We start from the raw sequence: 55,641 nt of genomic DNA on the forward strand, positions 1-55,641 counted from the left end.
TGGCGAGGCTGCGTCGGCGGCGCACCTGACACACCGCAAACGCAGCCTCGCCAAGGCTCGGCAGCTGCTACGGGCATGAACGGCGCTTGGAATAAAAACTCATTTATTAGGTATGCACCTCCCGCCGACGCTCACCGCTCCAACAACAAGCGCTCCAACGCTGCTGCGGATAACGGCCGGCTGAACAGATAGCCCTGGATCTGATCACAGCCGGCCTGTTTCAAAAACGCCAGTTGCGCCTGGGTTTCCACGCCCTCGGCCACCACCCGCAGGTTCAGGCTGTGGGCCAATTCGATAATGGTCCGGGTGATTGCCGCATCCTGGGGGTTGCTGGTGACTTCGCGGATGAACGCAATGTCGATCTTCAGCGTATCGATGGGGAAGCGGCGCAAGTAGGCCAGGCTTGAATAGCCGGTGCCGAAGTCATCGATGGAGATTTTTACTCCCATGGCGCGCAGGCGCTGCAGGCTGGCGATGGTGTGCTGGGTGTTTTCCATCAGCGAGCCTTCGGTCAGCTCCACTTCCAGCCAGTGCGATTGCACCCCGGTCTGTTCGAGGATGTGCGCGATATCGGCAATCAGGTCGCCCTCGATCAGCTGATGGCCGGAGACGTTCACCGACACCTCGATGGCTCCGATTTCACTGCGCTGCCACGCCGCAATCTGTCTGCACACGCTGTCGATCACCCAACGGCCCACCATCACGATCAGGCCCAGGCTCTCCAATATGGGCACGAACACCGCCGGGGATACCGCGCCATAGCCGGGCCGCTCCCAGCGCAGCAGGGCTTCGAGGGCGCAGATCCCGCCGCTGGACAGCTCCACCTTGGGTTGGTAATGCAGGGTGAACTCACCGCGCTCAACCGCTTGGCGCAGTGCCTGTTCGAGGTCCTGGCGGGCCAGGTCGTGCACGTTCATTCGTGCGTTATCGCTGGTGTGCTGTTGCAACTGTTGTTCAAGCAACTGGCTATGGCGCTTCAACTGATCGCCATGAGCCTTGAGCCGCAGGAGGTTACGCACCCGCAACCATAACTCCACGCGCTCCACCGGTTTGCTGATGAACTCCTCGGCGCCGGTTTCCAGCCCGGTCACCCGTGCGCTCGATTCACTGAGGGCCGACAGCATGATGATCGGAATGCTCGCCGTGGCCAGGTTGCCCTTGAGCTGGCTGGCCACTTCATAGCCGTCCATGCCCGGCATCATGATGTCCAGCAGGATCAGGTCAGGTGGCTGCTTGGCCACCAGTTGCAAGGCTTCTTCGCCACTGCCGGCACTCAGGGTCTGGTAGCCCTCGTGTTGCAACAGGGTTTCCAGCAGCTTGCGAACCTGGGGTTCGTCATCAACGATCAACAGCGTTGCGGGTTGGCTGGCCATGGAGAGGACTCATCTGAGGGGTGAGATGGTGGTGTGTTGCAGCAGCGTGTCGATCACTTGGTACAGCTCTTTGTAGCGCAACGGCTTGCTGATGTAGGCATCGCAACCGGCCAACCGGGTCTTTTCACGGTCTTCCTTCATGGCCATCGCGGTGAGGGCAATCACCGGGATATGTGCGGTGTGCGGGTCCTGCTTGAGTAGCGCGGTAGCGGCGAGGCCATCCATGCCCGGCAGCTGGATGTCCATCAGGATCAACGCCGGTTGGGCTTCACGGGCCAGGGTCAGGCCGCTTTCGGCGTCGGCGGCCCACACCACCGTGTGGCCGGCGTTGACCAGCAGCAGCCGGGCCAGGCGCATATTGGCCTCGTTGTCTTCGACAATCAGGATGTGGGCCATGCAGCCTCCGTGGCCCGATGAAGCGGCAGCCACACCACAAACCGAGCGCCCAGGCCTTCACGGCTGGCCACCGCGACACTGCCCTCGTGCAGATCGGCCAGTTGCTTGACCATCGCCAGGCCCAGCCCGGTGCCTTCGAATTTGCGCGCCAGGCTGCTGTCGATCTGGCTGAAGGCCTTGAACAACTTGCCCATGTCGTCCTCGGCGATACCGATGCCGGTGTTGCTGACGCTCAATTCGAGAAACTGCTGGTGAGCGCTGGGTTGCAGGGCGAACGCGTGCATCGGCCAGTCGCCTGGCACGCGCCCGACCTGTTCGCGGGCCACCTGGCGCACCGCCAGGGTCACGGAACTGCCGTGTTCGCTGAACTTCACCGCATTCGCCAGCAGGTTGTAGATGATCTGCTTGGTCTTGCGCAGGTCCAGCGCCAGCGTGCCGAAGTCGCCCTGGCTTTCGAGCTTCAACTGGATGCGTTGCAGCGCGGCTTTTTCGCGCACGATCAACAGGCTGTTGGCAAGCAACCCTGCGAGCTCCACGGCCTCCAGTTCCAGGTCCATCATCCCGGCTTCGACCTTGGACAGGTCGAGGATGTCGTTGATCAGCGACAGCAAGTGCTGGCCGCTGGTGAAGATGTCGCCGATGTACTCGCGCTGGATCTCGCTCATGTCGCCCACCAGCCCGTCCTTCAACGCCTCGGAAAAACCGATCACCGCATTCAGCGGCGTGCGCAATTCGTGGGACATGGTGGCAAGGAATTCGGACTTCATATGGCTGGCATGTTCCAGCTCCAGGTTCTTTTCCTCCAGCGCGCGCTCAAAGCCTTTGCGCTCGGCTTCTTCCTGTTTGCGCGCGGTGTTGTCGGTGCCGATCAACAGGTAGCCGATGATGGTGTCATGCCGGTTGCGCAGCGCCGTCACCGAGACCATGGCCGACAGGCGGCTGCCGTCCTTGCGGATATAGGTCAGCTCGTAAATATCTTCGATGCCACGGGAGGCCTTGAACACCAGGGCTTCGAAGCCTGGCGTGATCGGTGTGTCGAGTTCCTGGCTGAGGGCGGCGGCGCGGGTGATCAGTTCGGCGGGGTCGGAAATGTCGGCGGGGGTGATGCGGTTGAGGACGTCGTCGGCGGCATACCCGAGCATGCGTTCTGCGCCGACATTGAAGATCTGGATCACGCCCTTTTCATCGGTAGCGATGCTGGAGAAGTAGGCGCTGTTGAAGATCGCGTCTTGCAGGGCACCGGTTTTCAGCAGGGTTTTCTGGCGTTTGAATTCGACGATTTTTTCGGCCCGCGATTGGGCTTCGGGCGGGGATCCAGTAGCGGGTTTGTCCATGGCGGTGTTTCCAGGCAGATCAGGCCCGACCGTGTCGACGACAGGGCCGCAGAGCATGCTCACAGAAAATCGCGTGGACGCGATGAGGAGGAGATGAGGTCCCCGGACAATAGCAGATACCGCCCACGGCGCGGTACGAATACACTCAAACGAAGGTACGCCGGCAAAGGGCGGCGGACCGCCCTGTCAGCGTGCAGTGTCGCTTAGAGCGCGACGCTGCTGATGACCTGGGTGCTGTCATCCGGGTCGATGACGCTGTGGAATCCCAGGGCGTGGGTCAGGTCACGCAGCGGGGCGTTGGTCGCCTTGTCAACGGTGTACATGCGCCTGAAGCCATTGGCGCGCGCTGCGGTCATCAGGTGCTGCATCAAAATGCGCCCCAGGCCCAGGTGCTGCCAGGTATCGGCCACGGTGACGGCGCATTCGCATTCATCCGCCGTGGCCGCGGCATAGCGCGCCACGCCGATCTCGATCAGTTGGCCGTTGTCGTGCACCAGGGCGATGAAGGCCAGGCGTTGCTGGTTATCGACATCCATCAATTGATCCATCAGGGGCTTGCCGGGCTCGTTGATTTCGCCCAGGAAGCGCGCGTGCCGCGACTCACGGGACAAGGTCTTGATGAAATTGTATTCACGCTGCCGGTCCTCGGCCGTCAGCGGACGCACCAGCACATGGCGACCGTCATTAAGTTCGTCGATCCAGTGTTCGTGCGCAGTTGCCGCGTAGACGCCTGCGGCTTGCCGGTTTTGCTCTGTGATGGTTGGCATGGTGAACCTCCGAGGTGGGGCGTGAAGCAGCGCCCGGTTGACTCGGTTGTACGCCATTGGTGGCAGGCAAAGCTGATTTGGATCAGATGCAGCGCTGTTACTCGGGCCCCTGCCAATGGCAGCCGGCTATGAACGACTTGAATTTCGGCATGTCGAGGATCTCGACGTTGCGCCCACTGACGTGCACCAGGCCCTGTTTGCGCAACTGCGCAATACTGCGACACACCGTTTCCAATCTCAGCCCCAAGTATGAGCCGATCTCTTCGCGCCGCATGCGCAATACAAAAGTTCGCGGTGAATAACCACGCGTACTCATGCGTAACGATATATTCAATAAAAATGCCGACAGTCGTTCGTCGGCGTTCATATTGCCCATCTGCAATAACATGCCGTGCTCACGTACAATTTCGCGGCTCATGATTTTATTCAAGTTATGTTGCAGCGACGGTATTTGACTGGCCAATCGCTCCAGCTGACTGAAGTGAAGCGGGCACACTTCGCTGTCTTCCAGGGCAATGGCATGGCAGGCATGTTTGTCGGCGCTGATAGCATCCAGGCCGAGCATTTCCCCGGACATTTGAAACCCGGTGACTTGTTCGCGGCCGTCCATGGACACTATGCAGGTCTTGAAGAAACCGGTACGCACCGCGTACAGCGAGCGCAGGGGATCTGCGGTGCGATACAGCGAGGAGCCTTTTTTGACTTTGAGCCGTTGGGGAATCAGCGTGTCCAGGCGGACCACTTCGGATTCTGTCAGGCCGATGGGCAAGCACAATTCTAAAACACTGCAATTGGCACAGGCTGTTTTTAAATGTTGGACTTGTACAGGAACAGGTGTTGCTTTCATGCCCAATGCCTCTTGCACACCTAATAACCTATTCACTAGACATCTAAATGTCAGGAAAAGATAGCTGCAAGTTTGGCACGGGGAAATAACTGACTACATTCAAGTATCTGCCTCGCTGCAATTACGGCAGCGAGGGTGGCCACCCATGATATTTCAATCCAGCATTTGCGGTTTAACCATCCATACACTGCATGGCATCTTGTACAACAGCGATTCAGCTGTACTACCCAGCAGTCGCGACAGGCCGCGATGACCCACCCGGCCCATGACGATCACATCGACGTCGTAGGCATCGGCATAACTGGACAGCACCTTCGCCGGGTTGCCCAGGATCATATGACGCTGTGCCGGCGGGATGCCGTTGCGCGCCGCCAGCTCGTTGAAGGCCTGGCCCTGTTCGTCGAACAGCCGTTTGGCGGCCGTCGATGAGAAGAAACCGGCGCCGCTGCCCAACCCGTACTCCTGGGCGCTCAGGTCCGACAGGTCATGGGCATAAAGCACGTCTACCTGCGCATCGCATGCCGTGGCCAGCTTGACGGCTTCGTGCAGGATGCGGTCGTTGAGGTCGTCATAGCTTGGGTCGTGATGAAACGGGTCGACGGCCGCGATGATCTTGCGCGGCAAGGCGTGCTGCGCAGCGCTGACAAAATGCAGCGGCACCGGGCATTCGCGTATCAAGTGCACATCCAGCGGTGTAAACATCAACCGCGACAGCAAGGACTCATGTTCCAGAGCCTTGATGAGCACCGCCATCGGCTCTTCCCGCAGGCGAACCAGCAGCTCTTGCAGCGGGCGTTCCACCCAGGCCACTTCGGTGGTAACCGTCAGCCCCCGTTTGCGCAGAGGCACGGCCTGCGCTTCCAGCCACTGCTGATGGCGTTCCACGTAGCCAAGGCGCATCTGTTCCAGCGCCTGCTCATTCACCAGCCCGGCCGTGGCCAGGCCTTCCAGATAATCGAAAGCCAGGATGTGCAGGGCAGCGCCTTCGGCTTTTGCCAGGGCGGCCGCCCGGTCGAACGCCGGGCTGCGTTCCATCAGCGGCGAGACCAGCAGCAGGAAACGGGTTTGAGCAGACATGGGGATTCTCCCTTGGGTGACCATTGGCAGCAGATAGCATCTGCGTTGATACCTGCCGTTGATCATGGCCCCGGGCGCCGAGGCCGAGTTGACCTGCATCAAATTGCCTTGAACCGGGGACTGGCAAGCGACGCTCGGTCAGGCGCGTCAAACAATCCGGCGATAGTTGATCATGATCAACTTATACGGTGTCTGCGCGGCGCAGTCTGGGGGCATTCAGGATTCATCTGGCGCAGGAGGTCACACCATGGCAACCATGAGAGCAGCTGTCTTCGTTGAAAAAAACCGTATCGTCCTCGACGACAAGCCCATCCCGGAAGTCGGCCCGCTGGACGCCCTGGTGCGGATCACCACCACGACAATTTGCGGCACCGACGTGCATATCCTGCGCGGTGAGTATCCGGTGGCCAAGGGGCTGACCGTGGGCCATGAACCGGTGGGCATTATTGAGCGGTTGGGTTCCCAGGTACGCGGTTTCTTCGAGGGGCAGCGGGTGATTGCCGGGGCCATTACCCCCAGCGGGCAGAGCTTTGCCTGCCTGTGTGGCTGCGGCTCCCAGGACGGCCCCGATACGCGCCACGGTTTTCGCGCAGCCGGAGGCTGGAAATTCGGCAATACCCTTGACGGCTGCCAGGCCGACTACGTGCTGGTTCCCGATGCGCTGGCCAACCTGTGCCCGATCCCCGATGGCTTGAGTGATGAACAGGTACTGATGTGCCCGGACATCATGTCCACCGGCTTTTCCGGCGCCGAGCGGGGCGAGGTGAGCATTGGCGATACGGTGGCGGTGTTCGCCCTCGGGCCGATCGGCCTCTGCGCGGTGGCGGGCGCACGGCTTAAAGGCGCTTCGATGATCATTGGCGTCGACGGGCTCAGCGAACGCATGAATGTCGCCCGGGGCCTGGGGGCTACCCATATCGTTGATTTCAAGAAAGGCAATGTGGTCGAGCAGATCATGGGCCTGACGGATGGGCGCGGGGTGGATGTGGCCATTGAAGCCCTGGGCACCCAGGGTACCTTCGAATCGGCATTGCGCGTGCTGCGCCCTGGTGGACGCTTGTCCAGCCTGGGCGTGTACTCCAGTGACCTGCATATCCCGTATGACGCGTTTGGCGCCGGCCTGGGGGATTACAGCATCGTGTCGACCCTGTGTCCCGGCGGCAAGGAACGCATGCGCCGCTTGATGGCGCTGGTTGCCAGTGGCCGGGTGGACTTGTCGCCGCTGGTGACGCACCGTTTTCAGCTCGACGACATCGAGGCGGCCTATGAACTGTTCGCCCATCAGCGCGACGGCGTCATGAAAGTCGCGATTACCCCGTGAAGGCAGCGTCGGCATTGGTCCGCGCCGGCAGGTACGGATGACTGCTTCCCTTGGAATCGCCGGAGCCGCCGCCGCGCTGGGCATCGGCATGCTGGTGGGGCTTGAGCGCGAGCGCAGCAAGGGGCAGGGTGAGCGTCGTGCCTTTGCCGGTTTGCGCACCTATTCAATCACGGCGTTGCTGGGCTACGTCACGCAGCAAGTCGGCGGTGCGCTGCTGCTCGGGTTGGTCGCCGGTTGCCTGGCGATGATTGTCAGTACCGCTTATTGGAAGAGCCAGGACGAAGACCCGGGAATCACCAGTGAAGTCGCGTTGCTCACGGTATTGGTGCTGGGCGCCCTGTGCGGGGTCAGGCCCGAGTTGGCCACGGCAATCGGCGTGGTCATGGTTGGCCTGTTGGCCTATCGCGACAAGCTGCACAACTTTGCCCGCAGCCAATTGACCGAAGCAGAAATGCGCGACGGCCTGCTATTGCTGATTGTGGCGCTGGTGGTCCTGCCGCTGGCGCCGGATCGTTTCATCGGCCCCTATGGCGGGGTGAACCTGCGCACCATCTGCACCTTGACCGTGCTGTTGATGGCGGTAGGGGCGGTGGGGCACGTGGCGGTACGTATGCTGGGCCCCCGCTATGGTTACGTCATCGGCGCCGTGGCCTCGGGGTTCGCTTCCAGTACGGTGACCATTGCCGCCATGGGCAACCTTGTCGCCAAGGAACCGGAGCATCTGCGCACGCTCGCAGCGGCGGCGATTCTCTCGAATATCGCCACGGTGGCGCAGGCCGTACTGATCCTCGGTACCGTGGAGCCGGCGCTGCTGTCGCAGATGATGTGGCCATTGCTCGCCGGGTTTGCCACCACTGCGTTGTATGGGGGATGTCTCATGCTTCGCGTGCCACCGGCGCCGGCCGGCCAGGCCATCCGCGTGGGAGGCGCGTTCGACCTCAAGCTGGCACTGATCATGGTGCTGACCCTGACCGGCATCACCTTCCTATCGTCCGTGATGCTTTATTACTTTGGCCAGGTGGGGGTGATGGTAACGGCCACCCTGAGCGGTTTCGCCGACGCTCACGCCACCACCGCATCGATTGCCGCCCTGGTCACCAGCGGCCAGCTCGCGCTTCACGCCGCACCGATCCCGGTGTTGCTGGCGATCAGTTGCAACTCGCTGAGCAAGTGCCTGGTGGCCTGGGTCAGCGGTGGCCGCCGATTTGCGGCCTATGTGATCGCCGGGCAGGTGTTGCTGACCGCCGCGATGTGGTTGGGTGCGCTGGTCAGTTGATCGCCACCCAGGCAGGTCAGCCAGGGATTTCAAAGGTCGCCCTCAAGCCGCCGGACGCCAGGTTTTCCACGCGTACCTGGCCGCCCAGGCGTTGGGCGATGGTTTGCACGATGGTCAGGCCCAGGCCCGCGCCCTGGGCATTGCCACGGCTGTAGAAACGCTCGAACAGCCGCTCCCGTTGGTTTTCGTCGATGCCAGGCCCCTGGTCGTCGACGGTCAGGGCGAAACGGTTGGCGGTTTTGCGCAACCCCACCGTGATCACCCCGTGCTCCGGGGAAAAGTTCGCCGCGTTGGTCACCAGGTTGGTCAGGGCGATATTGATCGCGCCGGCATCGGTCGTGACGCGGTACTGGGCATCGTCGACATCGAACACCAGTTCGAGGCCTTTGTTCAGCAGCCAAGGTGTCAGTTGAATCAGCGTTTCACGCACCGTGGTCGCCAGGTCGATAGCCTGCACGGCTGGTAGCCCGGCACTGGGTTCCAGGCGTGCCATGGTCAGCAATTGGTTGACCAGGCGGCTGGTGCGGTCGACACCGCTGATCAGGAAGGCCAGGGACTCGCGCCGTTCGGTCTCGGTGCCGGCTTCCAGCAGGTTTTGCGCGTGCACCCGCAATACCGCGAGGGGCGTGCGCATTTCGTGGGCGGCGTCGGCGATAAAGCGCCGCTCGCGGCCGAGCATCTCCTGGATCTGCGCGAGCAGGCGGTTCAACGCCGCCTGCATCGGCTCCAGCTCCATGGGCAAGGGCGTCAGTTGCATCGGCTCCAGTGAGCCGGAATGCCGTGCACGCAAAGTGGCGGCCATATCGGCCAGGGGCTTGAGCCCCCAGCCGATGGCCAACCAGACCATGGCGGCGAGGATCAGGCTGCCCAGCACGTTCGGCCACAGGGTATGCCGCACGATGCGCTGGACCAGGTCGGAGCGCACGTCATCACGCTCGCCGACCCAGATGCGCAGGCCGTTGTCCTTGTCCTTGAGCACGAAGCCACGCCATTGGTGGCCATTGACGTCGTCGATATTGCTGTACCCCGGCTGTGCGGGGGGTGTGGCGAATGAAGGGGCGCTGGCGGTGAACACCAGCAGCTCGCCCTGTGGGTTCCACACCTGGAACGCGATCTTGCTTTCATAGGGGTGCCCATCCACCTTGGGCATGGCGTTGCCCAAGGCTTTGTTGAAGGCGCGATACAGATCGGCCTGGTCCTGGCTGGCCAGTGGCATGCTCATGACGCCCTGGAGCAGGCGGGCGTTCTGCGCTAACTGTGCATCGTAGACTTCGGCGATTTCGTGATTGCTGTCATGCAGGTTGAGCACGCTGATCACCAGCAGCCCGGTGAGCAGCAGGCCGATAATCAGGCTCAGGGTGCGGCGCCGAATCGAGGTCACTGGTGCTCCTCCACCAGGTAGCCCACGCCGCGTACGGTGCGGATCAGCTCGCTGGAGAACTTCTTGCGCAAGTGATGGATATGCACTTCCAGGGTGTTACTTTCGGCCTCTTCGTTCCAGCCGTAGAGCAGCTGCATCAGTTGGTCGCGGGTCATCACGCGGCCCGGCGGCGACAGCAGTTCGTGCAGCAGTTGATACTCCTTGGGGGTGAGCAGCACCGGTGCGCCGTGGTAACTGACCTGCTGCGTGCTCGGGTCCAGGCAAATGCCCGCGTGTTCGATCATGACCCGTGCCCGGCCGACGCTGCGGCGCAGCAGGGCACGCAGGCGTGCCTTGAGTTCGGCCAGGTCGAAGGGTTTGATCAGGTAATCGTCGGCGCCGGCGTCCAGCCCGGCGATGCGGTCTTCGGTGGCATCCCGTGCGGTGAGGATCAGCACCGGCAGGTTGGAGCCGCTGTCACGCAGGCGCCGCAGCACCTCCAAACCGTCCATGCGTGGCAGGCCGAGGTCGAGCACCGCCGCGTCAAAGGTTTCGCTCAGCAGCGCATGCAAGGCACTGCTGCCATCCTGCAGCCAGTCGACGGTGTAGCCCTCACGCACCAGCGCCTGGTGAATGCCTTCGCCCAATGCCACGTCATCCTCGATCAGTAAAAGGCGCACGCAGACTCCTTGTCAGTAGAGTGTTGTCAGTTGAGTTTTTTGTTGATGTCGGCCAGCACGCTTTCGATCTCTTTGCGCCGTCCGGCATCGGCGGTTTCCCGGCCCGGCCGTGGTGCGGCCTGCAGGGCTTTTTGCAGGGCATCACGGGCTTCGCCATAGCGTTTTTGCCGGTACAGATGGTCACCCCAGAAGTACAGACTATCAATGCCCGTAGGGTTCAGTTGCAAGGCCTGTTTGAGTAACTGTTCAGCCTTATCCGCATCACCAAAGCCGATTGGCCAACCCGGGACGCGGTCGTACAGGGCCGCCAGGCTGGTATAGGCCGAACCTTGCAGGGCCTTGGGGTCCAGGGCCAGCGCTTTTTCCAGGTCGACCTTGGCGGCCTTGACCTTGCTTAACGCGCCGAGCCCGCCCTGGGCGCCGGCCCAACTGCTGGTGACGATCCCGGACCAGATCCACGCTTCGGCGGCTTGGGGACGGTCGTGGGTGAAGGCCGTGGCCTGGGTGGCGAGTTTTTCAAAGGCCTGGGGGCGCTGTTCCTCGGGCAGGTTGTATTGGATGTGCGCCCAGCGTGTCTGGATGTCGTTCAGGCGTTGTTGGTCGACGGCGTCCATCGCCCAGGTGAAGGGGCTCAGGGCGGTGAGCAGCAGCGCGGTAAAGAGTTGTTTCATGGCTTCGGGTCCTTATTCTCAGGTTTGTCGCTCAAGCGGCGTACCAGCGGCAGTTGTTTACGTAAGCTGCGGTCGATCAGGTTCGGCAGCAGGCTGTTGAGACGCACAAAGAAGCGCTCCGGCCAGCCCAGGTACAGATCGCGACGTTCGTTGGCGATGGCCTGGATCACCGCAGACGCCACGGTGTGCGGGTCGTCGACGTTGGATTTGAGTGCATCGTTCAAGGCCTGCGCCGCCGGACTGTTCATTGGAGTGCGGGTCGCGCGCGGCGCCACATACAGCACGCCGACGCGGGTGTCGGCCAGCTCCCGACGCAGCGCTTCGGAAAACCCGCGCAAGGCAAACTTGCTGGCGCAGTAGGTGGCATAGCCGGGGTAGCCGATGGAGCCATAAGTGGAGCCGACATTCACCACCATGGCGCTCGGTGCCTGTTTGAGCAGCGGCAGCAGCAGCTTGGTCAGGCAGATCGGCGCGGTAATGTTGAGCGCCAGCATGCCGTTGATGTCGCTGTCTTCGAGTTGCTCAAGCATGGCGAAGTGATTGATGCCGGCGGCGTTGATCAGCAGGTTGATGCCGCCGATGGCTTCGGCGGCGGCCAGCACCTTACGGCGGTCGGCGAGGAAGGTCAGGTCGGCACCGACCCAGCAGAGTTGCTCCGGGTAGCGTTCAAGCAAATCCTCCAGTGGTGCACGGTGACGGGCCACGGCCAGCACCCGCGCACCACTGGCACACAGGGCGGTGGCGATCGCCTGGCCGATACCACCGCTGGCGCCGGTCAGCACCACACGCGTTTCAGACAGGCGCATGGGGTGTCTCCCCGATACGCGGCAGGCTCCGGAACATGTCGGTGTAGAGCGCGTACACGACCTTGGAGGCGCGAATCACGGCGGCCTGGTCGTCGGGGTCGTCCAGGCTGTTCATCAAGCCCCGGTAGGTTTCCATGTGGCCGATGTCCAGGGCCCCATGGGAACTCAGGTAGCTGAATGCAGTTTCCGGCAGTTGCAGGCGCTCACGGATGCTGCCGGCCGCGTGGGTGGCCAGGGCGATGCTGGTGCCTTCCAGCACATTGACCATGCCGAACAGGCCGACCGGGTTGTCACGGGCGATCAGGTCGTAGAGGTAGCTGACCATCAGCTCGATAGGCAAACCGGGGCGCCCGTCACGCACGGCCTCCTTGTCGCCGCCACAGGCAGCAATGTCATCGAGTATCCACTGCTCGTGGCCGTATTCATCCTCGATGTACTCGCAGACCGCCTTGCGCAGCCATTCCAGGCGCGAAGGCAGGCGTGCACCGCAGGCCATCATCAACGGCACGGTATGGCGGACGTGGTAGTAGGCCTGGGCCAGGAACGCGCGATAGCTGTCCAGGCTGACCTTGCCCTCCAGGGCGTCGCGGATGATCGGCAGGTTGAACAGCGCCTGGCGTTCGTGTTGGGTGGCTTCTTGCAGCGTGTCGAAAAAATTCACGATGAGGTTTCCTCGTTGAATGCAGGGGCAAAATGGGATTGATAACGGGCGACAATCGCGTCGCGCCGTGGCCGGCCATTGGCGGTGAGCAAGCCATTGGCGGCGGTGAAGGGTTGTGTCAGGCGCGTCCAGCGATGCACCTGGGCGTAGTCGGGCAGGCCGCTGTTGGCCTCGGCCACGGCGGCGGCCAGTTGCGCGTCGGTGCAGTCGGGGCGATGGGGCCAGAGCAGGGCGTGGTTGTGCGGCAGGGCCTCGCCATAGACGAACGCCTGGGCGATCACACCGCCCTGGGTCAGCTCGGCCTCGACCCAATCCGGGTTGACGTTGCGCCCGTAACTGGTGACGAACTGATGCTTTTTGCGGCCCTTGAGGTAGAGAAAACCGTCCTCGTCAAAGGCACCGAGGTCGCCGCTGGGCCACCATTGCTCGGGCTGGTCGGGCTGGCCCAGGTAGCCGAGCAACGTCGAGCCCTTGATCAGCACCTCACCGTCTTCGGCCAGACGGATTTCCACATGGGGCAGCGGTCGCCCCACACTGCCTGGGCGTTGTGCCTCGGGACGATTGAGGCACACCACCGAGGCGCATTCCGACAACCCGTAACCTTCGTACACCGGCACCCCCAACTGGTGTGCACGGTGCAGCAAGGCCTTGGAAACGCGCGCACCGCCGACGGCGGCAAAGCGCAGGCCTTTGGGGCTGAAGGCCTTTTGTTCGGCAGCGATCACCAGCATCAACAGCAATTGCGGCACCAGGATCAGGCTGTGGGGCTGACGGGTTGCCAGGCAGCCGAGCAACTGTGCGGCGTCCACCGCGGTGGCGCCCTGGATGCCCAGGTTCTTCTGGCTGGGCAAGCTCAAGGTGGCGCCGGCGTACAGCGCGGCGTAGCAGCCGAGGTTTTCCAGCAAGATCGCGATGGGCAACAGCGCCAGGTGGTGGCGTGGATCGCTGCTGTGGCTGGCCTGGTACAACTCGCGAGCCACCCGCATCAGGCTGTCGGCGCTCAGGCACACACCTTTGGGCGCGCCGGTGGTGCCGGAGGTGAACGTCACCTTGGCGGTGCCGGCGGGTATCGAAGGGCGGCCTTCAAAGGTGCGGCACCAGAATTCACCGGACGGGTGATAGCCGTTGGCGAGTAACTCATCCTGCAGATGGGGCTCGGCGATCACCCGTTCGGCGTGGCTTTGCTCCAGGCAATGAACACGTTGAGCCGGGCTGAAGAATGGCGGCAGGGTCAGGCAGGTCAAGCCTTCGAACAGCACCGCTAAATCCCACAGCATGGCCTCGATGCCATTGTCCAGGGCCAGGGCGACCACCTTGACGCCTTCGTCGCGCAAGCGCTCCTGCCGATACGCGACTTCGGCGAACATCTGGGTGTAATCCATTTTCAAGCTGTCGCCCCACAGGGCGATGGCGCCATCGTTGCGTTCGGCATGGCCGCGCAGTACGGCGTGGAAACGGCGGGTTTCAGGCGACATGGCTGGCGTCCTCGATCGTGGTAGGCAACCCCAGGCGTGAGAACAGGCCCATGTTGCGCAAATGGATGAACCCCGCGCGGATATTGCCGACATGCACCCACGGTTGGCTTTCGTAGTAACTGCCCCAGTGATGGCGCTCATCGCCCAGGCGCTGCGGGTCGGCCACGCACAGGGTGATGGGCTTCAAGCCCAGGCGGTGGAAGCTGTTGACCAGGCCGATATTGCCGGTGAATGCCACCCACTCCAGACCACCCATAGCGAGAAGCCAGGTAATCGCGATGATGCTCAGGCGCGCACTGCCGGTGTCGCTGGCGGCGAGGTTGCCGACTTCGGCGATGGCGCCGCGCTCCACCGCTTGTCCGGCGGCGGCACTGATCAGCGGATCGATGGAGTGGTCCAGGTAACGCTCCAGGAACAACGGCTCGGCACGCGCCAGGCGCACACCGGCAACGGCGCCCAGCTCGCCGCTGGCCTGGCTGACGCCAAACAGCTGTGGCATGAAGTGGCGAATATCCGCGCCGTGGGCAATGCGAAAACGCTGTTGGATGAAGGCCTCGAAGACGGGCCGCTGCGGGTCTTGGGGCAGGGCGCGGGACAGGCACATCGGCGCACTGTCGGCGGGGCCGAACAGCAGCGGCAAGGGAATGTTCCAATCGATATCGGGCATTGGCGTTACGCCTCCCCAGTGAAGTTGGGAGGAGTATCGGAGGCATTTCTTAACGAAGTCTGAAGGTGGCAAAAGGATATTTTTGCCGATCTTCAGACTGCCTTAAGACTTCGCGGGCAGCGTGGCGCGGTCTTCCCACGGCTGCTTGCGGCCACCACCTGCACAAGGCTCTTTCCATGACTGAAGATCTGGCGACACAGCGCTACACGAAGCTGTTGATGACCCTGCACTGGCTGATGCTGGCGCTGTTTGTCGGCGTGTACGCCTGCATTGAAATCAAAGGCCTGTTGCCTCGCGGCCATGCATTGAAGGGCGTTTTCCTCGGCGGCCACGCACTGTTCGGCATCGGCATTTTCCTGCTGGTCTGGCTGCGCCTGCTGGGACGCCTGGCGCCAAGCCCGGCGATCCTGCCACGCCCACCCGCCTGGCAGACCGCCGTGGCGCACCTGATGCACCTGGCCCTGTATGGCTTGATGATCGTGACGCCGCTGTTGGCCTGGCTGATGCTCAACGCCGCAGGCAAGCCCTTGCCGTATTTCGAGTTTGCCTTGCCGTCGCTGGTGGCGGTGGACCCCGACCTGGCCAAGCAATTCAAGCACTGGCATGAGTGGCTGGGCAGCGCCGGCTATTGGTTGATCGGCCTGCATGCCGCCGCTGGGCTGTTCCACCATTACTGGGTACGCGACAACACCCTGGTGCGCATGCTGCCAAAACGTTAGAAATCTAAAAATTGCATTTTTTGCGCTTGATGAAACGTTTCTTCTAGCGACAAACGGACTACGCAAGCGCTTGCGTAAGTAAATGTATCTGATTAGAGTCGGTGGCAATCGGCTCTGATCAAAGAGGGCTGAACGACAAAAATAATAAAACCAGGAGCTCATTGATGAGCCTTGAACCCTTGCTTGAGATGCAGGGCATCAGCAAAACCTTCAACGGTTTGCGCGTGCTCAAGACTGTCGGCCTGAAGGTCTACCCCGGCGAAATCCACGCCTTGATGGGGGAGAATGGCGCCGGCAAATCGACCCTGATGAAAATCCTCTCCGGCGCTTACCAGGCCGATCCCGGCGGTGAAATCCGCATGGCCGGCCAGCCCGTCGCCACCTTTACACCCGCCACCGCCAAAGCCCTCGGCATTGCCGTGATCTACCAGGAATTGAGCCTGTGCCCGAACCTGAGCGTGGCCGAGAACATTTACCTGGGCCGCGAACTGCGCCGTGGCTGGACCATCGACCGCAAGGGCATGCAAGCCGGCTGCGTCGAAGTCCTGCAACGCCTGGGCGCCGAATTCACTCCGGCCACCCAGCTCAGCAGCCTGTCGATTGCCGAGCGCCAGTTGGTGGAAATCGCCCGCGCCTTGCACGCCCACGCCAGGATCCTGGTGATGGACGAACCGACCACGCCGTTATCGTCCCGCGAGACCGACCGCCTGTTTGCGCTGATCAAGCAGCTGCGCAGCCAGGGCCTGGCGATCATCTACATCAGTCATCGCATGGCCGAGATCTATGAACTGTCGGACCGTGTCTCGGTGCTGCGCGACGGCCAATACATCGGCGAGCTGAGCCGCGAGGCGCTGTCGGCCGAAGTCCTCGTGAAAATGATGGTCGGCCGCGATCTGTCCGGCTTCTACAAGAAGGAGCATGCCGCCTACGACCCTGGTGCGGTGGTGATGCGCGTGCGTGACATGGCCGATGGCAAGCGCGTGCGCAATTGCAGTTTTGACCTGCATGCCGGCGAAGTGCTGGGCATCGCCGGACTGGTCGGGGCAGGGCGCACCGAGCTGGCGCGGCTGATCTTCGCCGCCGACCCGCGCACCAGCGGCACCCTGGAAGTGGTGGGCAAGACCGTGACCCAACTGCGCAACCCGGCGGATGCGATTCGTGCCGGCGTGGTCTACCTCACCGAAGACCGCAAGGCCCAGGGCCTGTTCCTGGACATGAGCGTGGCCGACAACATCAACGTCTGCGCCTGTGTGCCGGATGCCCGCGCCGGCGGTGTGCTCGACCGTGGCCATGGCTTGAAACGTGCCAATGAAGCAATCAAGTCACTGTCGATTCGCGTGGCGTCGGGCAAGGTCAATGTCGGCGCATTGTCCGGCGGCAACCAGCAGAAGGTCTTGCTGGCGCGGCTGCTGGAGGTCAAGCCCCATGTGCTGATCCTCGACGAACCCACACGCGGCGTGGACATCGGCTCCAAATCCGAGATCTACCGCATCATCAATCAACTGGCGCAGGCCGGCGTGGGCATCGTGGTGATCTCCAGCGAGCTGCCGGAAATCATCGGCACCTGCGACCGGGTGCTGATCATGCGCGAAGGCCAGTTGGTGGCCGAAGTCGGCGGGGCCTCCGGTCACGTCATCTCCCAGGAACGTATTATTGACCTCGCCACCGGTGGCGATCAGGTGGTTGCCCATGGCTGATTCGATGATTGCTACAACAGGCAAGGCAGAACGTGCCCGCGAACTGATGCGCACGGTCGGCATGTTGCCGGTGCTGATATTGCTGCTGGTGGGCTTCGCCCTGGCCAGTGAGAACTTCCTGACCATGCAGAACCTGTCGATCATCACCCAACAGGCCTCGGTCAATGTGGTGCTGGCGGCGGGCATGACCTTTGTGATCCTCACGGCGGGTATCGACCTGTCGGTGGGGGCGATCCTGGCGGCGTCGGCCGTGGTGGCGTTGCAGGCATCGATGTCGCCGCAGTTCGGCATGTTCGGGATTGCTGCCGGTATTGGCTTCGGCCTGCTGCTGGGCCTGGTCAACGGTGGGTTGATTGCGTTCATGCGCCTGCCGCCGTTTATCGTCACCCTCGGCGCACTCACCGCCATGCGCGGCCTGGCGCGCTTGCTGGCCGATGACAAGACCGTGTTCAACCCCGACCTGCCGTTTGCCTTTATCGGCAACGACTCGGTCCTCGGCGTGCCCTGGCTGGTGGTGATCGCCGTGGCGGTGGTGGCGCTGTCGTGGTTCATCCTGCGCCGCACGGTGATGGGCGTGCAGATCTATTCGGTGGGTGGCAACCCCGAAGCGGCGCGACTCTCCGGGATCAAGGTGTGGAAGGTGCTGCTGTTCGTCTACGCCATGTCCGGCGCCTTGGCCGGGCTGGGCGCGGTGATGAGCGCCTCGCGGCTGTTCGCCGCCAACGGCCTGCAACTGGGGCAATCCTATGAGCTGGATGCGATTGCCGCGGTGATCCTCGGCGGCACCAGTTTTACCGGCGGCGTCGGCACCATCGGCGGCACGCTGATCGGTGCGCTGATCATCGCGGTGCTCACCAACGGCCTGGTGCTGCTGGGGGTATCGGACATCTGGCAATACATCATCAAGGGCATTGTGATCATCGGCGCGGTCGCGCTGGATCGCTATCGCCAGTCCGGTGCGCGGACCTGATTTCACTCCCATAACAATCACAAGAGAGACCCGCATGAACCTTAAACGCATCTTTCCCGTCGTCGCCTTGGCTGCCCTGATGTCCCAAGCCGTAGAGGCCCGCGAACTCAAGGCCCTGGGTATCAGTATGGGCTCGCTCGGCAACCCGTATTTCGTGACCCTGGCCGATGGCGCCACGGCCCGGGCCAAGGAGCTGAACCCTAACGTCAAGGTCACCTCGGTGTCCGCCGACTACGACTTGAGCAAGCAGTTCTCGCAGATCGACAACTTTATCTCGTCCAAGGTCGACCTGATCCTGATCAACGCCGTTGACCCTTCGGCCATGGCCTCGGCGATCAAGAAAGCCCGCGATGCCGGCATCGTCGTGGTCGCGGTGGATGTGGACGCCAAGGGCGTGAATGCCACCGTGCAGACCGACAACGTCGAAGCCGGCAAGCTGGCCTGCCAATACCTGGTGGACAAGCTTTCCGGCAAGGGCAACGTGATTATCCAGAACGGCCCGCAAGTCACCGCCGTGACCGACCGCGTCAAAGGCTGTAAAGCCGCATTGGCCGGCGCGCCGGATATCAAGGTGCTGTCCGACGACCAGGACGGCAAAGGCTCCCGCGAAGGCGGCCTGAACGTGATGCAGGGTTACCTCACGCGCTTCCCGAAAATCGACGGCCTGTTTGCGATCAACGACCCGCAAGCCATCGGCAGCGACCTGGCGGCCAAGCAGCTCAAACGCAGCGGCATCATCATCACCTCGGTGGACGGCGCGCCGGACATCGAGAACGCGCTGAAGACCGATACCCAGATCCAGGCATCCGCCAGCCAGGACCCGTGGACCATGGCGCAGACGGCGGTGAATGTCGGCAATGACCTGCTCAACGACAAAGCCCCGGCCGAAGCGGTTACCCTGCTCACGCCAAAATTGATCACCCGCGACAACGTCGGTACGTACAGCGGCTGGTCGAGTAAACATTGATAGTGTGAGAGGAACAGCGTCGTGGTGACCATGGATGACGTGGCAAGCAGGGCGGGGGTGTCGACGTCGACCGTGTCGCACGTGTTGAACGGCACCCGCAAGGTCAGCCCGGCCACGGTGCTGGCGGTACAGCGGGCGATCCAGGCGCTGGGGTATATCCCCAACACCCTGGCGCGCTCGCTGGCGCGGTCGAGTACCAACACGATTGGCGTGGCGATCTCGGCGCTGTCCAACCATTACTTCAGCGAGACGGTGCACGCGATTGAAACCGAGTGCGCCAAGCACGGCTACATGATGCTGTTTGTCGACACCCACGACGACCCGGAGCAGGAGCTGCGGGTGGTCACGGCGCTTCACCATCGGCGGGTCGACGGTATTGTGCTGGCGCCGTCGAACGGTTCGATGGCCCTGGAGTACCTGCGCGCCAACGAGATTCCAGCGGTGCTGGTGGACCGCATGATGAGTGAGCAGTTTGATCAGGTCGGAGTGGAGAATGCCCAGGCCACCCAGGCGCTGATTGAACACCTGGTCGGGCACGGGCACCGTCGCATCGGCTTTATTGCCGGGCGCACGGGGTTCAGTACCACGGATGAGCGGGTGGCGGGTTACCGCGCGGCGTTGCACGCGGCGGGGCTGGCCTTCGATCCGCAGTTGCTGGTCAACGGTGGCTCCAACACCGAGCCTGCGCGCCAGGCTACGGTGCAGTTGCTGGGCCTGGCTTCGCCACCCACGGCGATCATGGCCGGCAATAACCTCATGACCCTCGGCGCGATGCACGCCTTGCGTGACGCGCAGCTCGACGTGCCGAGACAAATGGCCCTGGTGGGCTTTGATGATTTTGACTGGGCGGATTTTTTCGTGCCGCGCCTGAGCCTGATCGCACAGCCGGTCAAGGCCCTCGGCGCCCGCGCGGTTGACCTGTTGCTGCAACGTATGGCGTCGCCCGACGCACCGCCCCAGAGCGTGCGCCTCGCGCCGACCCTGCAGTTACGTAACTCCTGTGGCTGTCATTGATTGGAATCACACACGCATGAACAGTCCTGTTTCCCTGGGCATTGACCTGGGCACATCGGAACTCAAAGCCATCCTGATGGACACCACGGGCGCGGTGCTGGCCCGTGCCGGCGTGCGCTTGAGCGTGTCGCGCCGGCACAGCGGCTGGTCTGAACAAGCGCCGCAAGACTGGTGGCAAGCCTGCGTGCAGGCGTTGGAGCAACTGCGCGGACACGAGGCGTTTACACGCGTGGCCTGTATCGGCCTGTCGGGGCAGATGCACGGCGCGGTGTTGCTGGGGGCGGATAACCGCGTGTTGTACCCGGCGATCCTGTGGGACGACTCCCGTGCCGTGGCCGAGGCCGAACAATTGGGCCCCGGCTTCGCCGACGTCACCGGCAGCCTGCCCATGGCTGGGCTGACCGCGCCGAAACTGCTGTGGCTGCAACGGCACGAACCCGAGGTGTTCCAGGCGATTGATTGCGTGCTGTCGCCCAAGGATTACCTGCGCTTGCGTTTGAGCGGTGAGCGCATCAGCGAGATGTCCGACGCGGCGGGTACGTTGTGGCTGGATGTGGCGCGGCGGGAATGGTTTAGTCCGATGGTTCGCGCTACGGGCCTCGCCCCTGGGCAACTGCCCCGGTTGGTGGAGGGTGGTGCGGCGAGCGCTTTTTTAACCGCGACTGGGCTGGGTTTGTCGTCTGACGTGGTGATAGCCGGCGGTGGCGGCGACAATCCGGTGGCCGCTGTGGGTATCGGCGCGATCAACGCCGGTGATGGCTTTATCACCCTTGGCACCAGCGCGGCGATTGTTGCGATCACCGATCACGCGGCCGGCAACCCCGCCAGTGCGGTACACAGCTTCTGCCATGCACTGCCCAACCGCTGGTACACCATGGGCGCGATGCTCGCCGGCGCCAGTTGTTTGCGCTGGGTCACACGGCTGACGGGTATGGCGGATGAGCAGACGTTGTTGAATCAGGTCCAGGTGCAGCTGCCTATCGGCCAGCCAGTGCCTTTGGAAACGCCGTTGTTTTTGCCGTACCTCGCAGGCGAACGCACCCCTCATAATGATCCTCTACTGCGCGGCGGCTTCATGAACCTGGGCCACGACTGCACACCAGCGATGCTCGGTTACGCGGTGATGGAAGGGGTGGGTTTCGGTTTGCTCGATGCGTTGCGTGCGGTGCAATCGACCGGCGCCGATGTGGGAGCCTGTGCCCTGGTGGGCGGTGGTGCACGCAGTGAGTATTGGGCGCAGTTGCTGGCGAATATCCTGCAGCGGGAAATCTTCACTTTGCACGGCAGTGAATTGAGCGCGTGTATTGGCGCGGCGAAGTTGGGGTTTGTGGCGCTGGGGCAGGGTGCGGAGTTGCTGGCGGCGGGGATGCCGGTCAAAGCCCGGTACAAGCCTGACCTGACGCAGCAGCAGGTGTTGGAGGCGCGTTATCGCAAGTTTCAAAGTTTGCTGCCCGCCGCAAAGGCCCTTCACGACTAGGCTCCTGTGGCAAGGGGCCTGTTGAGGTGAGCAGGCTTCCTGTGGCAACTGGAATTGTTGTGGCGAGCGGGCTTCCTGTGGCGAGCGGGCTTGCCACAGGAAGCCCGCTCGCCACAAACGGTCATAACCAGGCAGCATCCCACAGTGGGTAATCGCCAATGCGCTCCACCAATCCTGCTCGCAAGGGGTTGGCGACGATATAGCGCGCCATTTTCCGAATATCGTCTTCAGCCCGTACCGCCCGGTCGTGGTAGCCACGCTGCCAGAATTTCTCCCGACTGCCACGGGCGTTGTTGATGCTTAAGGTGCTGCGCGACTTGGTCTGGCGCATCACATCAGGCAGCGTCGGGCCATTGAGGTCGAGCAACCAATGAAAGTGGTCCGGCATGATCACCCACGCCAGCGAATTGACCTGCCCTGAATCATGAACTCTCTTGAATTCTGCGACTAATAAGCGGCCCAGGCGAAAGTCGCGAAACAATGGATGGCGTTGATGCACGACAGCAGTGATCAGATAGGCTCGACCGGTTTCTGAATAGCGACCACGACGTAGCAGGTGAGAGTTTGGCTGACGAGGCAATCCGTTGCTCCTTCGCATGGATAAGAAGCTTTCACGCTAGCAGCGCAGGCGAAATAGCCGCGTTGAGTTGCGTATCCTTTTATTGCATTGCAGCAGGCGGACACGGCTTATTGTGGCGAGCGGGCTTCCTGTGGCGAGCGGGCTTGCCCCGCGTTGGGGCGCGAAGCGGCCCCTAAACCTGACCACTCATTGTGCCTGGATAAACGCGGTGCCTTTATTGGGGCCGCTTCGCAGCCCAACGCGGGGCAAGCCCGCTCGCCACAGGAATCGGTTTGTTACGGTTCAGTCGTTGGTCAGCGGCGGCAAGCGTCGCTTTACCGGGGTTTTCTTGACGATGGCGGTGTTGGTTTCGGCATACGCATTGATCCGGTCCAGCAGGCTGTCGAGATGGTCCATGGTGCGTACATGCAGGCGCGCGATAAAGCAGTCTTCGCCGGTGACCTTGTCGCATTCGGTGAACTCGGGGATCGCCTGGATCTGCCGCTCCACTTCCTGCAGTTTGCCGGGTAGGGGGCGGATGCGCACGATGGCTTGCAGCAGGTAGCCGAAGTGCTTGGGGTCGATGTCGACGGTGTAGTGGGTCAGCACGCCGCGTTCTTCCAGGCGGCGCAGGCGTTCGCCGACGCTGGGCGAGGACAGCCCGGTGATGCCCGCCAGGGCCTTGAGGGATAGTCGCGAGTCGTCCATCAAGGCGGCGATGAGTTGCTGGTCGATGGTGTCAATCATGGTGTCCGCCTAATAAGAAAAGGTAATGTCGGGGTTTTGCCTTTTTTAGGCGCTGGAGCCGATCACAAGCAGATTGCCATAATTGAGCCTCACTTGAGGAGCCTCCATCGTGGACACATCTATTCGTCGCGGGTCGTGGGAAATGATTGCCGCCATGCTGATCTCGGGCACCATCGGCTGGTTTGTGCTGGTGTCTGGCGTGTCGGTCATCGAAGTGGTGTTCTGGCGCTGCGTGATCGGCGGGCTGACCCTGTTACTGGTGTGCGCGCTGCTCGGTTACCTGCGCCTGGACCTGCTCAGTTGGGCCAAGCTCGGCCTGGCGATGCTCAGTGGCGTGGCGATTGTCGGCAATTGGTTGCTGCTGTTCGAATCCTATTCCCATGCATCGATCGCCATCAGCACGGCGGTGTACAACGTGCAGCCGTTCATGTTGGTGATGCTGGCGGCGCTGTTCCTGGGGGAAAAGATCACCGTGCAGAAACTGGCGTGGTTGTGCGTGGCGTTCCTGGGGATGCTGGCGATTGTCACCGCCCATGGTGATCAACCCACCGGTGACGACTACCTTACAGGCATCGCCTTGGCGCTGGGCGCGGCATTCCTGTACGCGATTGCCGCACTGATCATCAAGCGTTTGAAGGACGTACCGCCGCATTTGATGGCGTTGATCCAGGTGACGACGGGCGCGTTGCTATTGGCGCCGCTGGTGCCCTGGAATAGCTTGCCGGTCACCACCAACGCCTGGGCGGCGCTGGCGACGCTCGGCGTGGTGCACACCGGTTTGATGTATGTGTTGCTGTATGGCGCGATCCAGAAATTGCCGACCGCCATCACCGGCGCGCTGTCGTTTATCTACCCGATTGCGGCGATCTTCGTTGATTGGATTGCCTTCGGGCATCGCCTGGGCTGGCTGCAATGGCTGGGGGTGGCGGCAATTCTGCTGGCAGCGGCGGGGTTGCAGCGGGGCTGGTGGTGGCCCCGCTCCCAGAGGGTCAGTGCGTGCCCTGATAGATGAGATTTTCCGGGTTGAAATGCTCCACGACACTGCCCGGTTGCGGCAGCCCAAGGATATGCCCCTTGATCTTGCCCACCACGTGCATTTCGCAGGGTTTGCAGTCGAACTTCAGGGTCAGCACTTCGTCGCCATGAATCAGCTGCATCGGCGCGACCTTGGTCTTCACACCCGTCACACCCTTGGCCTGTTTAGGGCACAGGTTGAACGAGAAGCGCAGGCAGTGCTTGGTGATCATCACCGGCACTTCGCCGGTTTCTTCATGGGCTTCAAAGGCCGCGTCGATCAGCTTCACGCCGTGACGGTGGTAGAAGTCGCGGGCTTTCTGGTTGTAGACGTTGGCCAGGAACGACAGGTGCGCTTCCGGGTACACCGGCGGCGGCGTGGTCTCGGCCTTACGCCCGCCACGCGGGTGTGCGGCAACACGGGCGGCGGTCAACGCTTCGATCACTTCGCGGCGCAATGCCTTGAGCTGTGAGTTGGGGATGAAGAACGCCTGCGGTGCATCCAGTTCGATACGAGTGGCGTGATACTCGGTGGTACCCAGTTGGCCAAGCAGGTCACGCAGGGTATCCAGCGCCTGTTCCGGCTTGTTGGCCACGCCGAACGGGCCGGGCAGGGTGACGCTGGCGCGGATGCCTTCTTCGCTGGTGGCGGTGACTTCCAACTGCTCTTCACGCAAACGTGCGACCCATGACAGGCCGATACGGCGTTCGGCCGAGGTCTTGAGCAACGCCTGCTGCCAGTTGTGGTCCAGGTTGCGGTTCAGCGGGTGGTTCGGGCGCAACTGATGCAGGCCGGCCGGCATTTCATTCGGCTCGACGCGGTAGCGGTAGCGCTTCTCGCCATCCTCCTCGAATTCGCCCTTGGGCTCGGCGATGTTGGCGCGGAAACCCACCACTTCGCGCTTGACCAGCACATTGAGGCCGTCGCCGTTGGACAACGGCTCATGGGTGACCACCTGCAGGTCACGCTTGCCGGCCTTTTCCACCACCCCCACCGGCAAACCGGTGAACGTCGGGGTGTCGAAGGCGCCGATGTCGATCTTGCGGTCGCTGACAAAGTAGTCGGTGCTGCCACGGTGGAAAGTTTTTTCCGGGTCGGGCAGGAAGAAATGCGCGGTACGGCCGCTGGATGCGCGGGCCAGGTCCGGACGGTCTTCGAGAATCTCGTCGAGACGCTGGCGATAATAGGCCGTGATGTTCTTCACATAGCCCATGTCCTTGTAACGGCCTTCGATCTTGAACGAACGCACGCCGGCTTCGACCAGCGCGCGCAGGTTGGCGCTCTGGTTGTTGTCTTTCATCGACAGCAGGTGCTTTTCAAAGGCCACGACGCGGCCTTGGTCGTCTTTCAAGGTGTACGGCAGGCGGCAGGCCTGGGAGCAGTCGCCACGGTTGGCGCTACGGCCATTTTGCGCGTGGGAGATATTGCATTGCCCGGAGAACGCCACGCACAGGGCGCCGTGGATAAAGAACTCGATGGCGGCATCGGTCTCGCCGGCGATGGCGCTGATTTCCTGCAGGTTCAGCTCGCGGGCCAGGACCAGCTGCGAGAACCCGGCCTGGTCGAGGAACTTGGCACGGCCCAGGGTGCGAATATCGGTCTGGGTACTGGCGTGCAGCTCGATGGGCGGAATATCCAGCTCCATCACGCCCAGGTCCTGCACGATCAACGCATCGACACCGGCGTCATAGAGCTGATGGATCAGCTTGCGCGCGGGTTCCAGTTCGTTGTCATGCAGGATGGTGTTGAGGGTGGTGAAGACGCGGGCGTGGTAACGACGGGCGAATTCCACCAGTTGAGCGATATCGCTCACTTCGTTGCACGCGTTATGGCGCGCGCCGAAGCTGGGGCCGCCGATGTAGATGGCGTCGGCGCCATGCAGGATGGCCTCGCGCGCGATGGCGACATCGCGGGCAGGGCTGAGCAATTCCAGGTGATGCTTGGGCAAGGACATAGTTTTTTTAGTCAGGCTTGTCACGGTTGAGGCGGGCATTGTAGCCGTGAATTGCCTGACCGGCATCAACTCAGGCCTTGGCGGCCATCGCCGTGACTTCCACGCGCATGCCGTCTACCGCCAGTGCCGCCACGCCAACCGCCGCGCGCACGGGCCAGGGCTTGGCGAAGAAGCGTTTGTAGACCTCATTGAAGGCGGCGCGGTCGGCCATGTCGGTCAGATAAATGGTCAGGTGCATGACCCGGTCCATGGCGCTGCCGGCCTTTTCCAGCGCCACTTTCAGCGCTTGCAGCGTGCATTCGCTTTGCAGGGTGATGTCGCCCAGTTCCAGGCTGCCGTCGGCGCGGGTCGGGATCTGGGTGGAGACCAGGATGCCGTTGAAACCGACGACATCTGAGGAAATCGAGTCTGCATCCGGATCGGGGGTGTAGGACAGGTCTTGGTTGGTCATCAGTGCGCCTCTTGTCGGTTGTAACAGGAAGGCGCCATGGTCCTTGAAAATAGCAACAGGGGCAAATGAGAGGGCCTCCGATACACCGGGAACTTCCATTTCCCGTACAACATCTTGACGTCAAAAAATAAACAACTAATCCACGTAAAGTCCCGTATTCCGCGGCCGATAGCGAGTTTAGAGATAGATTTTCCGCACGGCTGAGGGTACGTCATGTTCAACACAACACTCAAAACAGAACTGGCGGCCAGGACGGCCGAAGTCACCGAGTACAAAGGACTGATCAGCGCCCTGGAACGCTCCATGGCAGTGGTCGAATTCGACCTCAACGGCAAGGTGCTGCGTGCCAACGACAACTTCCTGAAAACCCTGGGTTACAGCCGTGACCAGTTGGCGGGCAAATCCCACCGTGAGTTTTGCTTGCCGGCGCTGACCAACAGCCCGGCCTACAGTCAGTTCTGGGGGGAGCTTAAGGCCGGTAAGTTCGTCTCGGGCACCTTCAAACGCGTGGACGCCCACGGCAAGACCATCTGGCTGGAGGCAAGCTACAACCCGGTGCTGGATGAGCGTGGTCAAGTCCTGAAAGTGGTCAAGTACGCCTTGGATGTCACCGCCAAAGTCGAGCAAGAGGCTGCCACCCGCAGCAAACTGGCCGCAGTAGACCGGGCAATGGCGGTGATCGAGTTCGACTTGAGCGGTCAGGTACTGGACGCCAACGAGAACTTTCTGCACGTCATGGGTTATACGCTGGCCGAAATCAAAGGCAAACATCACCGCCTGTTTTGCGAGCCCAGCCTGATCAACAGCAGCGAGTACACCGACTTCTGGCGGCGCCTGAATAACGGTGAATTCTTCACCGGGCAATTCAAACGTATTGGCAAGCATGGCCGCGTCGCGTGGCTGGAGGCCAGTTACAACCCGGTCTACGACGGCGACGGCACGCTGATCAAGATCGTCAAGTTTGCCAGCGACATCACTGAGCGCGTGGAGAAGTTCGAGGAAGATTCACGCGGCGCCTCTCGGGCCTACCATATCTCGTCCGAAACCGAGCGGTTTGCCGAACATGGCACCCAGGTGATTCATGAAACTGCAGCTGAAATGCGCCGGATTGCCGAGAACATCGGCGCATCGGCGCGTCTGGTCGGGCAATTGGGAGAGCGCTCCGAGCAAATTACCGCCATCGTCAATACCATTCGAGGCATCGCCGACCAGACCAACCTGTTGGCCCTCAACGCGGCCATCGAGGCTGCCCGTGCGGGCGACCAAGGGCGTGGTTTTGCCGTGGTAGCCGATGAGGTCAGGCAGTTGGCGGGACGTACCAGCCGCTCTACCGCGGAAATCGCCGAGATGATTGGCATGATCCTGTCGGAAACCCGCGACGCGGTGGCCAGCATGAGCTCCACCCAGGAGGGCGCGCAACGCGGCGTGAACCTGGCCGACCAGGCGGGTTCGGTGATCCTGCAGATTCGCACCAGCACCAGTGACGCGGTGCAGGCCGTGAGTATGTTTGCGTCGAAACTGGACGAGTCGGAAGTCATCCCCAAAACCGCCGTCGGCTGGGTTGGCTGATCGCGTTTTAGTCGTGGAGAGGGAGCCGCTCCCTCTCCACACGGCCTCCTTACAGCAAGGTGAACGGGTAGTCGACGATCACCCGCAGCTCATTCAAGTCGCCATCGCGCTGGTCAGCATTGGACGACACGATGGCATCACGCACGCGCAATGACAGGTTTTTCGCCGGGCCGCTCTGGATCACGTATTTGGCCTCCACGTCCGTCTCGTGGTGGGCGCCGTCGGCACCGTAATCGCCGGCATAAGCGCTGTTGACCGGCGTGTGGGTGCCGTCGATGTCCGAACCGTTGATGTAACGGGTCATGAAACTCAACCCCGGTACGCCATAGCTGGCCATGTTCAAGTCATAACGAATCCCCCACGACTGCTCGCCCGGGCCGTTGAAGTCGCCCCACTGCACCGAGTTGGCCAGGAACACCGAATCGCCGCCTTCACCTGCGCCGTTGTTGCCCGTGCCGATGTAGTCAAAGGGCGTATCGCCGTGGACCTTCTGGAACGACAGCGTCAGCGTGTGCGCCTGCAAGAACGAATAGGCCGCCGCCACCGAGTAGGTGGTGTTGTTGATCGCACCAGCCTTGGCGCTGCCGGTGTCGAGGGTGCGGTACAGGTTGCCGTCCAGGGCCAGCGATTGCTCATGGGGCAGGGCGATGACGTAGTTCAGGTTGGTGTAGTACTGGCGCCAGATGTCTTCCAGTTCGCCGGCATACAGCGTCGCGCTCAGTGACGGGGTAAAGGTGTATTTGCCGCCGATAAAGCTCGCACTGTTGGCCGCCACATTGGCGTAGGTGGCATAGATGTCATGGTCATGGTTGCTGGTCATGCCACTGTTGGTGCTGGTGAAGTGGCCGGCTTCCAGGTCCAGGCCCGCGATTTCACTGCTGGTGAGATCAAAACCGGTGGCGGTCTGCGGCAGCAGTCGGGTGCCGCCGGTAGCGAAGACCGGCGCGGTGGGCTGCATGTCACCGAACTTCAACTGGGTCTTGGATAGTTTGATTTTCACCGCCGCGCCCACGGAGCCATAGGCATTCTCGGGATCGCCATGGCGATCGGTGGGCAGGTTGCCGGTGCCGGCGTCCTGGTGCGTGGCGTCCAGCTTCAGCCCGCCGTAAGCATAGGCATCCACGCCGAAACCGAAGGTGCCCTGGGTGAAGCCAGAGGCATAGTTGAGCATCGCCCCTTGCGTCCAGTCGCGGTTGTCGGCCTTGCCGCTCTCGCGATTGCGGTCCATGTAGTAGTTACGCAACAAGCCGGTAACGCTGCTGCCGCCGATAAAGCCCTTGGAGTCGGCCTGGTCCGTGACGGACTCGGCAAACGCCACGGGGCTGATACTGGCGCACACCGCCAACGCCAACAGGCTCCACTGTTTAATCATGTTATTAACTTCCCCGGAATAATGAACGCGCACAGAAACGCCGCACTGTTTGATAGGCGTACACGCTTGTATGGGCAGAGTTTTAAAGTGAGGCGTTACGGTTTTTTATTGTCTTCGACGGGTTTGTCGAGGTTGATTCCAGTCAGAGTTTGCGCGGCCTGCAGCCCTGCTGGGGATGAAACTCGATTAATAAAGCTTCACGATTTTTAATCGCGCAGGGGAGTAGCGTGGGGCCTGTCTTAGCCGCTCTGCTTCGACACCATCCTTTGGTTGCCGCCGCAGATAGTGCGGCGGATTTTTTCGTGGGCGGTGTTTCAGTCGGCGGCGTAGTTGAACGTATTTAGGGGAGGGGAGGACGGGGTTCACCGCTGATGACGCTACTCTTTTACATCCATGAACTCTTTAGCCCACGCCACGTAACTCTCTGGCAACGTGTAGGTGTGGGTCAGCTCGGTAGCACTGAGGTTCGATGTGCTGTGGGTCAACTGGCGCTGGGCACGCAGGCTGTCGTAGGTGGCCTTGATCGCCGCAAAATACGCGCCATGGCCGGCCACCACCACGCGCACGCCCAGGCTGGCCAGGCGTTGAGCGTCATGGAGCTTGGGGTTGCCGTAGGTGACCAGCATCAGCGGCACCGTGAGGTGTTCGGCGATTTTTTCCAGGTGCTCGAAATCACTGACGCCGACCATGCAAATCCCATCGGCACCGGCCTTCTGATAGGCCAGGGTGCGCTCGATAACCGCTTCAGTCGGCAACACACCGGCGTTGGTGCGGGCGATGATCGACAGTTCAGGATCGACTCGAGCCTCCAAGGCGGCGCGGACCTTGCCGATACCTTCCTCGATGGAAATCAGGTCGGTGGACTTACGCCCGAATTGCGCCGGCAGCAGCGTGTCTTCAATCGTGAGCGCGGCCACACCGGCGCGCTCCAGTTCTTCGACGGTACGCATCACGTTCAGGGCGTTGCCGTAGCCGTGGTCGGCGTCGGCAATGAACGGCAACTGGGCGACGCGGCCAATGCGGGTGGCCTGCTCAACGAACTCACTCAGCGTGATCAACGCAAAGTCGGGCGCTGCCAGTACCTGCAACGAGGCCACGGAGCCGCCCAGGATACCGACTTCGAAGCCCAGGTCGGCGGCGATACGTGCCGACATAGGGTCGAACACCGACGCGGTTTCAACGCAGGTTGGCGTTGCAAACAGCTCACGAAAATTGCGACGAAGCGCTGAGTGGGACTTTTTTGGCATGATCTTTCCTGGTTGGGGCCATTGTCGACTGACGATCAATGCCTATTCATAGTCGCAGCAGATTAACACGCCGCAAAACAGAGGATTATGACGTTTGAGCATGAGGTATGCGCGTAACACATACCCTGGGCCACGCTACGAGGTGACCGTTATTCAATCGGCAGGCCGGTTGAGCAAGCTGAAACGGCAGGTGCCGCCCCCGAGTCGTTTGGCCTGGTACATCGCATTGTCCGCCTGCTCCAGCAGTTGCTCGACGTTCTGGCCATCCCCGGGAAATCGGCTGATGCCGACGCTGATGTGCGTGCGCAGGCGCTGGGCGTCAACTGGCGACCCGAAGACATCAAATGAGGGGTCTTGCCGACCAGTTCCGGCTTGGAGTAGCCGCTGAGCAGGCAAAACGCTTTGTTGATCCACACGATGCAACCAGTCCTCTCGGTGATCAGTACCGGGTTCGTTGCCGCGTCCAGTGCCCGCATCAACAGTTGCTGCTCATCTTCGATCATGTTCCCTCCGACGGCGCAGGTGAGGCTGCAGGCCTTGATTCAGGCTAGTTGCAAGGCACCGGTGGCCTGTTGACGAAAGTCAACTTTTTGCCGGCTCAAGCTGACAAAGATCAACTGGCCGCCGCTGCGCACGGCTCAATCTGAAGGCCAATTCACGGATTGAGATGGCCACGTGCCGAGGTGCCCCATGTTGCAGACTCCGCGTTTACTGTTGATTGCCCCTCCCACCATGACCCGTACGCCGGCGTTCGAGCGTGCCGCTGCGTTGGCACATGCGATGCAACTGCCGCTGCACATCGTGGCGTTCAATTATTTGCAGGCCCTGGCCATCGCCGGCCTGTTCGCGCCGGACCAGATTGACCGTGCGCGGGAAGGGTACCTGGACACCCATCGACACTGGCTCACCGCACAGGCCGACTCGATGAACAAGCACGGGCTGGAGGTCACCAGCGAGGTGGTGTGGGTGCATCACCCCTATGAGGAAATCCTGCATTTCGTCAACGAGATGTCGCTGGCCCTGATTATCAAGGATGCCGAGGACGTACCGGCGTTGAAACGGGTGTTCTTCACGCCCCTGGATTGGCAACTGCTGCGCGACTGCCCTGTGCCGGTGCACTTGGTCACCGATGCACGGCATCCGCTGCCCCGCAAGGTGTTGGCGATCGTCGATGTGTTGCGCAGCGAGGAGCAGGACCTGGTGTTCAATGACCAGATTGTCGAGACGGCAGCCAAGCTGGCCTCCCAGTGCAATGCACAGCTGGACCTGCTGCACGTATACGACTGGGCGGCGGTGTATGCCAAAGACATGGGCTATGGCGCTGTACCCTTGGTTTCCGGGCTCTATGAGGCGCTGAACGAAGCGCAGCATGAGGCATTCGCCAGTTTGGCCGAACGCCAGGGGATTGCCGTCGAACAACGGCATTTTATCGAAGGGGTGCCGCTGTGGAATATCTGCAACTTTGCGCATGACCATCAGATCGACGTCATCGTCATGGGCACCGTGCAGCACGCCGGGTTGAACAAACTGCTGGGCACCACCGCCGAAAGCCTGCTGCACAATGCGCCTTGCAGTATGTGGGCAATCAAACCTGCGCGTGGTTGACGCCGGCCGGTAGCCCCGAGCGGGCCTTGAAGAGGTGTGAAATGAGTCAATACCAACGTCTGCTGTTGATTGCCGACCGCACGCTGTATCACTCCCCGGCGCTGTTACGCGCGGTGGCGCTGGCCAAGGCGTGTGACGCGAGCCTCCATGTGCGGGCGTTTATCGAGCCCGCACCGATTATTCATTTGTGGGAGCAGCGCGTCGACGAGGCGGCCTACCAGGACTACCTGCGCCGATATCGCCATTGGCTGGCCGAAGAACTTCAGCGCCACGGCGGGAACGGGCTGCGGGTGACGGTTGAACTGATATTCACCACCCACCCCATGCTGGACATCCTGCGCACCATCGCCGACTTGAATCCGGATCTGGTGATCAAGGACGTCAACGCCGAACCCATGCTCAAGCGCGTGTTCATCACGCCGCTCGACTGCCAGCTGTTGCGTGAGTGCACAACACCGTTGCACCTGGTGAGCCAGGCCCGTTACGGCTTGCCCCATCGCGTGGTGGCCGCTGTTGACCCGTTCGATCCCGACACACAGATCAGCGGCCTGAACGACGCCATCATCCAGCACGCCTTGGCCCTGGCCTTGCAATGCGACGCGCCGTTGCATCTGCTGCATGCCTACGACCTGTCCCCGGCGTTCAATGGCGACGCACCGAGGGGCATGGGCGGTTGGAACCTGGATTTTTCCGAAGAACTGCACGAGTCCCTGCATCAGTCATTCGTCATCTTGGCCGACCGTTATGGCGTTCCGCCGGAGCGGCGGCACTTTGTGATGGGGCAACCGGTGCCGGTGATCCAGGCGTTTGTCGAAGAGTTCCTGGCCGATGTGGTGGTCATGGGCACAGCGCATCGGGTCGGGCTTGAACGGCTGATCGGCAGCAACACCGAACGGGCCCTGTATTCGGTAGCGGGCAGCATTTTGGCCATCCGGCAACCACGCAGCAGCCTCAACAGCTGAAGGGGCCGCACGCCTGCGTATTTGTTGACAAAGGTCAGCAGCACAGAGGCCCGGCGTCAGATACTGGACGCGTATTTTTTCTTATTGTTTACAACCAATACTTGAGGGAAAAACCATGAACAACTACCTGTCCGTTTCACTGCTGGCGCTCGCGCTGGCAACGTCTGCCGGTTGCAGTCATCAAGCCGCCAAGGAGTTTGATGCGCGTCTGGATGCGGCAGAAAACACCGCCTCCACGGCGCGTCTGCGCGCTGATGAAGCCTATCTGAAGGCCGATCAAGCGGCGGCGCTGGCCGCACAGGCGCAACGCACGGCTGACGAAGCCAATGAGCGGGCGATTCGCATGCTCACCAAAGCGAGCAGAAAATAACCGGCGCAGCCCTTATGGAACAAGGGCTGCGCTTGCGGCCGCTCGGGGTGTCAGCACGAGCGGCCGCAACGAGTAGGTAAGTAGGTAAGTAGGTGAATAACACGGCGAGGCTAGAGGGGACGATCACACCCTGCGACCAGCCGCTCGAGGCGGTCCAGGTCCTGGATCGTGACGTTGCGGCCGACGATGTGCGCCAGTTTCTGGTCGCGCAGGTGGGCAATGCCACGGCAGATGGTTTCCAGGCGCAAGCCCAGATAGGAACCGATTTCCTCGCGACGCATTTTCAACACAAAGTGCCTGGCCGAATACCCACGGTTGCTGAAACGCTGCGACAGGTTCATCAGAAAGGCCATCAGGCGCTCATCCGAATTCATGTTGCCCATCAGCATCAGTAAAGTGTGATCCCGTACGATTTCACGGCTCAGCAGGCGACTTAAGTTGTGCTGCAGCGACGGCAGGTTCCGGGCCAGGTTCTCCAAATGAGCGAAGTGGATAGGGCACACCTCGCTGTCCTCCAGTGCAATCGCCGTGCAGGCATGCACGTCGGCGCTGATGGCATCCAGACCGAGCATATCTCCGGGTATTTGAAAGCCGGTGACTTGTTCGCGGCCATCGACAGACACTAGACCGGTCTTGAATGAGCCGATTCTTACCGCGTAGAGCGAGCGCAGCGGCTCTCCGGCACGGTACAGCGCCGCGCCTTTTTTGACTTTGAGCCGTTGAGTGACCAGCTTATCGAAGTGGGCCATCTCGCGATCATCGAGGCCGATCGCCAGGCACAGCGCCGACACACTGCAGTTGGAACACTTGGTCTTGACCGGGCCCCCAGGCTGAGCGCGTGGTTCAGGCATGAGATGAGGCAGCGTCGAGTTACTGACCGGATACAGAAGTTGGGCCGTCATGTGTGCGCTCCATCCAGGCTTGCGCCTGAGCAATGAACGAACGGGAAACTGCGTCGCGTGCGCCTTTTCTGGACATCCCCGATTCCGAGTTCTATTGAACTTCAGCGCTGGCGCGAAGACTTGACGTACATCAAATCTTGGGCGGCTAAGGCTTCCAGAATCGATGAATGACCCTTTGTGGCTGGCTTGGCACGGCCGTGAACGATTTCGGATGACCGACCACGAATGGCCGGTCAGTGGGTTCTACGCCCGCACCACGAAAGATCATTGAGCTACATCAACAAGGGTCGAGGGATCCGAGGTCGATTCGCTGATTGCGTGAAAACCTGTCTTAAGTTGACAAAAGTCAGACTTCGCCGTGCATGGCGCCAGATACTGTCACGACGATTTATCAGTTGGATTAGCTGAAAAGGGGCATCGCACTTGACAGACAGCGGGTAGCGGTCATGCGCTTAAGCGATTCCAGGCCGAGGTACGTGATGCTCGAACTCAAACGGATTCTATTGATTGCACCCTCCGAGATGACCCGCACGCCGGCCTTTGACCGGGCTCATGCACTGGCCCTCGCCTCCGGTGCGTTGTTGCAAATCGTGGCATTTGATTATGTAACCCCCTTGGAGCTGGCTGGCCTGCTTGACCACGACGCCATCTCACAGGCCCGGGAGGGCTACCTGCAGATTCACCGCCACTGGCTGGAGCAGCAAATACGCTTTCAACGGCGCGCGGGGTTGCAGGTAACCAGTGAGGTGGTCTGGGCCAAGCAGAGCCTGGCGCAGGTGCTGGCGTATGTGAACGACTTCCACCCCGACTTGGTGATCAAGGACGTGCAGCATATTTCGGCCCTTGAACGTACCTTCCATCGGCCGTTGGATTGGCTGTTGTTACGCGAGTGTCCGGCTTGCCTGCACCTGGTGACCGACGCCCGGCACCCAAAGCCGTTGAAGGTGCTGGCGGCCATCGACTTGTCGCATCTTGAAGACCTGACCTATGGGCTCAACGAGCGAATCCTCGAACTGGCGTCGACCTTGGCGCGGGCCTGCGATGCCCAGTTGCACCTGCTGAATGTGAGCAACTGGTCGGTGGTGGGGGATACCCTGACAAGTGTGCCTATCCAGAGCCTGGACAGCCATTTGGGCGAAGCGGTCAACGATGCTCAGGTGGAAGCCTTCGAGGCGCTCGCCGAACGCTATGACATCGAGAAGGCACACCAGCATGTGCTGGCCGGTATTCCGCATAAGGTGGTCAGTCTGTTCGCACAGCGTAACGCCTTCGATATGGTGGTGCTGGGTACGACCTATCACCGGCGGCTCGACCGGATGATCGGCAGCACCGCCGAGAGCGTGCTGAACCACACCGCGTGCAGTTTGATGATCGTCAAGCCGGCGGATTGGGTGGGCTGAAGCAGGCCATGCGGCCATTGACCTCAGGATAAGTATTTTCCGACCTGCTGGGGCGTGTCACAACCAGATACGCTTTGGCCGATCGAGACGTTTGGAATTCAAATGGAGTTTTTATGAATACCGATGAAACGCTTAGACAGCGGGTGATGGAAGAACTGAACTGGGACCTGGCATTGAAAGCCGACCAGATTCTGGTTCAAGTGTCCGACGGCATCGTGACGCTCTCCGGTAACGTGGCCAGTCATGCCGAGCGCTGGCACACCGAGCAGGCGGTGGCCCATGTCGCCGGCGTGGTGGACCTGATCAACGACATCAATGTCGTGCTGCCCTCCAGCCATATGCGCACCGACAGTGATCTTATGGCGGCTGCGGTTGCGGCGTTGCAATCGAACACCTCACTGGCAGACCACCGTGTCAAAGTCAGTGTGAAGGACGGTTGGCTGGAACTCAGTGGCGAAGTTGACTCCGACCATCAGCGCCAGACAGCCGGCTATGCCATGCGGTATTTGCAGGGCATCAAGGGGGTCAGTAACGACATCGTCGTCAAGTCCCATGCCTCTGCAGACACCATCAAGACCGACATCGAGTCCGCGTTTCGACGCAAGGCCATCATCGATGCCCATGGTATCGATGTGCGAGTGGAGGGCGGGGACGTCACGTTGAACGGCGTTGTCGGCTCGCTGCCTGAACGCGAGATGGCGCGCTTGACGGCCGCCGGCACTGCCGGCGTGCTCAAGGTGGTCGATAATCTGGTGGTTGCCCCCGCTAGCCAAACGCGCAGCGATTCGGCCTGACGTCGCGGGCTGCCAGGGCAATGCGCGCCAGTTCGGGAATCGACCTGGCGTGAGTCCTGCTCATGATCGACGCCCTGTGCTTTTCCACCGTGCGCTGGCTGATGCCCAAGTCCACCGCGATATTTTTGCTGGGGTGGCCGTCCAGGACCATCCCCAGGATCTGGCGCTGGCGCGCTGTCAGGTGACTGATATGGTCGATGGCGGCCCTGCGCAGCGCCTTGTTGCCCTCGTTTTCGGTTTGACCGGCCAAGGCTGTTGCCACGCTGGCCATCAGTTGCCGATAAGCGAATGGCTTTTCAATGAAGTCGCACACTCCGGCCTTCATCGCCGCAACGACATCGGCCACCCGGCTGTTGCCGCTGATCATGAGAATCGGCAGATCGTCACCCTGCGCCCTGAGACAGCCAACCACCTCAATTGCGCGGGTGCCAGGAAGGCAGGTGTCAATGATCAGGCAGCCCTGCGGCTCGCCGGTGTAGCTGTCGAGAAACTCGTCAGCGCTTGCGTACTGCCGTACCCCATAACCTTCGCAGGTTAATGCCGCACACAGGTGGCGGCGCAACACCGCATCCTCGTCCACTACATGAACGACCGAGTCGCTCATCTGATCAATTCTGTGCAATCGCTCATCGCCATGCGACATGGATTGGTTCACTTGCATGATTCACCCTCCCGACAAGACGTGATTTCCCAGGGCCAGCGGCGCAATCCTAGGCGGTTTGCCAGGCGTATTAATTGATCTATGTAAGTATTTTCCGAATTTCAGGGCACTTGGCGGCACGCCATGAAGCGCTGAGGCATGCGTAGATTCCGACGCTAGTCACCTGCCCGAATTAAGCCCAACGTAATCCTGGTTTTGAAGTGGCGCTGCGGCTGAATACAGTCCGATTGCGTTGAATGACTCACTCTCATTGGAAGGCAACCGTTATGGCTTATACGACGATCAATCCATACAACGGCGAGTTGCTCGCACAATTCGATACCCTCACGACGGAGCAGCTGGAGCACAAATTGGCCACGGCGGCGCAGTGCTACGCGACGTGGAAGACCAAGACGTATGCCCAGCGTGCGACGATCATCGCGAAGGCCGGCGAATTGATGCATCAGCGCTGCGATGCACTGGCCCGTAAGATCACCCTGGAAATGGGTAAACGCATTAACGAGGCCAGGGGTGAAGTCAAGTTCAGCGCCGATATCATGGCGTATTACGCCAATAACGCCGAGCGCTTCCTGGCCCCGCAATCCCTTGAGCCGACGCAGGGCGAAGCGCATATGGAGAGCAGCCCCATCGGCGTGGTGTTTGGCGTCGAACCGTGGAACTTTCCGTTCTATCAGTTGGCTCGCGTTGCAGGTCCGCACTTGATGGCAGGCAACGTGCTGGTGATCAAACATGCCGGTTGTGTGCCTCAATGCGCAATCGCCTTCGAGCAGGTCCTGCTCGAGGCGGGTGCGCCCGCTGGGCTCTATACCAACCTGCTGATTTCCCATGAACAATCCCGGCAGGTGGTGGATGACCCACGTGTGCGTGGGGTGGCCCTGACCGGCAGCGTTGCCGCTGGCCGCAGCCTGGCCGCGTGGGCGGGGCAGAACCTGAAACCTTCCTCGATGGAGCTGGGGGGCAGCGATGCATTCATCGTGCTGGAAGACGCTGACCTGGACCTGGCGATCAAATGGGCGATTTGGGGGCGCATGTATAACTGCGGGCAGACGTGCTGCGCGGCCAAACGCTTTATCGTCGTCGAGTCATTGGCCGATGCCTTCCTGGACGGATTCAAGGCTGGGCTTGCGGCCTTGAAGCCGGGTGACCCTATGGAGGAAACCACCACCCTGGGCCCGCTGTCCTCGGAGGCTGCCTTATTGCAATTGCTCGGTCAGGTCCAGACGGCAACGGCTCACGGCGCCAGCGTGGTGCTGGGGGGCGGGCGCATTGATCGCGCCGGTGCGTTCATGACGCCGACCATCCTGACCGATATTGCCCCCGAGAACCCGGCTTTCCGCGACGAGTTCTTCGGCCCTGTGGCGCTGTTTTTCCGGGTCAAGGACGAAGAGGCCGCAATCGCGTTGGCCAACGATTCCGATTTTGGCCTGGGTGGCTCGGTGTTTACCCGCGATGTCGAGCGGGGGCGGCGTGTGGCAAGTCGCATCGAGACCGGCATGATGTTTATCAACAACATCAGTTGGAGCGACGCCGAGCTGCCCTTCGGCGGCATCAAGGATTCCGGCTACGGCCGCGAGCTGGGCGACATGGGCATCCAGCAGTTCGTCAACAAGAAACTCGTGCGTTACGTGAAGGCTCAGGCGCCGCTCTGACACCTGATCCCGTACACATCCCGAGTGCCCGTGCAGACGCGGGCACCTTCCAAGGAGCGCGCGATGTACGTCAATGTGGCTGTGATGAAGGAAACCCACGCGCACGAGCGGCGAGTGGCGCTGGTGCCGGCCCTGTGTGCGAAGTTGTGTGCCTTGGGCGCAAAACTGCACATGCAAGCGGGGGCGGGCGAGGCCAGTTTTCTGCCGGACGCTGCTTACCCGGACACGGTGTTTGTGTCCGGTAACGGACACTGGCTGCACGAAGCCGATGTGGTACTGGCCGTGCAGCCGCCGTCCCTGGAGGTGGTCGGCAAGATGAAACCGGGCTCGGTGCTCCTGTGTTTTGTGTATGCACAGAAGAACCCGGCCCTGGTGCAACGTTTGCTGGAGCGCCAGGTCACGTGTTTTGCGATGGAACGCCTACCGCGTACCACGCGGGCCCAATCGATGGATGCGCTCTCCAGTCAATCGGCGTTGTCCGGTTACTACGCAGTGCAACTGGGCTCGGTGCACATGTCTCGTATCCTGCCGAAGGTCACTACCGCCGCAGGCATTGTCGGGCCGGCGCGGGTGTTGGTCATGGGGTTGGGGGTGGCGGGGCTGGAAGCCATCGCCACCGCGCACCGTCTGGGCGCGGTGGTCGAGGGCTACGATGTGCGCCCGGAAACCGCCGAACAGGCCAGGTCCCTGGGCGCGACTTTTGTCGATGTGGGGGTCGATGCGCGTGGCAAAGGCGGGTATGCGCGGGAGTTGAACGACGCAGAGAAAGATCGGGTGGCGAAGGTACTCACCGAGCACCTTCAACAGGCCGACCTGGTCATCACGACGGCGGCGGTGCCAGGCCGGCCGTCACCGCGCCTGGTCAGCGCCGCACAGCTTGCGGGGATGAAACCTGGCGCGGTGATTGTCGACCTGGGCGCCGAAGGCGGTGGTAATTGCGAAGGCTGCGTCCCTGGGCAGACGGTCATGATCGGCCAGGTCACGCTGTTGGCGCCGTTGAACCTGCCCTCATCCTTGAGCCAGGACGCCAGCCTGTTGTATGCGAAAAACCAGTTCAACCTGTTGGCGCTGATCTTGAAAAACAATGTCATCAGCATCGATTGGGACGATCAGATCCTCGCGCAAACGGCACTCACCCACGCCGGCAAGCTTGTGCCTGCCTTGGAGGCGACTTCATGAACAGCGTCGGTTTGCTCGGACTTTATATCTTCATGCTCGCCGCGTTTGCCGGCTGGGTCATCATCGGCCGGGTCCCGGCCATTCTGCACACGCCGTTGATGTCAGGCTCGAATTTCATCCACGGCATCGTGGTGATCGGCGGCCTGATCGGGCTGCTCGATGCGGCAACGGTGCCCGAGCAGGTGGCGGGGTTTGTCGCGGTGCTGCTCGGCGCGGGGAATGCGGCGGGCGGGTATGCCGTGACGGGCCGGATGCTCGCGATGTTCCAGCCCAGCGCGCCAGAACCCAAACGGCGTAAAGCCCATCACTCCACCACCAGAAAGCCTGAGAAGGCCTGAGGTTCGATCATGCTGATCATGACGTCGCAATGGCTGATAGGGCTGGTGTATGTGCTCGCGGCTTTTTTGTTGATTTTCGGGTTGTGGCGGATGTCTTCGCCCGTCACCGCGTCCGGGGGCATTCATGTCGCCGGCTGGGGGATGGGCGCTGCGGTCATCGTCAGCTTTCTGTACGTGTTGACCGTGAGCGAGGCGGCAAGGCCGCACCTGCCGGTCAACGTCAGCCTGGCGCTGTTGGCCTTGTTGCTGGGCGGTGGCGCCGCCTGGTGGAGCGGGCGTAAAGCGGCCATGACCGCCATGCCGCAGATGGTCGCGTTGTACAACGGCATGGGCGGTGGTGCTGCTGCCGCGATTGCCGCCATGGAGCTGTTCGGCGGGCGGGTCGTCGACCTGGCGGCATTGGCCGGCACCTTGTTGGGCGCGTTGATCGGCGCGGTGTCGTTATCGGGCTCCTTGATTGCCTGGGCCAAGTTGGACGGGCGCCTCAACAAACCCTTGCGTCTGAAGGGCCTGCAACTGATTAACGCGCTGCTGATGCTGGTGACCCTCGGTGCCGGGGCCTGGTTGATGATCGCCCTGCAGGCTGCTGACGGCGCATCAGGCCAACTGCTGGGGTTGATCGCGGTGTTCTTCGGCTGTGCGTTGCTGTTCGGCGTATTGATGACGTTGCCCATCGGCGGCGCCGATATGCCCGTAGTGATTTCCATCTATAACGCCTTTACCGGCCTGGCCGTCGGCCTTGAGGGTTTTGTGTTGCAGGTCCCGGCCATGATGATTGCCGGCATGCTGGTGGGCGCCGCTGGCGTGCTGCTGACCCTGCTGATGGCCAAAGCCATGAACCGCTCGGTGGCCCACGTGCTGTTCGCGCGTTTCGGCGACCAGCCCACACGCAAAGGTGCAGCGATCGTCGGTGAGCTCAAGCCGACGGCCGCAAGCGATGCGGGTGTGGCCATGCGTTACGCCAATACCGTCATCATCGTGCCGGGCTATGGCCTGGCCGTCGCACAGGGCCAGCAAAAGCTCTATGAACTCGTCAAGTTATTGCAGGCGCACGGCGTGCTGGTGCGCTTTGCGGTGCACCCGGTGGCGGGGCGCATGCCGGGGCAGATGGACGTGTTACTGGCAGAGGCTGGCGTGCCCTACGACCTGATTTTCCAGCTGGACGACATCAATACCGACTTCCCCAGCACGGATATGGTGCTGGTGATCGGCGCCAACGACGTGGTCAACCCGGCGGCGCGCACGGACAAAGCCTCACCGATCTATGGCATGCCAATCCTGGATGTCGACAAGGCGCATCATGTGTACGTGGTCAAGCGCGGGGAGGGCAAGGGGTATGCCGGTATCCAGAACCCGCTGTTTTACGCAGAGAACTGCAACATGGTGTACGGCGATGCGCAGGCTGTCCTGGTCAAAATGATCGAGGCCGTCAGAGGGCTGGGTTAACGATTTTTCGGGACTGACCCGGCATTCGCCAGGCCAGCGAGCACCATCTGCAAGAGGGACGCGTGATGAACAACAAAATGTTGGCCGCCGTGGTCGAGGCGTTTGGACAACCCTTGGTGATGCGTCACCTCGACATCCCGGTACCGGGGCCAGGGATGATCCTGATTAAAGTGGAAGCCTGCGGGGTGTGCCACACCGACCTGCATGCGGCGAAGGGCGATTGGCCGCTCAAGCCCGCGCTGCCGTTTACCCCTGGGCACGAGGGCATCGGCATCGTCGTGGCATTGGGCGAAGGCGTCACTGCCGTACAGAAGGGCGAACGCGTCGGCGTGCCGTGGCTTTATTCGGCCTGCGGTCATTGCGAATACTGCCTGCAAGCCTGGGAGACCGTCTGCGCCAAGGCGGAGTTTGGTGGCTACACACGCAACGGCGGCTTTGCCGAGTACATCCTGGCCGACCCTGAATATGTCGCGCACATCCCCGCCGGGCTGGCGCCGTGCGAGGCGGCACCGATTATTTGCGCGGGGGTGACGACCTACAAAGGCATCAAGGAAGCGGATGTGCGGCCCGGCCAGTGGATTGTCATTTCCGGGGTTGGCGGCTTGGGCCATCTGGCGGTGCAGTATGCCAAGGCCATGGGGTTGCGGGTGTGCGCCGTGGACATCGACGACCGGAAACTGGCCCATGCGACTCAACTGGGCGCAGACGCCGTTGTGAACGCCAAAAGCGCCGACCCGGTGGCCGCTGTGATTGCCGCGACCCAGGGGGGCGGCCATGGCGTGCTGATTACCGCGCCCTCGCTTGGCGCGTTCAAGCAGGGGGTGGCGATGACGCGCAAACTGGGCACCTGCGTACTGGTGGGCCTGCCACCTGGCGAATTCCCCATGGCGTTGTTCGAGGTGGTTGCCAACTGCATCACCGTGCGAGGCTCGTTCGTGGGCAATCGCCAGGACATGGCCGAAGCGCTGGCATTTGCCGCTGAGGGCAAGGTTAAGGCCGATATTGAGTTGCAACCACTGTCGGCGATCAACCAAGTGTTCGAGCGCCTTGAACACGGTGATGTACCCTCTCGGGTGGTGATTGATTTCAGTGCCGATTGAGGACAGGAATACCCATGAGTACGGTTGCGACGGGCTGGCGGCAGAACGCCTTGTTGACGGTGCGCGAGATGGCGGAGGCTGACCGGCTGTCGGTCGTTGCGGGTGTGTCGTCATTCGCGTTGATGAGCAATGCCGGTGCGGCGGTCGCAGGCGAAATCGCGCGCCGCTGGACACCCAGGCCGCTGGTGGTGCTCAGCGGGCCGGGCAACAACGGCGGTGACGGCTTTGTCACCGCCCAACGGCTGGCCGAGGCTGGCTGGCCGGTGACCCTGGCCATGTGGGGCGATCCCGCCGCTCTGAAAGGCGAAGCGAGGCAACATGCACAACGCTGGCAGGGCGAGGTCAAGGCCCTGAGCCCGTCGGTGCTGGAAGGGGCGCACCTGATCGTCGATGCGCTGTTCGGCGCGGGTCTGAGCCGCGCACTGGAGGGGCCGGTGCTCGACACCCTGGCCGCAGCCGGCCGTGGCCACGCGCCGATTATCGCGATCGATACACCCAGCGGCGTGATGGGCGATACCGGTGAAGCCCTGGGTGCCGTAGCGGCGGCTGTGACGGTGACGTTTTTTCGTAAAAAGCCAGGGCATCTGCTGTCTCCGGGTCGGACACTGTGCGGCGAGGTCATCGTCGCCGACATTGGCACCCCCGATGCAGTACTTGATGCCATCGCCCCCCAGGCATTCGAGAACCATCCGGCGTTGTGGATGGCCGATCTGCCGCGCGCCGGAACTGAGGAGCGGGCACTGCAGGGCCACGGCGTGCTGATCGTTCACGAGGCCTCGTTGCCACGCGAGTCTGGAGGCATGGGCGACACGCTTACCCGCATGCGTGCCGATGCCCGGCGCCGCTCAGTAGTGGTGGTGATACAAGGCCGCGACACGGTCATCGCCGCGCCTGATGGCCGGGCCATTCTCCACTGTCCTGGGCCGTCGACCTTGACGGGGAAGGGCGCCGATGGGGTATTGAAGGCAATTATCCAACGGTTGCTGGCCCAGGGCATGCCGGGGTTTTCGGCGGCAGCGGCGGGGGTGTGGTTGCACTGTGTCGCCGCTGCCGAGTTGGGTGCCGGTTTACGCCCAACCGATTTGCCGCAGTGGCTGCCTGGCGTGCTCCGTCGGCTCTACGACTGATTTGAGCGCGGATCGGCGAGGGCTTGATTTTTATCAAGGGCCCCCTGTCGCAAAAAGGCAATGTAGCCCGCAGAGACTTCAGCTAGACGAAGGTATTCACCTCATGGCTTCTCCTGTTGGCGCGTCAGGCTCCGAGCTGCAATACAGAAAGTTCAACTTTGCCGGCTTCGAGCTGGCGGGGGATTTGCGATTGCCACAAGGGACCGAATGCCTGGTCATCCTGGTTCACGCCAGTGGCGGCGGGCATTCAAACCCGCGTAACCACTATATCGCCGAGTATTTGGCGCGCCATGGCATGGGCACGTTGGTGGTGGACCTGCTGACGAGAACAGAGCAACGCTGGGATAACCTGACCGGTGTGCTGCGCTTCGATATCCCACTGCTCGCCGATCGACTGACCCTGGTCATAAACGCCACTGCCCGCGACGCTGAATTACGCAAGCTGCGTGTGGGTCTGTTCGGCGCCAGTACGGGCGCGGCGGCGGCAATGGTTGCCGCCGCCCGCTCGTCCACTGTGCGGGCAGTCGTCAGTCGAGGAGGGCGCACCGATCTGGCGGCCCAGGCATTGCCCCTGGTCAACGCCCCGACCTTGCAAGTGGTGGGCGCAGACGACCCGATGATACTGCGCCTGAATGCGCAGACCAGCCAGACATTGCACTGCACACAACGCCTGGAAGTGGTCAAGGGCGCAACACACCTCTTCAAGGAACCCGGTGCCCTGGCGGACGTGGCGCGGCTCACGGGCAGCTGGTTTGAACAATACTTGTACAAGGAGGCCGCCTGCACTTCTTAGCCTTGGCAGTGCAAAACGCAACCACCAGGCTGTCCTGGCTTGACCCTGGACGAGGCCCCCGCATGTTGGCGACCCCGTTCAGAGTGTCAGCTCATGAACCAGGCGTTCGAAATCCTGCCCCAGATACACCGATGTGAAACCCAGTTGCTTGTACAAACCATGGATCGGGTAATCGGTCGACAGGTTCGTCGAACACAATGTGCGCAAGCCCTCGCGTCTTGCGGTGTCGATCAGATGCCCCAGCAATAAACGCCCCAACCCCTTGCGTTGCCAGCCTTCGGCAACGGCAACCGCGCACTCGCAGCGCTCATCCGCGAAACGCTTATAGCGGCTGACGCCGATGACCTGCAACTCGCCTTCATGGTGGATCAGTGCCACATAGCCACGGCTGACCTCCGCGGAGAGGCTCAGCAGCGCATCGATGATGCGCTCGTCGACACGAGTGACCGCCCCCAAAAAGCGAAATCGCAGCGACAGGGGCGATAAGCGCCGAAAAAACACCAACAGACGCATGCGGTCTTCCACCGACAGCGGGCGAATAAGCACAGGCGTGCCGTCGCGCAATTTCTCCAGCCAATGCTCCGAAGGCGGCGCTTTATCCATCTCGGCGATCAGGGCGGCAGTGTGTGGATTAGCGAACATGGGAATCTCCAGCGCAGTGCAGGCGGTCGGGTCAGGCGCGGCAAGTACCCGCTTGATCACACTGCGTGCTAGGCGAGACGGGCGTGTTGATTAATGTCAAACAGTGCCATGGCCCACTGATCTGTATGGCTGGGACTTAGTTGATAAAAGTCAAGGTTGCCACTGCCACATCGGAGAAGCTGAAAGTATTCCTATCAAGGCATACCCCCATGAATGTGAACAAAGCCATTTCCGGCCGGCGCTCGACACGTGACTACACGCCGGCAGCGGTCGATGAAAAAGTCCTCTGCCGTTTGATCGACGCCGCCATGCAGGCGCCGAGCGCGATGAACCAGCAACCCTGGACGTTCACCGTGATTCGTGACCAGGCGCTGCTGGATCGGATTTCCCGTGAAGCCAAGGCTCGCTTGCTTGCCACGACGCCCGTGGGGTCGCACTCCAGTCACTTCCAGTCGTTGCTTAGCGATGACAGCTTTCAGATCTTCTACCACGCGCCGTCGCTGGTGCTGATCTCGGGTAACGCCCCCGATCAATGGGTGGTCGAAGACTGCGCCCTGGCCGCGCAAAACCTGATGCTGGCGGCCTACGCCGAGGGGTTGGGCACATGCTGGATCGGCTTCGCCCAGGGCTTTCTGAATACACCCGAGGGCAAGCACATGCTGGGCTTGCCCGTGGAATGGACGCCGGTGGCGCCGATTATCGTGGGCCATCCACTGTCTGCGCCCGTGCCCGTCGCACGCAAGGCACCTGAGATCCACTGGATAGGCTGAACCGAGGACAATTGTCTGTGGGTTTCCTGACGTGGATCAGATTTTCAATCCCTCTGGAGTCGAATCATGAGCCAATACACATGCTTATTACTGATCATCAATCCTGCCCTGCGCGACTCCCCGGCGATCAGCCATGCAGCCGCCCTGGCCAAGGCCAGTGGTGCTAGCCTGCACATTGTCGCGCTGACAAAGCCTTTGGACATCCTGTCGTTGCTTGACGACGACGTGCGGGAAAATGCCCATGCCGCCTACCTTCAGGATCATCGCGACTGGTTGAACCGCCAGGCCGGCAATCTTCGTGCGCTCGAGATTGATGTAACGGCGCAGGCGACTTGGGCCGATGACATCAAGCAAGACATCCTCGATTACGTCACGGAAATGAAGCCCGATCTTTTGATCAAACAAGTGCAGCGCGAATCCGCCTTGAAACGCGCGTTCTTCACCCCTCTGGACTGGCAGTTGCTGCGTGAGTGCCCGGTTCCGGTGTACCTGGTAGGCGGGGGTGGCCATGCCTTGCCACGCCTGGTTGTGGCGGCGGTTGATGCCTCGGATGTTCAATCGATCAACAGCGAGCTGAATGATCGCATCGTCGAGCAGGCCACCAACCTGGCGTTGCAATGCGATGCCGAACTGCACTTGCTGTATGCCTGCGATATCTCCGCGCTCTACATGACCGATATGGGCGGCCTGGCACTATCCGACCTGATGGAGGATCTGCAGAGCACCGAGAAAGTCAGGTTTCTGGAACTGGCGCAACGCTATGGCGTTCCCGCGGATCGTTACCACTTCATCCTGGGCAATCCCGTCTCGGTGTTAAGTGAGTTCGCCACCCGACATCAAGTGGATGTGATCGTGATGGGCAGGGTCCAGTATCAAGGCCTGGAGAAGCTGTTGGGCAGCACGACCGAGCACGTCTTGTACCAGGTACCGTGCAGCATTCTAGCGATCTGATGAGGTGAGCCGTTGAGTAGGCGGTTCTTGATAAAAGTCAGAGCCTTGTCCTTTGGGCGCCGGATACTTTGAGCCGCAGCAGGCTCTTTCCTGCCGTTAATCTCAAGGAGTATCCCCATGAATAAGCGCTTATCCGTTGTATTGCTCAGCATCCTTCTGGCGGTGTCGGCCGGTTGCAGCAACAAGCACACAAAAGAAGTGGACGCGCGCCTGGACTCCGCCCAAAGCAATGCCTTGTCGGCAAAGGCCATGGCTGATGAGGCGTATTCGAAAGCGGAACAGGCAGCGATTGCGGCCAGTCAGGCGCAAAGCACGGCGGATCAAGCCAACGATCGCGCCAGCCGTATGCTTGAAAAGGCAAGCCGCAAGTAGGGAAGGGGTGCAGCACCCGGCACATTGCCGGGCTTGCTGCGGTGTTCGCCGGGGCCGCGCGTGACCAGCATGGCAGGCTTCAGGCGGACAAAAAAAACCTTACTCCTTCTCAGGTTGACGACGGGCCGTGAGCCTATGGTCCACGGGCCGCCAAGACAGAACAAAGGTACGAAAGGCTGCCTGCCCTACAAGGTCAGCGTTGCGCTCCACAGCATCCAGCCGGCATAGGCCGCGGCCGCCCAGATGATGATCAACAAGCCCGTTTCAGGACCGCTCAACGGTTGGCCCTGGCGGGCCTTCATGCTGCCCAGGTAGATCAACGAACCGGGCGCGTAGAGGAGGGCGCTGAGCAACATGTATTTCGGCCCGGCGGCGTAGAGCAACCACAGGCAATACGCCGTGGCGACCGTCGCAATGGCCATGTCGCGTATTTGCACGGCGCGGTGGCCGGCGTAGGTTTCACCCTGCCAGGTCAATTTCAATGCATACAGGCCGCTGAACAGGTATGGCAGCAGGATCATCGAGGTGGCCAGGGAGATCAGCGCGAGATAGCTGGCGCTCGAATACAGCGTCAACAGCAGGAACACTTGAATGCAGCCGTTGGTGAGCCACAGCGCGTTGGCGGGCACGCCTTGGGTGTTCTCCACGGCAAGCGCCCCCGGCATGACCTTTTCCTTGGCGGGCGTGAACACTGACTCGGCCGCCAGGAGGGTCCAGGCGAGCAGGGCGCCGCCGACTGAAACAATCAGGCCGATGCTGATCAACACCGCGCCCCAAGGCCCCGCGACGACCTGCAGCACGCCAGCCATCGACGGATTTTTCAGGGCGGCGAGTTCCGGTTGTTTGAGCACGCCCAGGGACAACAACGACACGGCTATCAGCAACACCAGGGTGATGACAAAACCGATCACCGTGGCGCGCCCGACGTTGGCACGCTCCGCCGCACGAGCAGAAAACACGTTGGCGCCCTCGATACCGATGAACACCCAGACGGTGACCAGCATGGTGCTTTTGACTTGATCGAGAGTGCTGCCCAAGGTGGACGCGCCCCAGAAGTCGACACTGAACGTCTCGCGCTGGAACGCCGCGATCACCAGGCCGATAAACAGCAGCAACGGTACGATCTTGGCCACCGTCGTCAGCGCATTGGCCCGCGCAGCGGTGCGCATGCCCCTGAGGATCATCCAGTGCAGCGACCACAACACCACGGACGCACCAGCGATGGCCGCTTTGTTGTTGCCTTCGCCAAACAGCGGAAAGAAGTAACTCAGTGCCGCGAACAGGATCACCAGGTAACTGACGTTGCCGATCCACGCACTGATCCAGTAACCCCAGGCGGAATTGAAACTCAAGTAGTCACCGCCGAGTGCACGGGCGTAGGCAAACACGCCGTTGTCCAGGGCAGGCTGGCGGTCGGACAGGGTCTGATAGACCAGGGCCAACGACAGCATGCCGACACCGGTGATCAACCAACCAATCAGAATGGCGCCTGCACCTGCGCTGGCGGCCATGTTTTGCGGCAGACTGAAAATGCCGCTGCCGATCATCGAGCCGACCACCAGGGCAACCAGCAGGCTAAGTGACAAACGTTTGGGCTCTACCTTTCGCACGCTGCCCGCAGACGACTGGGCAACAGGCGGGACAACCGGTTGGGTGCCTTGCAAATGCGTAGCCATGGGGAATCTCCACGAAACGAGCGTTTCTGCACCCTTCGAACGTGAGGGGGCGACTGCTGCGTTTAATGTCTGCGTGAAGACCCCGCGTCGGATTGATTTAGATCAGATAGGGCAAAAACAGGGGACAAGGCGCTGTCAGCGGACAATCCGTCAGGTCCTATCCCCATATTGACGAAGTGGGTGTCGTTCTTCTCTGCGGCAACCATTTCCCGATTCAGGTGAATCCCGTCGTCGACTTACCAAAGGGCGATGTCATAATTGGCCGGGTAACCCTGGCGTGTATTCCTACTGCTGCTTTCTATTTCTTGCCTTCCGTCATTTGCCTGTATAACGAGCGCCAATAAGGGGCTTGAAGCGGTGCTGCGGGAAGAAGCCAACTTCGGTATCAACATAATGAATCGTCCGCTGTTTGTTTCTCTAGATGGACCCAAGGGGACCGGTAAAACCACGCTGTTGGAAGCCGTTACGAAAGTACTGAGGGCAGACAACAAAAAGGTGATCCGACTTTGCGAGAAAAAAAGCGATCCCTACCGGGAGGGAACTATGGCCCTGGTTAACACGCTCGCCAGAAGTCCCTCCCGGGAGTTGGAGCTGCGGGTCTGTGAACGCTTGGCGGATAGCCGTACCTGGATTTCCCAGCATGTGCTGGCTAAACAACCACCAGACAGCATCATCCTGATCGATCGCTGGTACCCGTCTGATGCCGCGTTTCGCCGGATAATTCCGTTTGCAGAGATCCTGCAGTTGAACATTGATCGAAACGTGCGAGTCCCAGACCTGCATGTCGGGATTGTCACCGCGCCTGATATTTCATGGGCGAGGGCCGCGGCACGACGGCGCGGGCTGAGCAGTACCGTGATCCATAAGCTGGAAGAACATGTCGCTTGCACCAAGGCATTCGAGCGAGCAATTGCAGATCACGGTTGGGTGTTATGCCGTAATGAAGGAACGATCGAAGACGCAACGATGCAGGTGATTTCCGCGATCTATAGAGTCCTATAGATGCACGCCGTCGAATCAGTGAGTTACGAGCTCATACAACCTAGTACATGATTTAACATAATATACATTATGCGTAGCTAAGGAGCGGTCAGTCCTAGCCTTGGGTCACCATCCTGCACGCACGCTCATACCGTCCGCTCCTCAATCCGTTCATGGTATTGTCGAACCCGAATTCTGAGGATTGCCGTTCATGCTCTTCTATCATTTCACTCATGCTGCTGCCGTCGACCTTATTCTTCAGAACGGTATTAATACCGGGGTCGCTCCGTTTCAAGTCAAGCAGAAACCCGCAGTGGTTTCGTTGACCTCGGTGCTAAATTCTGCGAACCATGGTTTGCTAACCGGACAATATTTGACGGAGAGTCAATCACCTGAATTCGCTGAAGTGTCTAAATCTTTCCCGTGGCTTGTCACAGGCCAGTCACCACATCGCTCAATTCAATTGTTTGACCAAACTGAAGCTGTTCTTGAAATAGACATAAATCCGCAAGACCCCAAGTTGCTCTCTTATAGCGACTATATTGATCTCGTGCTGCCGTTGAACGGGCTAAATAAAAGCGAGAAAAATCATGTGAAAGCTCGTGGGATTGTCACTGCTCGCTATCCGCTCGGGCAAAACCATCTGGTTATGAAGCGCTTATTAAAAGAAGTAAGCGATTTGCAGTACTGCGGCGCGATTAAAGACCCTGATTGGTTTTTCTATAGCGGGTCCATCGCTTGCAGCATGATCGTCTCGGTTAAAATCCGAAACAGTGTAGGGATTTATACCAAAAAGATATAACTCAACTAAATGACTATTTAGTTGAGTTATATAGTCGACTGAACATTCGGATCGTGACGATCACTGCTCACTCTCTTCATTTCCAAAGCCTGATCGAGAGTGAGCTTCAGCTCTTCATCATTCCAGGGCTTGCTGATGTAGCGGAAAATATACCCGTCGCTGAGCGCTTGGGTAATCATGCTCATATCGGCATAACCGGTCAGCAGGATATTCATGCAGTGCGGATTGCGCTTATGCACCTCGCGCAGCAAGGTTGGACCGTCCATGTGCGGCATGCGCGCGTCACAGACGATCAGGTCTATAGGGTGTTGTTCGAAAAGACTCAGCGCCTGCGCCCCACTCGTGGCCAGGAGCAAGTCGTAAGGCTTTGAGCGCAGTAAACGTCTGAGGCTGTTGAGGATACTTTCTTCATCATCCACCAGCATGACGGTGTAGCGTTTTACGCAGAAAGAGAGCGTGTCCATGATCAGCGTCCTTCAGTGGCGTAAGTTGAGACGTCCTGTGTCTTGGGCTGGCGTAGTGGTAACCACGCGCGGAAGCGACTCCCCCTGCCCGGCTCGCTTTCGACGGTGAGCCTTCCATGGTGCTTGACCATGATGCTGTACGACAACGACAGGCCAAGGCCCGACCCCATGCCCACCGGTTTGGTTGTGAAGAACGGTTCGAATATCCGGTTCTGGATTTCAAGGGGGATGCCATGACCGTTGTCGGCGATCTCGACGAACACTCCGCCGTCTTCCCTCCCGCTACTGATGGTGATTTCGCCGTCGGCGCCCACGGCATGGCTGGCATTGATGAGCAAGTTCAGGAAAACCTGATTGATTTGTGAGCCCATGCATTCGATGGGCTCGACATCGCCGTAGCATTTGATCACCTGAGCCTTGAACTTGATCTCGTTCCAGATAACGTTGAGGGTGCTATCGAGCCCCTTGTGCAGATCGGCCAACTGCCATTCGTAACTGTCGACATGGGAGAACTCACGCAGGTCCTTGACTATGCGGGTGACCCGGTCAAGACCGTCGGCCGACTCGGCAAGCAGGTCGTCGATGTCCTGACGCATGAAGGTGTAATCCATCTTGTCGCGCATGATCGCCAGCTCGGGATGAGCATTGGCATGTCCTTCGTCTGTCGCCTGCTCATGAGCTTCGAGCAGCGCGAAGATGTCCACGAGATAACGACGCAGGCTGTTGACGTTGGAGCAAACAAAGCCGATCGGGTTATTGATCTCGTGGGCCACGCCCGCAGCCAGTTGCCCTATCGCCGCCATCTTCTCGGACTGCAACAACTGCGCCTGTGCATCTTCGAGCCGCGCGATAAGCAGCGCCTGGGCGCCCTTTTCTTCTTCCAGCAGCTTGTTGAGGTGCGTCAACTCGAGTTGGCGGGCAGCCGTGTCAGTCGTGTCACTGATGGCCAGGCCCACGCCAAGATTGCTGCCATCGGCGTCCTGCACGGGGAAAAAGGTGCAGTTCTGATACATGAGCCGGACCATGCCACTGATGGGCCGGGTGCTTTCGAAATTGAACAGGTGCGGCCGTTGCTGCCATGAAGTGAACGCAAAGTTTTGCAGGGTGACGACGCTGTTGATCTTCTGCCGGGTCCAGACCTCCGGTAGCTCCGGAAAGGCTTCAAACAGCGTACGGCCGACCAATTCTTCAGCGCTGCGGCCACTGTTGATGGACATAAAGTGATTGGAAAACAGCACTTTGCAGTCCTGGTCGACCAGCAGCACACCCATGTTGATGGCCTTGAGCATCGACTCAAGGGTTTCCCGGGAGATTGCCTTGCTGTCTGTCATGAGAGATCCCTTCAAAGCTCGTCCAGCAAACGATCGATGGCCCGAACGACAACGCCTGCTGTGCGTTCAGTGATGCAGATCAGCAAGTCGCAGGAGAATTGATGAGCCTCAACCTCGAAACGGATTTCCAACACCATCGCAAGGTGTTCATTCAGGTTCAATTCATCCAGTGCATTCGCTTCCTGTTCCCTGTGGACGAGAATGGATGGCGCGTCATAACTCACTTGAGTCGCCACCTGCCTTGCCAGGCCACTGATGCAGGCGCCGGTCAGGATGTTGGTGACATCAAGCATCAACTCATCCTGCTGGGCCAGGCCGCCGCCCTTGTAGCCCAGCAGTTCGGCCAGTTCATCTGCCCCCATGGAGCCAAAGCACACGAACACTTCTCCGCGCAGCTCCCCCAGGAACGACTGGCGGGTGACGATCATGAAGCTTCGGCGCAGATGCTCCGGAATCGCCAGGTTATTTTGTTCCCGGATCAGCGGGTGAATAAAAGGAACCGAAAGCGTCACCATGGTATTGGTCAGCAGGGCCAGTCGCTCGGCCGCCTGTCCCATGGCGATATTCATCAGTTCCTGCAAGGCATCACGTTGGTCTTCGGTGAGCTCGGCCAAGGTTTCCATCAAAGCACTCCTATGACGTGCAAAGCACTGAGTACGGCTTCTGAAGTAACCGGCTTGGCGACGAATGCAGCCGCGCCCAGATCGAATACGCGCTGCCTGGCCAGGGGCTGGATATCTGCGCTGATCACCACGACAACCACATTGGCGTCTTCGCGCTTGAGCGCCTCCAGGGTCTGGAAACCGTCCATGACGGGCATGGTGAGGTCGAGAAAAAGCAGATCGACCAACCCGGCGTGGTAGGCCTCCATCACCTCGGCACCATTACAGGCTTGGCGAACATCTTCGGTCAGTGATTCTGGCAGGGAGCGCAAGACCATCTTGCGCGACATGGATGAGTCATCGGCGATTAGAACTTTCATGGTGCACTCCACAGGTATGAAGTGTCCTGCGGCCTAAGCCGAGGCCGGAGACATCAAGATTCGATTAAATCTTCCAATCACTCTAGCTCGCCATATAGCAAAGAGCCATCAGGAAATCCTGATATTGCCCTAATGATTTGCGAAACCTGTAGGGATTTCCCTACAGGCCGCCAAGCGCCGGCGCGAAGCTCAGTAACCACTCGCCGCCGTCCAGGCAGTTGAGCTGAGTTACAGGCTGAAGCGATCCACGGACTGCGACAACTTGCCGGCCAGGCCCGCCAACTGATCGGTGGTTGAGGCAGTTTCGCCGATGATGCGGCTGTTGTTTTCCGACATCCCGGCAATCATCTCCACCTGGTGGGAGATCTCGTTGCTGGCCAGGCTCTGTTCACCGATGGTGCGCGAGATGTCATTCACCAACTCGGTGGTATTCAGGGTGGCCTGCAGAATATCGCGGATCGCTCGTTCCACCTCCGCAGTCACCGCCATGCCTTTATCCACTTGGGTGACGCCCTCCTCCATGCTGGTCACCGCTTCCCGGGTGTTCTGCTGGATACGCCCGACCATGTTGGCAATTTCCTGGGTCGAGGCACTGGTACGGCCCGCGAGGCTGCGCACTTCATCGGCGACCACCGCAAAGCCGCGCCCCTGTTCGCCGGCGCGGGCGGCTTCAATCGCGGCGTTCAGGGCCAACAGGTTGGTTTGGTCAGCGATCCCCTTGATCACCTGGATAATGCTGTAGATCGCCTCGGACTCCTTGTCCAGCGTACGAATGACCTGAGCCGATTGCTGCGCTGAACGAGCGATGCCATCCATGTCCTTCACCACCTGGTGGATCACCCGGCCGCCATCCTTGGCCAAGGCTTCAGCCTGGTTGGCCATGTCCAGGGCGCGCCCGGCATGCCGGGTGATTTCCTCGATACTGGCGGTCATTTCACTGGCCGCTGCCGCCATGGTGCTGGCTGCCGCGCTTTGCTGCTGACTGCTGCCGGCAACGTCATGGCAGCCCTGGCTCAAGCGTTCGCTCATGCCATTGACGCCATGGGCGTTGCTGCGCACCACTTCGATCATGCCGCGTAGATCTCGCTGCATGGTAGCGAGGCTGCGGATCAAAGAACTGGCTTCGTCATTGCGCTTGGGTTCGACAATCGGCTCGCTCAAGTTGCCACGGGCGATGCTCGCGGCAATGCGACTGGCGGCCTGCAGCGGCCCCATGATGCTCAAGGTGACCCAGCGACCCTGGGCCAACAGCAGCAACAGGCTGGCAACCAACACCGCGCTCAGGGTGATGTTGGCGTTGCTGATGGTCTGCCGTGTGCCCGCGCCGGTCTGCTGGGTATTGGTTTCGATCAACTCACTCAGGGCCGCCATTTGATCTTCCAGGCGACTGAATGCGGTGTTGAAGCTCTCCAGCTCCCCACGGGCGGCTTCGGGATTATCCAACGCCAGGGCGACGATGCGCTCGCCGGCACTGATATAGGTATCCAGACTGGGCCGGATTTTTTCCAGGCTGGCCTTGAGCGTCTCGTTGAGCGGCAGCTTAAGGTTGTCACCCAGCACTTGACGGAAATGCTCGGCATGTTCCTTCAGCGAGCTGTTGACCTCGTCCTTGGTACTCGTGCTTTTGCCCAGGCCCACCAGCATGGCCGACAACACATCGGCGCGCAGGGCGTCGTGCATCATGTCGGCTTCCATATGGTTGCGCAGGATCGTCATGCTGACCTCGTTGTCCTCCACAGCACTCGCCATCCGGGTATTTCCCAGGTAACCGGCCAGGCTCATGAGCAAAGCCGCGAATACACCGGTCGCAATCAACAGTATCAAGCGTAATTTGATCGTCATGCCTGTATCCCCTGAACCGCCGGTTGGGGCCCC

General features: G+C 60.9%; 55 protein-coding genes and 3 pseudogenes. 28 read left to right on the top strand and 30 right to left on the bottom strand.

Annotation, left to right across the window (positions count from 1 at the left end; all coding sequences use genetic code 11):
- Positions 1-131 precede the first annotated feature (131 nt).
- The 6 genes from AB1462_RS17805 to AB1462_RS17830 all read right to left on the bottom strand — a co-directional run bounded on the left by AB1462_RS17805 (position 132) and on the right by AB1462_RS17830 (position 5,794).
- Complete coding sequence (locus AB1462_RS17805; RefSeq protein WP_315335975.1) at positions 132-1,373, bottom strand: EAL domain-containing response regulator; 1,242 nt, start codon at positions 1,371-1,373, stop codon at positions 132-134.
- Positions 1,374-1,382: 9 nt separating this feature from the next.
- A complete protein-coding gene (locus AB1462_RS17810; protein ID WP_090404276.1) occupies positions 1,383-1,769 on the bottom strand; it encodes a response regulator in 387 nt (128 codons plus the stop codon).
- Entirely contained in the window at positions 1,754-3,103 is a 1,350-nt protein-coding gene (locus AB1462_RS17815; RefSeq protein ID WP_367247511.1) for a sensor histidine kinase, read from the bottom strand. The genes AB1462_RS17810 and AB1462_RS17815 overlap by 16 nt, the downstream gene beginning before the upstream one ends.
- Positions 3,104-3,306: 203 nt before the next feature.
- Complete coding sequence (locus AB1462_RS17820) at positions 3,307-3,870, bottom strand: GNAT family N-acetyltransferase (protein WP_315335980.1); 564 nt, start codon at positions 3,868-3,870, stop codon at positions 3,307-3,309.
- 97 nt (positions 3,871-3,967) lie between these two features.
- Positions 3,968-4,717 (bottom strand): helix-turn-helix domain-containing protein, encoded by a 750-nt coding sequence (locus AB1462_RS17825; protein WP_315335982.1) that lies wholly within the window; start codon positions 4,715-4,717, stop codon positions 3,968-3,970.
- Between the two features lie 153 nt (positions 4,718-4,870).
- The gene (locus AB1462_RS17830) at positions 4,871-5,794 is read right to left on the bottom strand and encodes a universal stress protein (RefSeq protein ID WP_259195000.1); all 924 of its coding nucleotides are present in this window, start codon (positions 5,792-5,794) and stop codon (positions 4,871-4,873) included.
- A gap of 247 nt (positions 5,795-6,041) precedes the next feature.
- On the opposite strand from AB1462_RS17830, the gene AB1462_RS17835 reads away from it, so the two are divergent.
- Together AB1462_RS17835 and AB1462_RS17840 are read left to right on the top strand one after the other, a co-directional pair.
- Positions 6,042-7,115: an NAD(P)-dependent alcohol dehydrogenase gene (locus AB1462_RS17835; RefSeq protein ID WP_367247513.1), complete on the top strand. Its 1,074-nt coding sequence runs from the start codon at positions 6,042-6,044 to the stop codon at positions 7,113-7,115.
- A 37-nt stretch (positions 7,116-7,152) separates the two neighbouring features.
- Positions 7,153-8,391 (top strand): DUF4010 domain-containing protein, encoded by a 1,239-nt coding sequence (locus AB1462_RS17840; protein WP_259194999.1) that lies wholly within the window; start codon positions 7,153-7,155, stop codon positions 8,389-8,391.
- A 16-nt stretch (positions 8,392-8,407) separates the two neighbouring features.
- On the opposite strand, the gene AB1462_RS17845 is transcribed toward AB1462_RS17840, so the two are convergent.
- The 7 genes from AB1462_RS17845 to AB1462_RS17875 are packed head-to-tail and all read right to left on the bottom strand — an operon-like array spanning position 8,408 to position 14,711.
- On the bottom strand, positions 8,408-9,772 hold the full coding sequence (locus AB1462_RS17845) for an ATP-binding protein (RefSeq protein WP_367247515.1): 1,365 nt from the start codon (positions 9,770-9,772) through the stop codon (positions 8,408-8,410).
- Positions 9,769-10,431: a response regulator gene (locus AB1462_RS17850; RefSeq protein ID WP_259194997.1), complete on the bottom strand. Its 663-nt coding sequence runs from the start codon at positions 10,429-10,431 to the stop codon at positions 9,769-9,771. The genes AB1462_RS17845 and AB1462_RS17850 overlap by 4 nt, the downstream gene beginning before the upstream one ends.
- A gap of 26 nt (positions 10,432-10,457) precedes the next feature.
- Positions 10,458-11,102, bottom strand: coding sequence for a tetratricopeptide repeat protein (locus AB1462_RS17855; RefSeq protein WP_259194996.1), 645 nt, complete (start codon positions 11,100-11,102; stop codon positions 10,458-10,460).
- The gene (locus tag AB1462_RS17860) at positions 11,099-11,908 is read right to left on the bottom strand and encodes an SDR family oxidoreductase (RefSeq protein ID WP_315335987.1); all 810 of its coding nucleotides are present in this window, start codon (positions 11,906-11,908) and stop codon (positions 11,099-11,101) included. The genes AB1462_RS17855 and AB1462_RS17860 overlap by 4 nt, the downstream gene beginning before the upstream one ends.
- Positions 11,895-12,569, bottom strand: coding sequence for a TenA family transcriptional regulator (locus tag AB1462_RS17865; protein ID WP_090404248.1), 675 nt, complete (start codon positions 12,567-12,569; stop codon positions 11,895-11,897). The genes AB1462_RS17860 and AB1462_RS17865 overlap by 14 nt, the downstream gene beginning before the upstream one ends.
- Positions 12,566-14,044 carry an AMP-binding protein gene (locus tag AB1462_RS17870; RefSeq protein WP_367247517.1) on the bottom strand — a complete coding sequence of 493 codons (1,479 nt, stop codon included), beginning with the start codon at positions 14,042-14,044 and terminating at the stop codon, positions 12,566-12,568. Before AB1462_RS17870 ends, AB1462_RS17865 begins: the two co-directional genes overlap by 4 nt.
- Positions 14,034-14,711, bottom strand: a complete 678-nt coding sequence (locus tag AB1462_RS17875; RefSeq protein WP_367247519.1) for a thermostable hemolysin — start codon at positions 14,709-14,711, stop codon at positions 14,034-14,036. The genes AB1462_RS17870 and AB1462_RS17875 overlap by 11 nt, the downstream gene beginning before the upstream one ends.
- Positions 14,712-14,887: 176 nt before the next feature.
- On the opposite strand from AB1462_RS17875, the gene AB1462_RS17880 reads away from it, so the two are divergent.
- From AB1462_RS17880 to xylB, 6 genes are all read left to right on the top strand, one after another.
- A complete protein-coding gene (locus AB1462_RS17880; RefSeq protein ID WP_367247520.1) occupies positions 14,888-15,430 on the top strand; it encodes a cytochrome b in 543 nt (180 codons plus the stop codon).
- Positions 15,431-15,594: 164 nt separating this feature from the next.
- On the top strand, positions 15,595-17,127 hold the full coding sequence (locus AB1462_RS17885; protein ID WP_367247521.1) for a sugar ABC transporter ATP-binding protein: 1,533 nt from the start codon (positions 15,595-15,597) through the stop codon (positions 17,125-17,127).
- Positions 17,120-18,097: a ribose ABC transporter permease gene (locus tag AB1462_RS17890; protein ID WP_367247522.1), complete on the top strand. Its 978-nt coding sequence runs from the start codon at positions 17,120-17,122 to the stop codon at positions 18,095-18,097. Before AB1462_RS17885 ends, AB1462_RS17890 begins: the two co-directional genes overlap by 8 nt.
- 34 nt (positions 18,098-18,131) lie before the next feature.
- Complete coding sequence (locus AB1462_RS17895; protein ID WP_090404237.1) at positions 18,132-19,064, top strand: ABC transporter substrate-binding protein; 933 nt, start codon at positions 18,132-18,134, stop codon at positions 19,062-19,064.
- A gap of 21 nt (positions 19,065-19,085) precedes the next feature.
- Complete coding sequence (locus AB1462_RS17900; protein ID WP_090404235.1) at positions 19,086-20,078, top strand: LacI family DNA-binding transcriptional regulator; 993 nt, start codon at positions 19,086-19,088, stop codon at positions 20,076-20,078.
- Between the two features lie 16 nt (positions 20,079-20,094).
- Complete coding sequence (gene xylB, locus AB1462_RS17905; protein ID WP_367247524.1) at positions 20,095-21,555, top strand: xylulokinase; 1,461 nt, start codon at positions 20,095-20,097, stop codon at positions 21,553-21,555.
- Positions 21,556-21,676: 121 nt separating this feature from the next.
- Here the strand turns inward: xylB and AB1462_RS17910 are convergent, their stop codons facing one another.
- Together AB1462_RS17910 and AB1462_RS17915 are read right to left on the bottom strand one after the other, a co-directional pair.
- Positions 21,677-22,135: a transposase gene (locus AB1462_RS17910; protein WP_367247525.1), complete on the bottom strand. Its 459-nt coding sequence runs from the start codon at positions 22,133-22,135 to the stop codon at positions 21,677-21,679.
- A gap of 282 nt (positions 22,136-22,417) precedes the next feature.
- A complete protein-coding gene (locus AB1462_RS17915; RefSeq protein WP_053130035.1) occupies positions 22,418-22,861 on the bottom strand; it encodes an Lrp/AsnC family transcriptional regulator in 444 nt (147 codons plus the stop codon).
- 109 nt (positions 22,862-22,970) lie between these two features.
- On the opposite strand from AB1462_RS17915, the gene AB1462_RS17920 reads away from it, so the two are divergent.
- Positions 22,971-23,873, top strand: a complete 903-nt coding sequence (locus AB1462_RS17920; RefSeq protein WP_259194751.1) for a DMT family transporter — start codon at positions 22,971-22,973, stop codon at positions 23,871-23,873.
- On the opposite strand, the gene AB1462_RS17925 is transcribed toward AB1462_RS17920, so the two are convergent.
- Positions 23,851-25,830, bottom strand: a complete 1,980-nt coding sequence (locus tag AB1462_RS17925) for a U32 family peptidase (RefSeq protein ID WP_090404224.1) — start codon at positions 25,828-25,830, stop codon at positions 23,851-23,853. The two genes, AB1462_RS17920 and AB1462_RS17925, sit on opposite strands and share 23 nt — an antisense overlap.
- A gap of 70 nt (positions 25,831-25,900) precedes the next feature.
- On the bottom strand, positions 25,901-26,281 hold the full coding sequence (locus AB1462_RS17930) for a RidA family protein (RefSeq protein WP_090404222.1): 381 nt from the start codon (positions 26,279-26,281) through the stop codon (positions 25,901-25,903).
- 213 nt (positions 26,282-26,494) lie between these two features.
- On the opposite strand from AB1462_RS17930, the gene AB1462_RS17935 reads away from it, so the two are divergent.
- Positions 26,495-27,850 (top strand): methyl-accepting chemotaxis protein, encoded by a 1,356-nt coding sequence (locus tag AB1462_RS17935; protein WP_367247527.1) that lies wholly within the window; start codon positions 26,495-26,497, stop codon positions 27,848-27,850.
- 49 nt (positions 27,851-27,899) lie between these two features.
- Here AB1462_RS17935 and AB1462_RS17940 read toward each other — a convergent pair whose 3' ends face one another.
- The 4 genes and pseudogenes from AB1462_RS17940 to AB1462_RS17955 all read right to left on the bottom strand — a co-directional run.
- Entirely contained in the window at positions 27,900-29,222 is a 1,323-nt protein-coding gene (locus tag AB1462_RS17940; protein WP_367247528.1) for an OprD family porin, read from the bottom strand.
- 377 nt (positions 29,223-29,599) lie between these two features.
- The gene (locus tag AB1462_RS17945) at positions 29,600-30,469 is read right to left on the bottom strand and encodes an oxaloacetate decarboxylase (protein ID WP_367247529.1); all 870 of its coding nucleotides are present in this window, start codon (positions 30,467-30,469) and stop codon (positions 29,600-29,602) included.
- A 153-nt stretch (positions 30,470-30,622) separates the two neighbouring features.
- A complete protein-coding gene (locus tag AB1462_RS17950; protein WP_315336288.1) occupies positions 30,623-30,883 on the bottom strand; it encodes a diguanylate cyclase in 261 nt (86 codons plus the stop codon).
- A pseudogene (locus tag AB1462_RS17955) lies at positions 30,877-30,972 on the bottom strand (sensor domain-containing diguanylate cyclase); the annotation flags it as partial. The gene AB1462_RS17950 and the pseudogene AB1462_RS17955, both read right to left, overlap by 7 nt.
- 187 nt (positions 30,973-31,159) lie before the next feature.
- On the opposite strand from AB1462_RS17955, the gene AB1462_RS17960 reads away from it, so the two are divergent.
- The 3 genes from AB1462_RS17960 to AB1462_RS17970 all read left to right on the top strand — a co-directional run bounded on the left by AB1462_RS17960 (position 31,160) and on the right by AB1462_RS17970 (position 33,406).
- Positions 31,160-32,074 carry a universal stress protein gene (locus tag AB1462_RS17960; RefSeq protein WP_367247530.1) on the top strand — a complete coding sequence of 305 codons (915 nt, stop codon included), beginning with the start codon at positions 31,160-31,162 and terminating at the stop codon, positions 32,072-32,074.
- A gap of 41 nt (positions 32,075-32,115) precedes the next feature.
- Positions 32,116-33,036: a universal stress protein gene (locus AB1462_RS17965; RefSeq protein WP_090404210.1), complete on the top strand. Its 921-nt coding sequence runs from the start codon at positions 32,116-32,118 to the stop codon at positions 33,034-33,036.
- 115 nt (positions 33,037-33,151) lie between these two features.
- Entirely contained in the window at positions 33,152-33,406 is a 255-nt protein-coding gene (locus AB1462_RS17970) for an Lpp/OprI family alanine-zipper lipoprotein (protein WP_090404208.1), read from the top strand.
- Positions 33,407-33,516: 110 nt separating this feature from the next.
- On the opposite strand, the gene fnr is transcribed toward AB1462_RS17970, so the two are convergent.
- Positions 33,517-34,257, bottom strand: a complete 741-nt coding sequence (gene fnr / locus AB1462_RS17975) for a fumarate/nitrate reduction transcriptional regulator Fnr (protein ID WP_090409977.1) — start codon at positions 34,255-34,257, stop codon at positions 33,517-33,519.
- A gap of 530 nt (positions 34,258-34,787) precedes the next feature.
- Here fnr and AB1462_RS17980 point away from each other — a divergent pair.
- Together AB1462_RS17980 and AB1462_RS17985 are read left to right on the top strand one after the other, a co-directional pair.
- Positions 34,788-35,708, top strand: a complete 921-nt coding sequence (locus tag AB1462_RS17980) for a universal stress protein (RefSeq protein WP_090404206.1) — start codon at positions 34,788-34,790, stop codon at positions 35,706-35,708.
- A 113-nt stretch (positions 35,709-35,821) separates the two neighbouring features.
- Positions 35,822-36,502: a BON domain-containing protein gene (locus tag AB1462_RS17985; RefSeq protein ID WP_259194753.1), complete on the top strand. Its 681-nt coding sequence runs from the start codon at positions 35,822-35,824 to the stop codon at positions 36,500-36,502.
- Here the strand turns inward: AB1462_RS17985 and AB1462_RS17990 are convergent.
- A complete protein-coding gene (locus AB1462_RS17990; RefSeq protein WP_090404203.1) occupies positions 36,474-37,163 on the bottom strand; it encodes a response regulator transcription factor in 690 nt (229 codons plus the stop codon). The two genes, AB1462_RS17985 and AB1462_RS17990, sit on opposite strands and share 29 nt — an antisense overlap.
- 266 nt (positions 37,164-37,429) lie before the next feature.
- Here AB1462_RS17990 and AB1462_RS17995 point away from each other — a divergent pair, with 266 nt between their 5' ends.
- The 7 genes from AB1462_RS17995 (at position 37,430) to AB1462_RS18025 (ending at position 44,795) form a co-directional block, all read left to right on the top strand.
- Positions 37,430-38,812, top strand: a complete 1,383-nt coding sequence (locus AB1462_RS17995) for an NAD-dependent succinate-semialdehyde dehydrogenase (protein ID WP_090404202.1) — start codon at positions 37,430-37,432, stop codon at positions 38,810-38,812.
- A 63-nt stretch (positions 38,813-38,875) separates the two neighbouring features.
- Positions 38,876-39,991 carry an NAD(P) transhydrogenase subunit alpha gene (locus AB1462_RS18000; RefSeq protein WP_146371510.1) on the top strand — a complete coding sequence of 372 codons (1,116 nt, stop codon included), beginning with the start codon at positions 38,876-38,878 and terminating at the stop codon, positions 39,989-39,991.
- The gene (locus tag AB1462_RS18005) at positions 39,988-40,329 is read left to right on the top strand and encodes an NAD(P) transhydrogenase subunit alpha (RefSeq protein ID WP_090404200.1); all 342 of its coding nucleotides are present in this window, start codon (positions 39,988-39,990) and stop codon (positions 40,327-40,329) included. Before AB1462_RS18000 ends, AB1462_RS18005 begins: the two co-directional genes overlap by 4 nt.
- Positions 40,330-40,338: 9 nt before the next feature.
- Complete coding sequence (locus tag AB1462_RS18010; RefSeq protein WP_090404198.1) at positions 40,339-41,775, top strand: NAD(P)(+) transhydrogenase (Re/Si-specific) subunit beta; 1,437 nt, start codon at positions 40,339-40,341, stop codon at positions 41,773-41,775.
- Between the two features lie 65 nt (positions 41,776-41,840).
- Positions 41,841-42,875, top strand: coding sequence for an alcohol dehydrogenase AdhP (gene adhP, locus AB1462_RS18015; RefSeq protein ID WP_259194755.1), 1,035 nt, complete (start codon positions 41,841-41,843; stop codon positions 42,873-42,875).
- Between the two features lie 14 nt (positions 42,876-42,889).
- A complete protein-coding gene (locus AB1462_RS18020; protein WP_367247531.1) occupies positions 42,890-44,002 on the top strand; it encodes an NAD(P)H-hydrate epimerase in 1,113 nt (370 codons plus the stop codon).
- Positions 44,003-44,105: 103 nt separating this feature from the next.
- Positions 44,106-44,795, top strand: a complete 690-nt coding sequence (locus AB1462_RS18025; RefSeq protein ID WP_259194757.1) for a dienelactone hydrolase family protein — start codon at positions 44,106-44,108, stop codon at positions 44,793-44,795.
- A 78-nt stretch (positions 44,796-44,873) separates the two neighbouring features.
- Here the strand turns inward: AB1462_RS18025 and AB1462_RS18030 are convergent, their stop codons facing one another.
- On the bottom strand, positions 44,874-45,437 hold the full coding sequence (locus AB1462_RS18030; protein ID WP_090404190.1) for a GNAT family N-acetyltransferase: 564 nt from the start codon (positions 45,435-45,437) through the stop codon (positions 44,874-44,876).
- A 209-nt stretch (positions 45,438-45,646) separates the two neighbouring features.
- Between AB1462_RS18030 and AB1462_RS18035 the strand changes: the two genes are divergently transcribed.
- The 3 genes from AB1462_RS18035 to AB1462_RS18045 all read left to right on the top strand — a co-directional run bounded on the left by AB1462_RS18035 (position 45,647) and on the right by AB1462_RS18045 (position 47,530).
- Positions 45,647-46,207, top strand: coding sequence for a nitroreductase family protein (locus AB1462_RS18035; RefSeq protein WP_090404188.1), 561 nt, complete (start codon positions 45,647-45,649; stop codon positions 46,205-46,207).
- 66 nt (positions 46,208-46,273) lie between these two features.
- Entirely contained in the window at positions 46,274-47,158 is an 885-nt protein-coding gene (locus tag AB1462_RS18040) for a universal stress protein (RefSeq protein WP_090404186.1), read from the top strand.
- Between the two features lie 117 nt (positions 47,159-47,275).
- Entirely contained in the window at positions 47,276-47,530 is a 255-nt protein-coding gene (locus tag AB1462_RS18045) for an Lpp/OprI family alanine-zipper lipoprotein (RefSeq protein ID WP_367247532.1), read from the top strand.
- A 185-nt stretch (positions 47,531-47,715) separates the two neighbouring features.
- Here the strand turns inward: AB1462_RS18045 and arcD are convergent, their stop codons facing one another.
- Positions 47,716-49,206: an arginine-ornithine antiporter gene (arcD, locus tag AB1462_RS18050; RefSeq protein ID WP_367247533.1), complete on the bottom strand. Its 1,491-nt coding sequence runs from the start codon at positions 49,204-49,206 to the stop codon at positions 47,716-47,718.
- A gap of 257 nt (positions 49,207-49,463) precedes the next feature.
- Between arcD and AB1462_RS18055 the strand changes: the two are divergent.
- The 3 genes and pseudogenes from AB1462_RS18055 to AB1462_RS18065 form a co-directional block, all read left to right on the top strand.
- A pseudogene (locus AB1462_RS18055) lies at positions 49,464-49,602 on the top strand (LysR family transcriptional regulator); the annotation flags it as partial.
- The gene (locus AB1462_RS18060; RefSeq protein ID WP_367247595.1) at positions 49,600-50,208 is read left to right on the top strand and encodes a dTMP kinase; all 609 of its coding nucleotides are present in this window, start codon (positions 49,600-49,602) and stop codon (positions 50,206-50,208) included. The pseudogene AB1462_RS18055 and the gene AB1462_RS18060, both read left to right, overlap by 3 nt.
- Positions 50,209-50,398: 190 nt before the next feature.
- Entirely contained in the window at positions 50,399-50,989 is a 591-nt protein-coding gene (locus AB1462_RS18065) for a hypothetical protein (RefSeq protein ID WP_367247534.1), read from the top strand.
- Between the two features lie 83 nt (positions 50,990-51,072).
- On the opposite strand, the pseudogene AB1462_RS18070 reads toward AB1462_RS18065, so the two are convergent.
- From AB1462_RS18070 to AB1462_RS18090, 5 genes and pseudogenes are all read right to left on the bottom strand, one after another.
- Positions 51,073-51,453 (bottom strand): annotated as a pseudogene (locus AB1462_RS18070) (response regulator); the annotation flags it as partial.
- Positions 51,454-51,455: 2 nt separating this feature from the next.
- Positions 51,456-52,742 (bottom strand): ATP-binding protein, encoded by a 1,287-nt coding sequence (locus AB1462_RS18075; RefSeq protein ID WP_315336033.1) that lies wholly within the window; start codon positions 52,740-52,742, stop codon positions 51,456-51,458.
- 53 nt (positions 52,743-52,795) lie between these two features.
- Entirely contained in the window at positions 52,796-53,407 is a 612-nt protein-coding gene (locus AB1462_RS18080) for a chemotaxis protein CheC (protein WP_090404107.1), read from the bottom strand.
- A complete protein-coding gene (locus AB1462_RS18085) occupies positions 53,407-53,766 on the bottom strand; it encodes a response regulator (protein ID WP_090404105.1) in 360 nt (119 codons plus the stop codon). The genes AB1462_RS18080 and AB1462_RS18085 overlap by 1 nt, the downstream gene beginning before the upstream one ends.
- A 228-nt stretch (positions 53,767-53,994) precedes the next feature.
- The gene (locus AB1462_RS18090) at positions 53,995-55,608 is read right to left on the bottom strand and encodes a methyl-accepting chemotaxis protein (protein ID WP_090404102.1); all 1,614 of its coding nucleotides are present in this window, start codon (positions 55,606-55,608) and stop codon (positions 53,995-53,997) included.
- Between the last annotated feature and the right edge of the window lie 33 nt (positions 55,609-55,641).

The organism is Pseudomonas sp. SB113 (genome assembly GCF_040754745.1).
Lineage (GTDB): Bacteria > Pseudomonadota > Gammaproteobacteria > Pseudomonadales > Pseudomonadaceae > Aquipseudomonas > Aquipseudomonas grimontii.

Excerpts from the sequence above, each read along its gene's own strand:
- AB1462_RS18010 (WP_090404198.1), top strand. The coding sequence starts at position 40,339 with ATGCTGATCATGACGTCGCAATGGCTGATAGGGCTGGTGTATGTGCTC.
- AB1462_RS18005 (WP_090404200.1), top strand. The coding sequence starts at position 39,988 with ATGAACAGCGTCGGTTTGCTCGGACTTTATATCTTCATGCTCGCCGCG.
- AB1462_RS17915 (WP_053130035.1), bottom strand. The coding sequence starts at position 22,861 with ATGATTGACACCATCGACCAGCAACTCATCGCCGCCTTGATGGACGAC.
- AB1462_RS17990 (WP_090404203.1), bottom strand. The coding sequence starts at position 37,163 with ATGCAAGTGAACCAATCCATGTCGCATGGCGATGAGCGATTGCACAGA.
- AB1462_RS17835 (WP_367247513.1), top strand. The coding sequence starts at position 6,042 with ATGGCAACCATGAGAGCAGCTGTCTTCGTTGAAAAAAACCGTATCGTC.
- AB1462_RS18040 (WP_090404186.1), top strand. The coding sequence starts at position 46,274 with ATGAGCCAATACACATGCTTATTACTGATCATCAATCCTGCCCTGCGC.
- AB1462_RS17870 (WP_367247517.1), bottom strand. The coding sequence starts at position 14,044 with ATGTCGCCTGAAACCCGCCGTTTCCACGCCGTACTGCGCGGCCATGCC.
- fnr (WP_090409977.1), bottom strand. The coding sequence starts at position 34,257 with ATGCCTGAACCACGCGCTCAGCCTGGGGGCCCGGTCAAGACCAAGTGT.
- AB1462_RS17880 (WP_367247520.1), top strand. The coding sequence starts at position 14,888 with ATGACTGAAGATCTGGCGACACAGCGCTACACGAAGCTGTTGATGACC.
- AB1462_RS17995 (WP_090404202.1), top strand. The coding sequence starts at position 37,430 with ATGGCTTATACGACGATCAATCCATACAACGGCGAGTTGCTCGCACAA.
- AB1462_RS18090 (WP_090404102.1), bottom strand. The coding sequence starts at position 55,608 with ATGACGATCAAATTACGCTTGATACTGTTGATTGCGACCGGTGTATTC.
- AB1462_RS17825 (WP_315335982.1), bottom strand. The coding sequence starts at position 4,717 with ATGAAAGCAACACCTGTTCCTGTACAAGTCCAACATTTAAAAACAGCC.
- AB1462_RS17895 (WP_090404237.1), top strand. The coding sequence starts at position 18,132 with ATGAACCTTAAACGCATCTTTCCCGTCGTCGCCTTGGCTGCCCTGATG.
- AB1462_RS17985 (WP_259194753.1), top strand. The coding sequence starts at position 35,822 with ATGAATACCGATGAAACGCTTAGACAGCGGGTGATGGAAGAACTGAAC.
- AB1462_RS17965 (WP_090404210.1), top strand. The coding sequence starts at position 32,116 with ATGAGTCAATACCAACGTCTGCTGTTGATTGCCGACCGCACGCTGTAT.
- arcD (WP_367247533.1), bottom strand. The coding sequence starts at position 49,206 with ATGGCTACGCATTTGCAAGGCACCCAACCGGTTGTCCCGCCTGTTGCC.
- AB1462_RS17940 (WP_367247528.1), bottom strand. The coding sequence starts at position 29,222 with ATGATTAAACAGTGGAGCCTGTTGGCGTTGGCGGTGTGCGCCAGTATC.
- AB1462_RS18030 (WP_090404190.1), bottom strand. The coding sequence starts at position 45,437 with ATGTTCGCTAATCCACACACTGCCGCCCTGATCGCCGAGATGGATAAA.
- AB1462_RS17810 (WP_090404276.1), bottom strand. The coding sequence starts at position 1,769 with ATGGCCCACATCCTGATTGTCGAAGACAACGAGGCCAATATGCGCCTG.
- AB1462_RS17935 (WP_367247527.1), top strand. The coding sequence starts at position 26,495 with ATGTTCAACACAACACTCAAAACAGAACTGGCGGCCAGGACGGCCGAA.
- AB1462_RS18020 (WP_367247531.1), top strand. The coding sequence starts at position 42,890 with ATGAGTACGGTTGCGACGGGCTGGCGGCAGAACGCCTTGTTGACGGTG.
- AB1462_RS17925 (WP_090404224.1), bottom strand. The coding sequence starts at position 25,830 with ATGTCCTTGCCCAAGCATCACCTGGAATTGCTCAGCCCTGCCCGCGAT.
- AB1462_RS17885 (WP_367247521.1), top strand. The coding sequence starts at position 15,595 with ATGAGCCTTGAACCCTTGCTTGAGATGCAGGGCATCAGCAAAACCTTC.
- AB1462_RS17930 (WP_090404222.1), bottom strand. The coding sequence starts at position 26,281 with ATGACCAACCAAGACCTGTCCTACACCCCCGATCCGGATGCAGACTCG.
- AB1462_RS18085 (WP_090404105.1), bottom strand. The coding sequence starts at position 53,766 with ATGAAAGTTCTAATCGCCGATGACTCATCCATGTCGCGCAAGATGGTC.
- AB1462_RS18035 (WP_090404188.1), top strand. The coding sequence starts at position 45,647 with ATGAATGTGAACAAAGCCATTTCCGGCCGGCGCTCGACACGTGACTAC.
- AB1462_RS17815 (WP_367247511.1), bottom strand. The coding sequence starts at position 3,103 with ATGGACAAACCCGCTACTGGATCCCCGCCCGAAGCCCAATCGCGGGCC.
- AB1462_RS17860 (WP_315335987.1), bottom strand. The coding sequence starts at position 11,908 with ATGCGCCTGTCTGAAACGCGTGTGGTGCTGACCGGCGCCAGCGGTGGT.
- AB1462_RS18080 (WP_090404107.1), bottom strand. The coding sequence starts at position 53,407 with ATGGAAACCTTGGCCGAGCTCACCGAAGACCAACGTGATGCCTTGCAG.
- AB1462_RS18045 (WP_367247532.1), top strand. The coding sequence starts at position 47,276 with ATGAATAAGCGCTTATCCGTTGTATTGCTCAGCATCCTTCTGGCGGTG.
- AB1462_RS18060 (WP_367247595.1), top strand. The coding sequence starts at position 49,600 with ATGAATCGTCCGCTGTTTGTTTCTCTAGATGGACCCAAGGGGACCGGT.
- AB1462_RS18025 (WP_259194757.1), top strand. The coding sequence starts at position 44,106 with ATGGCTTCTCCTGTTGGCGCGTCAGGCTCCGAGCTGCAATACAGAAAG.
- AB1462_RS17970 (WP_090404208.1), top strand. The coding sequence starts at position 33,152 with ATGAACAACTACCTGTCCGTTTCACTGCTGGCGCTCGCGCTGGCAACG.
- AB1462_RS17855 (WP_259194996.1), bottom strand. The coding sequence starts at position 11,102 with ATGAAACAACTCTTTACCGCGCTGCTGCTCACCGCCCTGAGCCCCTTC.
- AB1462_RS17805 (WP_315335975.1), bottom strand. The coding sequence starts at position 1,373 with ATGGCCAGCCAACCCGCAACGCTGTTGATCGTTGATGACGAACCCCAG.
- AB1462_RS17820 (WP_315335980.1), bottom strand. The coding sequence starts at position 3,870 with ATGCCAACCATCACAGAGCAAAACCGGCAAGCCGCAGGCGTCTACGCG.
- adhP (WP_259194755.1), top strand. The coding sequence starts at position 41,841 with ATGAACAACAAAATGTTGGCCGCCGTGGTCGAGGCGTTTGGACAACCC.
- AB1462_RS18075 (WP_315336033.1), bottom strand. The coding sequence starts at position 52,742 with ATGCTCAAGGCCATCAACATGGGTGTGCTGCTGGTCGACCAGGACTGC.
- AB1462_RS18000 (WP_146371510.1), top strand. The coding sequence starts at position 38,876 with ATGTACGTCAATGTGGCTGTGATGAAGGAAACCCACGCGCACGAGCGG.
- xylB (WP_367247524.1), top strand. The coding sequence starts at position 20,095 with ATGAACAGTCCTGTTTCCCTGGGCATTGACCTGGGCACATCGGAACTC.
- AB1462_RS17840 (WP_259194999.1), top strand. The coding sequence starts at position 7,153 with ATGACTGCTTCCCTTGGAATCGCCGGAGCCGCCGCCGCGCTGGGCATC.
- AB1462_RS17875 (WP_367247519.1), bottom strand. The coding sequence starts at position 14,711 with ATGCCCGATATCGATTGGAACATTCCCTTGCCGCTGCTGTTCGGCCCC.
- AB1462_RS17960 (WP_367247530.1), top strand. The coding sequence starts at position 31,160 with ATGTTGCAGACTCCGCGTTTACTGTTGATTGCCCCTCCCACCATGACC.
- AB1462_RS17945 (WP_367247529.1), bottom strand. The coding sequence starts at position 30,469 with ATGCCAAAAAAGTCCCACTCAGCGCTTCGTCGCAATTTTCGTGAGCTG.
- AB1462_RS18065 (WP_367247534.1), top strand. The coding sequence starts at position 50,399 with ATGCTCTTCTATCATTTCACTCATGCTGCTGCCGTCGACCTTATTCTT.
- AB1462_RS17980 (WP_090404206.1), top strand. The coding sequence starts at position 34,788 with ATGCTCGAACTCAAACGGATTCTATTGATTGCACCCTCCGAGATGACC.
- AB1462_RS17830 (WP_259195000.1), bottom strand. The coding sequence starts at position 5,794 with ATGTCTGCTCAAACCCGTTTCCTGCTGCTGGTCTCGCCGCTGATGGAA.
- AB1462_RS17890 (WP_367247522.1), top strand. The coding sequence starts at position 17,120 with ATGGCTGATTCGATGATTGCTACAACAGGCAAGGCAGAACGTGCCCGC.